The 57,671-nt window shown below is 63.1% G+C and carries 51 protein-coding genes and 1 tRNA gene (1 of these 52 running past the window's edge); 22 read left to right on the plus strand and 30 right to left on the minus strand.

Going from position 1 to position 57,671, the window contains the following annotated elements:
- Positions 1–162: 162 nt before the first annotated feature.
- The 5 genes from EPN31_RS10790 to EPN31_RS10810 all read right to left on the minus strand — a co-directional run bounded on the left by EPN31_RS10790 (position 163) and on the right by EPN31_RS10810 (position 3,061).
- Positions 163–567, minus strand: a complete 405-nt coding sequence (locus EPN31_RS10790; protein ID WP_291773026.1) for a DUF927 domain-containing protein — start codon at positions 565–567, stop codon at positions 163–165.
- Positions 564–1,091, minus strand: a complete 528-nt coding sequence (locus EPN31_RS10795; RefSeq protein ID WP_291773028.1) for a hypothetical protein — start codon at positions 1,089–1,091, stop codon at positions 564–566. The genes EPN31_RS10790 and EPN31_RS10795 overlap by 4 nt, the downstream gene beginning before the upstream one ends.
- Entirely contained in the window at positions 1,088–1,762 is a 675-nt protein-coding gene (locus tag EPN31_RS10800; RefSeq protein ID WP_291773029.1) for a Rha family transcriptional regulator, read from the minus strand. The genes EPN31_RS10795 and EPN31_RS10800 overlap by 4 nt, the downstream gene beginning before the upstream one ends.
- Positions 1,763–1,977: 215 nt before the next feature.
- Positions 1,978–2,062, minus strand: a tRNA-Leu gene (locus EPN31_RS10805).
- A gap of 42 nt (positions 2,063–2,104) precedes the next feature.
- A complete protein-coding gene (locus EPN31_RS10810) occupies positions 2,105–3,061 on the minus strand; it encodes a GlxA family transcriptional regulator (protein WP_291773031.1) in 957 nt (318 codons plus the stop codon).
- Between the two features lie 211 nt (positions 3,062–3,272).
- Here EPN31_RS10810 and EPN31_RS10815 point away from each other — a divergent pair, with 211 nt between their 5' ends.
- A complete protein-coding gene (locus EPN31_RS10815) occupies positions 3,273–4,685 on the plus strand; it encodes an L-serine ammonia-lyase (RefSeq protein ID WP_291773033.1) in 1,413 nt (470 codons plus the stop codon).
- A 35-nt stretch (positions 4,686–4,720) separates the two neighbouring features.
- Complete coding sequence (locus EPN31_RS10820) at positions 4,721–5,725, plus strand: LLM class flavin-dependent oxidoreductase (RefSeq protein ID WP_291773035.1); 1,005 nt, start codon at positions 4,721–4,723, stop codon at positions 5,723–5,725.
- A 43-nt stretch (positions 5,726–5,768) separates the two neighbouring features.
- Here the strand turns inward: EPN31_RS10820 and nadE are convergent, their stop codons facing one another.
- The 3 genes from nadE to EPN31_RS10835 all read right to left on the minus strand — a co-directional run bounded on the left by nadE (position 5,769) and on the right by EPN31_RS10835 (position 9,164).
- Positions 5,769–6,569, minus strand: coding sequence for an ammonia-dependent NAD(+) synthetase (nadE, locus tag EPN31_RS10825; RefSeq protein ID WP_291773126.1), 801 nt, complete (start codon positions 6,567–6,569; stop codon positions 5,769–5,771).
- 95 nt (positions 6,570–6,664) lie between these two features.
- Positions 6,665–8,359, minus strand: coding sequence for a dihydroxy-acid dehydratase (ilvD, locus tag EPN31_RS10830; protein ID WP_291773037.1), 1,695 nt, complete (start codon positions 8,357–8,359; stop codon positions 6,665–6,667).
- 103 nt (positions 8,360–8,462) lie between these two features.
- Positions 8,463–9,164, minus strand: a complete 702-nt coding sequence (locus EPN31_RS10835) for a Crp/Fnr family transcriptional regulator (RefSeq protein WP_291773038.1) — start codon at positions 9,162–9,164, stop codon at positions 8,463–8,465.
- Positions 9,165–9,254: 90 nt separating this feature from the next.
- On the opposite strand from EPN31_RS10835, the gene ppc reads away from it, so the two are divergent.
- Positions 9,255–12,095, plus strand: a complete 2,841-nt coding sequence (ppc, locus tag EPN31_RS10840) for a phosphoenolpyruvate carboxylase (protein WP_291773041.1) — start codon at positions 9,255–9,257, stop codon at positions 12,093–12,095.
- Between the two features lie 16 nt (positions 12,096–12,111).
- Here ppc and EPN31_RS10845 read toward each other — a convergent pair whose 3' ends face one another.
- The 7 genes from EPN31_RS10845 to EPN31_RS10875 form a co-directional block, all read right to left on the minus strand.
- Positions 12,112–13,032: an SMP-30/gluconolactonase/LRE family protein gene (locus tag EPN31_RS10845; RefSeq protein ID WP_291773042.1), complete on the minus strand. Its 921-nt coding sequence runs from the start codon at positions 13,030–13,032 to the stop codon at positions 12,112–12,114.
- 8 nt (positions 13,033–13,040) lie between these two features.
- Complete coding sequence (gene kdgD / locus EPN31_RS10850) at positions 13,041–13,946, minus strand: 5-dehydro-4-deoxyglucarate dehydratase (RefSeq protein ID WP_291773044.1); 906 nt, start codon at positions 13,944–13,946, stop codon at positions 13,041–13,043.
- A gap of 260 nt (positions 13,947–14,206) precedes the next feature.
- Positions 14,207–14,941, minus strand: a complete 735-nt coding sequence (locus EPN31_RS10855; RefSeq protein WP_291773046.1) for a FadR/GntR family transcriptional regulator — start codon at positions 14,939–14,941, stop codon at positions 14,207–14,209.
- A 79-nt stretch (positions 14,942–15,020) separates the two neighbouring features.
- Positions 15,021–16,295, minus strand: a complete 1,275-nt coding sequence (locus EPN31_RS10860) for a glucarate dehydratase family protein (protein WP_291773048.1) — start codon at positions 16,293–16,295, stop codon at positions 15,021–15,023.
- 46 nt (positions 16,296–16,341) lie between these two features.
- On the minus strand, positions 16,342–17,205 hold the full coding sequence (locus tag EPN31_RS10865) for an ABC transporter permease (RefSeq protein ID WP_291773050.1): 864 nt from the start codon (positions 17,203–17,205) through the stop codon (positions 16,342–16,344).
- Between the two features lie 2 nt (positions 17,206–17,207).
- Entirely contained in the window at positions 17,208–17,969 is a 762-nt protein-coding gene (locus EPN31_RS10870; RefSeq protein WP_291773052.1) for an ABC transporter ATP-binding protein, read from the minus strand.
- 17 nt (positions 17,970–17,986) lie between these two features.
- On the minus strand, positions 17,987–19,003 hold the full coding sequence (locus EPN31_RS10875) for an ABC transporter substrate-binding protein (RefSeq protein ID WP_291773054.1): 1,017 nt from the start codon (positions 19,001–19,003) through the stop codon (positions 17,987–17,989).
- Positions 19,004–19,310: 307 nt separating this feature from the next.
- On the opposite strand from EPN31_RS10875, the gene EPN31_RS10880 reads away from it, so the two are divergent.
- The 5 genes from EPN31_RS10880 to EPN31_RS10900 all read left to right on the plus strand — a co-directional run bounded on the left by EPN31_RS10880 (position 19,311) and on the right by EPN31_RS10900 (position 24,282).
- Positions 19,311–20,483: an extracellular solute-binding protein gene (locus EPN31_RS10880; RefSeq protein ID WP_291773056.1), complete on the plus strand. Its 1,173-nt coding sequence runs from the start codon at positions 19,311–19,313 to the stop codon at positions 20,481–20,483.
- 74 nt (positions 20,484–20,557) lie between these two features.
- Positions 20,558–21,637 (plus strand): ABC transporter ATP-binding protein, encoded by a 1,080-nt coding sequence (locus EPN31_RS10885; RefSeq protein ID WP_291773058.1) that lies wholly within the window; start codon positions 20,558–20,560, stop codon positions 21,635–21,637.
- Positions 21,634–22,506 (plus strand): ABC transporter permease, encoded by an 873-nt coding sequence (locus tag EPN31_RS10890; RefSeq protein ID WP_291773060.1) that lies wholly within the window; start codon positions 21,634–21,636, stop codon positions 22,504–22,506. The genes EPN31_RS10885 and EPN31_RS10890 overlap by 4 nt, the downstream gene beginning before the upstream one ends.
- A gap of 3 nt (positions 22,507–22,509) precedes the next feature.
- Positions 22,510–23,376 carry an ABC transporter permease gene (locus EPN31_RS10895; protein WP_291773062.1) on the plus strand — a complete coding sequence of 289 codons (867 nt, stop codon included), beginning with the start codon at positions 22,510–22,512 and terminating at the stop codon, positions 23,374–23,376.
- Positions 23,377–23,379: 3 nt separating this feature from the next.
- A complete protein-coding gene (locus tag EPN31_RS10900) occupies positions 23,380–24,282 on the plus strand; it encodes an aldose 1-epimerase (protein ID WP_291773064.1) in 903 nt (300 codons plus the stop codon).
- A gap of 110 nt (positions 24,283–24,392) precedes the next feature.
- Here the strand turns inward: EPN31_RS10900 and EPN31_RS10905 are convergent, their stop codons facing one another.
- Positions 24,393–25,583, minus strand: a complete 1,191-nt coding sequence (locus EPN31_RS10905) for a mandelate racemase/muconate lactonizing enzyme family protein (protein WP_291773067.1) — start codon at positions 25,581–25,583, stop codon at positions 24,393–24,395.
- Positions 25,584–25,786: 203 nt separating this feature from the next.
- Here EPN31_RS10905 and EPN31_RS10910 point away from each other — a divergent pair, with 203 nt between their 5' ends.
- From EPN31_RS10910 to EPN31_RS10920, 3 genes are read left to right on the plus strand one after another with little or no spacing between them, the layout of a single operon-like run.
- Positions 25,787–27,355 carry an aldehyde dehydrogenase (NADP(+)) gene (locus EPN31_RS10910; RefSeq protein WP_291773070.1) on the plus strand — a complete coding sequence of 523 codons (1,569 nt, stop codon included), beginning with the start codon at positions 25,787–25,789 and terminating at the stop codon, positions 27,353–27,355.
- 2 nt (positions 27,356–27,357) lie between these two features.
- The gene (locus EPN31_RS10915) at positions 27,358–28,707 is read left to right on the plus strand and encodes an enolase C-terminal domain-like protein (RefSeq protein ID WP_291773072.1); all 1,350 of its coding nucleotides are present in this window, start codon (positions 27,358–27,360) and stop codon (positions 28,705–28,707) included.
- Between the two features lie 43 nt (positions 28,708–28,750).
- Positions 28,751–29,653: a DMT family transporter gene (locus tag EPN31_RS10920; RefSeq protein WP_291773074.1), complete on the plus strand. Its 903-nt coding sequence runs from the start codon at positions 28,751–28,753 to the stop codon at positions 29,651–29,653.
- Here the strand turns inward: EPN31_RS10920 and EPN31_RS10925 are convergent.
- The 4 genes from EPN31_RS10925 to EPN31_RS10940 all read right to left on the minus strand — a co-directional run bounded on the left by EPN31_RS10925 (position 29,631) and on the right by EPN31_RS10940 (position 36,013).
- Positions 29,631–30,122, minus strand: a complete 492-nt coding sequence (locus EPN31_RS10925) for a GAF domain-containing protein (protein WP_291773076.1) — start codon at positions 30,120–30,122, stop codon at positions 29,631–29,633. The two genes, EPN31_RS10920 and EPN31_RS10925, sit on opposite strands and share 23 nt — an antisense overlap.
- Positions 30,123–30,159: 37 nt before the next feature.
- The gene (locus tag EPN31_RS10930) at positions 30,160–31,791 is read right to left on the minus strand and encodes a copper resistance protein CopC (protein WP_291773078.1); all 1,632 of its coding nucleotides are present in this window, start codon (positions 31,789–31,791) and stop codon (positions 30,160–30,162) included.
- 104 nt (positions 31,792–31,895) lie between these two features.
- Positions 31,896–34,418: a YbcC family protein gene (locus tag EPN31_RS10935; RefSeq protein WP_291773081.1), complete on the minus strand. Its 2,523-nt coding sequence runs from the start codon at positions 34,416–34,418 to the stop codon at positions 31,896–31,898.
- Positions 34,415–36,013, minus strand: coding sequence for an NADH-quinone oxidoreductase subunit L (locus EPN31_RS10940; protein ID WP_291773082.1), 1,599 nt, complete (start codon positions 36,011–36,013; stop codon positions 34,415–34,417). The genes EPN31_RS10935 and EPN31_RS10940 overlap by 4 nt, the downstream gene beginning before the upstream one ends.
- A 94-nt stretch (positions 36,014–36,107) precedes the next feature.
- On the opposite strand from EPN31_RS10940, the gene EPN31_RS10945 reads away from it, so the two are divergent.
- The 7 genes from EPN31_RS10945 to EPN31_RS10975 all read left to right on the plus strand — a co-directional run bounded on the left by EPN31_RS10945 (position 36,108) and on the right by EPN31_RS10975 (position 43,113).
- Positions 36,108–37,010 carry a LysR family transcriptional regulator gene (locus EPN31_RS10945; protein ID WP_291773084.1) on the plus strand — a complete coding sequence of 301 codons (903 nt, stop codon included), beginning with the start codon at positions 36,108–36,110 and terminating at the stop codon, positions 37,008–37,010.
- A 242-nt stretch (positions 37,011–37,252) separates the two neighbouring features.
- Positions 37,253–38,518, plus strand: coding sequence for an ABC transporter substrate-binding protein (locus tag EPN31_RS10950; RefSeq protein WP_291773087.1), 1,266 nt, complete (start codon positions 37,253–37,255; stop codon positions 38,516–38,518).
- A gap of 121 nt (positions 38,519–38,639) precedes the next feature.
- Complete coding sequence (locus EPN31_RS10955; protein ID WP_291773089.1) at positions 38,640–39,512, plus strand: branched-chain amino acid ABC transporter permease; 873 nt, start codon at positions 38,640–38,642, stop codon at positions 39,510–39,512.
- Positions 39,513–39,538: 26 nt separating this feature from the next.
- Positions 39,539–40,459, plus strand: a complete 921-nt coding sequence (locus EPN31_RS10960) for a branched-chain amino acid ABC transporter permease (RefSeq protein ID WP_291773128.1) — start codon at positions 39,539–39,541, stop codon at positions 40,457–40,459.
- Positions 40,456–41,214: an ABC transporter ATP-binding protein gene (locus EPN31_RS10965; RefSeq protein ID WP_291773091.1), complete on the plus strand. Its 759-nt coding sequence runs from the start codon at positions 40,456–40,458 to the stop codon at positions 41,212–41,214. The genes EPN31_RS10960 and EPN31_RS10965 overlap by 4 nt, the downstream gene beginning before the upstream one ends.
- The gene (locus EPN31_RS10970) at positions 41,201–41,926 is read left to right on the plus strand and encodes an ABC transporter ATP-binding protein (protein WP_291773093.1); all 726 of its coding nucleotides are present in this window, start codon (positions 41,201–41,203) and stop codon (positions 41,924–41,926) included. The genes EPN31_RS10965 and EPN31_RS10970 overlap by 14 nt, the downstream gene beginning before the upstream one ends.
- Positions 41,905–43,113, plus strand: coding sequence for a PQQ-dependent sugar dehydrogenase (locus tag EPN31_RS10975; RefSeq protein ID WP_291773095.1), 1,209 nt, complete (start codon positions 41,905–41,907; stop codon positions 43,111–43,113). Before EPN31_RS10970 ends, EPN31_RS10975 begins: the two co-directional genes overlap by 22 nt.
- A gap of 60 nt (positions 43,114–43,173) precedes the next feature.
- Here the strand turns inward: EPN31_RS10975 and EPN31_RS10980 are convergent, their stop codons facing one another.
- Together EPN31_RS10980 and EPN31_RS10985 are read right to left on the minus strand one after the other, a co-directional pair.
- The gene (locus EPN31_RS10980; RefSeq protein WP_291773097.1) at positions 43,174–44,352 is read right to left on the minus strand and encodes an ABC transporter substrate-binding protein; all 1,179 of its coding nucleotides are present in this window, start codon (positions 44,350–44,352) and stop codon (positions 43,174–43,176) included.
- A gap of 58 nt (positions 44,353–44,410) precedes the next feature.
- Positions 44,411–45,502, minus strand: coding sequence for an aromatic ring-hydroxylating dioxygenase subunit alpha (locus EPN31_RS10985; protein ID WP_291773099.1), 1,092 nt, complete (start codon positions 45,500–45,502; stop codon positions 44,411–44,413).
- 199 nt (positions 45,503–45,701) lie between these two features.
- On the opposite strand from EPN31_RS10985, the gene EPN31_RS10990 reads away from it, so the two are divergent.
- Positions 45,702–46,610, plus strand: coding sequence for a helix-turn-helix domain-containing protein (locus EPN31_RS10990; RefSeq protein ID WP_291773101.1), 909 nt, complete (start codon positions 45,702–45,704; stop codon positions 46,608–46,610).
- Positions 46,611–46,639: 29 nt separating this feature from the next.
- Here the strand turns inward: EPN31_RS10990 and EPN31_RS10995 are convergent, their stop codons facing one another.
- Entirely contained in the window at positions 46,640–47,170 is a 531-nt protein-coding gene (locus tag EPN31_RS10995) for a cytochrome b/b6 domain-containing protein (protein WP_291773103.1), read from the minus strand.
- A 191-nt stretch (positions 47,171–47,361) separates the two neighbouring features.
- Here EPN31_RS10995 and EPN31_RS11000 point away from each other — a divergent pair, with 191 nt between their 5' ends.
- Positions 47,362–48,195 carry a RibD family protein gene (locus EPN31_RS11000; RefSeq protein WP_291773105.1) on the plus strand — a complete coding sequence of 278 codons (834 nt, stop codon included), beginning with the start codon at positions 47,362–47,364 and terminating at the stop codon, positions 48,193–48,195.
- Here the strand turns inward: EPN31_RS11000 and EPN31_RS11005 are convergent.
- Genes EPN31_RS11005 through EPN31_RS11015 form a run of 3 tightly spaced genes read right to left on the minus strand, consistent with a single transcriptional unit; the run spans position 48,147 to position 51,483 of the window.
- Entirely contained in the window at positions 48,147–50,099 is a 1,953-nt protein-coding gene (locus tag EPN31_RS11005; RefSeq protein ID WP_291773108.1) for a glycosyltransferase family 4 protein, read from the minus strand. The two genes, EPN31_RS11000 and EPN31_RS11005, sit on opposite strands and share 49 nt — an antisense overlap.
- Positions 50,096–50,497, minus strand: a complete 402-nt coding sequence (locus EPN31_RS11010; protein WP_291773110.1) for a 6-carboxytetrahydropterin synthase — start codon at positions 50,495–50,497, stop codon at positions 50,096–50,098. Before EPN31_RS11010 ends, EPN31_RS11005 begins: the two co-directional genes overlap by 4 nt.
- Positions 50,497–51,483, minus strand: coding sequence for a zinc-binding alcohol dehydrogenase (locus EPN31_RS11015; protein ID WP_291773111.1), 987 nt, complete (start codon positions 51,481–51,483; stop codon positions 50,497–50,499). Before EPN31_RS11015 ends, EPN31_RS11010 begins: the two co-directional genes overlap by 1 nt.
- 105 nt (positions 51,484–51,588) lie before the next feature.
- Here EPN31_RS11015 and mdoH point away from each other — a divergent pair, with 105 nt between their 5' ends.
- Complete coding sequence (mdoH, locus tag EPN31_RS11020) at positions 51,589–53,343, plus strand: glucans biosynthesis glucosyltransferase MdoH (RefSeq protein ID WP_291773112.1); 1,755 nt, start codon at positions 51,589–51,591, stop codon at positions 53,341–53,343.
- 6 nt (positions 53,344–53,349) lie between these two features.
- On the opposite strand, the gene EPN31_RS11025 is transcribed toward mdoH, so the two are convergent.
- A complete protein-coding gene (locus EPN31_RS11025) occupies positions 53,350–54,348 on the minus strand; it encodes a 3-hydroxyacyl-CoA dehydrogenase NAD-binding domain-containing protein (protein WP_291773113.1) in 999 nt (332 codons plus the stop codon).
- A 140-nt stretch (positions 54,349–54,488) separates the two neighbouring features.
- On the opposite strand from EPN31_RS11025, the gene EPN31_RS11030 reads away from it, so the two are divergent.
- A complete protein-coding gene (locus EPN31_RS11030; protein ID WP_291773114.1) occupies positions 54,489–55,271 on the plus strand; it encodes an HpcH/HpaI aldolase/citrate lyase family protein in 783 nt (260 codons plus the stop codon).
- Between the two features lie 11 nt (positions 55,272–55,282).
- Here EPN31_RS11030 and EPN31_RS11035 read toward each other — a convergent pair whose 3' ends face one another.
- The 3 genes from EPN31_RS11035 to EPN31_RS11045 all read right to left on the minus strand — a co-directional run.
- Positions 55,283–56,056: an enoyl-CoA hydratase-related protein gene (locus EPN31_RS11035; RefSeq protein WP_291773116.1), complete on the minus strand. Its 774-nt coding sequence runs from the start codon at positions 56,054–56,056 to the stop codon at positions 55,283–55,285.
- Between the two features lie 137 nt (positions 56,057–56,193).
- Positions 56,194–57,381 (minus strand): CaiB/BaiF CoA-transferase family protein, encoded by a 1,188-nt coding sequence (locus tag EPN31_RS11040; protein ID WP_291773118.1) that lies wholly within the window; start codon positions 57,379–57,381, stop codon positions 56,194–56,196.
- Between the two features lie 257 nt (positions 57,382–57,638).
- Positions 57,639–57,671, minus strand: partial view of a transporter substrate-binding domain-containing protein gene (locus EPN31_RS11045; RefSeq protein WP_291773120.1) — the 3' end only. It continues 720 nt past the right edge of the window; the window shows 33 of its 753 coding nt (coding positions 721–753); the start codon falls outside the window, past its right edge — the gene reads right to left on this strand; the stop codon is at positions 57,639–57,641.

Raw genomic sequence — 57,671 nt, forward strand, 5'->3', positions numbered from 1 at the left:
GCTATCTTGCCCGTGCGCATGACCCACCGCCGGGCAATCTCGTCATGTGGCGCGGGATGCGCCGACTCAGTGATCTCGAACTGGGCGCCGAGCTGGTGCGTAAATGTGGGTAATCGCAAGACTGGCCGGACGCTTACCGCGAGTCTAACGTCACGGCTTAGATTACCATCCGGTGGTAGTCGCCGCCCGCATGCGCTTGCGGGTGAATTGGCTGTTGATGTAATCCAGGATGCGCCCCTTATTCTTGCGGTCCAGCGCCAGGCCATCGGCCAGCAGCACGGCCAGCACTTCCACACCGTCGCCGGCGAGCATTTGCATGGGCATGGCCCACGGCTTCCAGTTGCCCGAGACGTTGCGGTAGCGCAAGAGCCTGCCGTGATCGCCATCCTCTTGATTGGCGGTTGTCGCCTCGACGTGCAGCGGCCCACAGATCCACGTATCTGTCGGTATGGGCGGCATATCCGCCTTGCCATCCTTCAGCCCGTGGTACCAGACCCCGGCGGGTACCTTCTTGCCGTGGCGCTCCACCGCGTCGTCATAGCAACTCCAGGTGGGTCGCTCATTCATCGCCGGAAAGGGATCGGCAGGGTTGAAGTGACCGCCGCAAGCATCGCTGGATGCACACTCACATTGCCGTCGTCGTGCCAGTAGTCCAGACTCGGCACGAACCGCAGCGCATCGCTGGCGGGCACCGGCAGGCCCCGGCGCGCGAGGTGGAGGCCGGCTGCACAGTCTGGCGTGAGCGGTACCGCCTCGTCCCAGAAGCGCGTCAGGTAATCGCGGTTCTTCGCCCACTGCGCGGCTTGCTCCAGATCGCGTTCACGGCGGGCCTGCTCCACCATTTGCCGGTGGCGGATGCGGTCGGTATCGGTGAGTGGCCTGTCGGCAGACACCCAGACGCCAGACGTGCTCGCCTTCCAGTTCCACCATGGGCAGGCGGGCAGGTCGTCATCGAAGAGCCGATAGGCCCCGGATTTCTTGCCGCCATGGTCACCCTCCACCTTGCAGCGGATCAGCCGACCGGCCTCGATGTCACCGGGGATCAAGCCGCCGGCCGCGAGGGCGAGCCGCAGGGATTGGTAATCAGTCATGGTCGCACTCCTGCTGCGCCGCTTCCCAGTCGTTGCAACGCGGCCTTGGCTTGTTGGTAGCCTTGATGGTGGTCGTGCGCGCCAGCCATCGCCTGGGCCGCGAGGAACTGCGCCACCACCAGTGTGGACTGCCGGGCCGCACTCAGGCACTTGCGGCTTCCTGACTCGATCCCCACCGCCCGATTGATGGCACGGTTCACGTTCAGATGCACGAATCGCGCATTGCTGGAATCGTAGGCGAGCCTGGCGATTTCATCATGCAGCTCGTGATAGGTCGGCAGATATTCGGTACCGTGCAGGTCTGCACGCTGGCGGGCCTCGCGGAAAGCCAAGACAAGGCGCACCTTCAATTCACGCACGCGCTTCGTGTTGCGGCTGTAGGTCAGCAGCAGATAGGCTTGATCCTCGTTCAGCAAGGCGTAGCGTTCGGGCTGTCCACGGCCACGGATTTCTCCGATTTCAAATCGGAGTATTCCCACCTCGCGAAAGTCATCCGTATAGGCGGTCAGCAACTTCACGACGCTTTCGTGCCGATTGCCCAGATACTGCGCGAGCAAGCGGGAATCGACACGCGGTTCGTTTCCGGGGCTGACCAGGATGATAGAATCTGCCTTGGTCGTCGGGGTCGCGCTCTTGCCGGAGTCGCGGCCCATTTTCTTGGTCGTCGTCATGGTCAGGCCCCCTTGTGCGAGGCCTGCCAGGCGATCGGATCTGCCGCCCAGGTACCCAAGTTGGTACCCAAAAGCAATAGATTCTATTAGACGAAAATCAGACGGTATTAGACCCGTTGATAGCAAAAAACCCGCAGGACTCAATGTTCATGCGGGTTTGTCTTTTTATCGTCAGGACTACATGAGACGATATCGGTACTGCTTGAAGTACCTACTGGTGCCCGAGGTCGGACTCGAACCGACAAGCCTTGCGGCGGGGGATTTTGAGTCCCCTGCGTCTACCAATTCCACCACTCGGGCCGGATCGGGATGACAGATCGTCACCCCGGAAATGGACCGCCATTATACGGTGTTTTTCACCCCAACCGACCGGCGTCGCCAGAGCCCGGGCGCCACGCCAAAGGCGGTGCGAAAGGTACGACCCATGTGGGCGGCGTCGGCGAAGCCGCAATCCGAGGCGATCATGGCGATGCTCTTGCCGGTGTGCGCCAACATCCACTCCGCCAGCCGCAGCCGAACGCGGCGCGCATAGGCCTGCGGCGTCATCTGCAGGTGCCTTCCGAACAGGCGCTGCAATTGTCGGGGCGACATCCCCACCCTGTCGGCCAGCGCCGGCAGGGTGAGCGCGTGGCCGGCGTACTGCTCGATCAACAGCGCGGCTCTCTGCACGGCGGCGGGGCAGCCGGGCGGCAAGTCCGCGGGTGGCGGCTGGCTCTGCTGCGATGATTCAGCGGGCTCCAGTTGTAGCCGGCGCAGGGCGCGCTGCACGTCCGCCTCGGGCAGATGGCGACAGAGAATACGCACGGCTATTTCGGTGACTGCGCCGCCACCCACGCACGTCATGCACCGGCGGTCGGAGACCGACTGGCGATCGACCACGACCTGCTCGGGACTAAACGACGGGAATCTCTGGGCGAAGTCCCGATAATGCGCGCTGGCCACACAAACGCGGTGACCAGCGAGCACGCCAGCGGTGGCCAGCGCAAACACCCCGTTGCACAGCCCCGCCAGATAGCGCCCGCCGCGCGCCGCCTGGCGCAGCCAGATCGACAGCTCACGTGGATAGGCATCCGGCGGCGCCAGGGGACCGCCCACCACGATCAGCTCGTCAAAGCGCAATGGGTTGCCCAGAAGATCGGTGGGCACAACCTGGATGCCGCTTGCCGAACGCACAGGAATCAGCGTATCGGCCACCACTTCCCACGCGCAGTGCCCAGATGTTTCGTCATCGGCGCCCAGCACCCCCAGCAGATCCATGAAGGCCGCGAATGCGGCCATGGTGAACTGAGGTAGCAGCACGAATCCAAGTCGTACTGTAATGTCGTCTTCATTCAATTTATAGCTTTTTATGTCGTTTTTCATCTGAAAATAAGAGAGTTGCTCGGATACGCTTTAGTAATGGAAAGCTCAATAAAAATAAACATTCCCCCAATACGTCGTAATCGTTCAATTCGGATTTCACCACATCACTAGAATCAGAACCAGCAACAGATCTTTTCAGGAGCGCACCATGGCGCTTTCAGTCTTCGATATCTTCAAGATCGGCATCGGACCGTCCAGCTCCCACACCGTGGGGCCCATGCGCGCAGCTCGCAATTTCGCGCACAACCTGGATGCACGCGGTCTGCTGACGCATGTCACACGGCTGGCGGTGCACTTGTACGGATCGCTGGCCGAGACCGGGGCCGGCCACCGCACCGACATGGGCATCATGCTGGGCCTGATGGGCGAAGCCCCGGACACGGTGGATCCCGCCGCGATCGACGATCTGATCGCGGGCGTGGAACACGATCACCGCCTGGTAATCTGGCGTAAACACAGCATCGCCTTCAACCCCGCGCACGTTTTCTCCGGCCGTGTGAAGCCGATGCCGGAACACCCGAACGGGATGCGTTTCATCGCCTACGACGCGCGGGGCGACGTGGTGCTGGACGAGCGCTACCTGTCGATCGGTGGCGGCTTCATCCGCGCGCTGGACAGCGTGGAAACCGACGAGACGGTGCCGGAGCACGACCCCATGCCCTACCCGTTCTCCTCGGGTGCGGAACTCATGGCGGCCTGTCGCAAGCACAAGCTGACCATTGCCCAGCTCATGATGGCCAACGAATCCACGCTGCGCCTGGAATCGGAAGTCCACGCCGGGGTACTGCGCATCGCCCGGGTCATGGACGACGCAATCGACCGGGGCTGCGGCCTGAGCGGGACCATCGCCGATCCTATCCTGCCCGGCGGCTTGAAGGTCCGGCGCCGCGCCCCGGCGCTCTACACTGAGCTCAAAGCCAAATCGGGCCGTACCAATCCCCCCTTTCCGGCCAACCCGGATGATGTGATGTTCGCCATGGACTGGGTGAACCTGTATGCCATGGCAGTGAACGAGGAAAACGCCGCCAGCGGCCGCGTGGTGACGGCTCCGACCAACGGCGCATCGGGCCTGCTGCCTGCGGTACTGCGCTACTACCGCACCTTCATCCCGGGATGGTCCGAAGACGGTGTGGTGAACTTCCTGCTGACGGCGGCGGCCATCGGTTTTCTGTACAAGGAAAATGCATCGATTTCCGGCGCGGAAGTCGGCTGCCAGGGCGAGGTGGGTGTGGCCTGTTCCATGGCGGCGGCCGGCCTGACCGCCGTCCAGGGCGGTAGCGTCGCACAGATCGAGAACGCAGCCGAAATCGGCATGGAACACAATCTGGGCCTGACCTGCGACCCGGTCGGCGGACTCGTCCAGATTCCCTGCATCGAGCGCAACGCCATGGGTGGCAACAAGGCCATCAACGCATCCCGCCTGGCGCTGCACGGCAATGGCAAGCACCATGTGTCCCTGGATACCGTGATCGAGACCATGCGGCAGACGGGTGCCGACATGAAGTCCAAATACAAGGAGACCTCGCGCGGCGGACTGGCCGTGAATGTGGTTGAATGCTGATTGACCCACTTCACAAAGCCACTGCGGCCGCAAGCATGAACCACCCCATTCCCCTCTCCGTACTGGATCTGGCACCCATCAACGAGGACGGCAGTGCCGGCGAATCCTTCGCGCATTCAGTCGACTTGGCCCAACACGCCGAACGCTGGGGCTACCAGCGCTATTGGATGGCGGAACACCACGGCATGCCCGGTATCGCCAGCGCCGCCACTTCCGTACTGATTGGCCACGTGGCCGGTGCGACGCGCAGCATCCGCGTGGGGGCAGGCGGCATCATGCTGCCCAACCATGCGCCCATGATCATCGCGGAACAATTCGGCACACTGGACGCGCTCTATCCGGGCCGCATCGACCTGGGGTTGGGCCGGGCACCCGGCTCGGACCAGGCGACCGCCCGCGCCCTGCGCCGCACGCTGGCGTCAGACCCGGATGCCTTCCCAAGAGACGTGTCCGAACTGATGGACTACTTCGACGGCTGTGGCCCAGTGCCGGCCGTGCCGTGCGCAGGCGCCGCCGTCGAGGTCTGGATCCTGGGCTCCAGCCTGTTTGGCGCGCAGCTCGCGGCTTACCTGGGTCTGCCCTACGCCTTCGCCTCGCACTTCGCGCCAGCTCAGATGATGGACGCCATTGCGCTTTACCGCGCGCGGTTCAAGCCATCCCGATACCTGGACAAGCCACATGTCATGCTGGGCTACAACGTCTTTGCGGCCGACACGGACGATGAGGCGCGATTCCTGGCCACGTCCTGGCAGCAGTCCTTCATCAACCTGCGTACCGGGCGCCCCAGCCGCCTGCCGCCTCCCGTTCGGGGTTATGCGGAATCGCTGCCACCCATGGCCCGCGAACTGCTGGACCACATTCTGTCCTGCACGGCCATTGGCAGCCCTGACACGGTAGCCAGACAAATGCAGGCGTTCACGGACGAGACGCAGCCCGACGAGCTCATCGTCACCTGCAACATGCATGATCACGCCGCCCGACTGCGGTCGTTCGAGATCGTGTCCCAGGTCCGCGAAAGGGCTCTGGTGCCCGCCCGCTGAACGAGCCAAACACCCGCCACGGCACTGGCAACCAGGCGATGGATCAGGGTGCGACGGGCAGCGCGCGCTTGTGGGCGCTGCGCCGCCAGGTCCCCACGATGACGTCGAAGACCTCTGACGGCACGTCCTTGCCCTCCAGAAAATCGTCGATCTGCGCATAGGTCACGCCGAAGGCGTCTTCGTCGGGCTTGAGCGGCTTGAGCAGTTCCAGATCCGCCGTCGGCGTCTTGTAGACCAGCGAATCGGGCGCCCCCATGAGCCCCGCCAGCGCGCGCACCCGCCGCTTGTTCAGGCCGGCCAGCGGCGTGACATCGGCCGCGCCATCGCCGAACTTGGTGAAGAACCCCATGAGCGATTCGGCCGCATGATCCGTCCCGACCACCAGCCCGCCGCGGGCGCCGGCGACGGCGTACTGCGCAATCATGCGTTGGCGCGCCTTGATGTTGCCGTGCAGGAAATCTCGCTGGGCGGCATCGCGAAACGTCTGGCCCGCCGCTTCAACCGAGGCCAGCACGGCATCCGAGGCCGGTTTGACGTCCACCACCAGGACCTCGTCGGCATGGATCACACGCAGGCTGGCCTGGGCATCAGCCTCGTCCAGTTGTGTGCCATACGGCAGGCGCATGGCGACGAAGTGCACATTGGCACCCTGGGCCCGGACCTGCTCCACGGCGCGCTGCGACAGGCAGCCCGCCGTGAGCGAATCGACCCCGCCGCTGATGCCCAGCACCAGGGCACGGGCCCCGGTACTGCGCAGCATCTCGGCCAGAAAGTCCACGCGGCGGGCGAGTTCCGCCGACGCATCGAAGGCCTCGGTGACCCCCAGCGACAGCCTGATCTGCATCCGCAGCGCCTGTTGTTCGAAATTCAGCAAAGAGATCTCCCGGGCAGATGCCAAAAGAGCACATCCCCGGGCTGGAGACATGCTCGCACCGAAACTCAGTTTCTGTCTTCGAAACGATCCAGAACGGCGCCGGTGCTGGCATCCGAGCAGTTGAAGGCGAACTTCGCCTGTACACCGCGCGTATAGCGGGGCGCCGGCGCCTTCCATGCGGCCCTACGCTTCGCAATCACATCGTCGGGCACGTTCAGTTGCAGCAACTGCTGGTGCGCATCGATGGTGATGGAATCGCCGTCTTCCACCAGCGCGATCGTGCCGCCCGTTGCCGCCTCCGGCGCGACGTGGCCGACCACCATGCCCCATGTCCCGCCAGAGAAGCGCCCGTCGGTGATCAGGCCGACTGAGTCCCCCAGGCCCTCGCCCACCAGGGCGCTGGTGGGGGCCAGCATCTCGGGCATGCCCGGACCGCCCTTGGGGCCCAGATAGCGCAGCACCATCACATCGCCCTTGTGGATCTTGCCGCCCAGGATGGCGTCCATGGCAGATTGCTCGTCCTCGAAGACCCGTGCCGGCCCGGTCATGACCGGGTTCTTCAGGCCGGTGATCTTGGCTACAGCGCCAAGCGTGGCCAGATTGCCCTTCAGAATTGCGAGGTGCCCCTGTTTGTACATCGGCCTGTCGATGGGATGAATGACGTCCTGGTCGGGGCTGGGTGAATCCGGCACGTCCGCCAGCACCTCGGCAATCGTCTGCCCTGTGATCGTGATGCAATCGCCGTGCAGCAAGCCAGCGTTCAACAGCATCTTCATGACCTGCGGGATGCCGCCTGCCTTGTGGAAATCCACCACCAGATATTTGCCGCTGGGTTTCAGGTCGCAGATGACCGGGACCTTGCGACGCATGCGTTCGAAGTCGTCGATCGTCCATTCGACGTCGGCCGCATGCGCGATGGCCAGGAAATGCAGGACGGCATTGGTGGATCCGCCCACTGCCATGATGACCGCCACGGCGTTTTCAATGGATTTACGCGTGACGATGTCGCGCGCCTTCAGGTCCATTTCCACTGCCTTGAGCAGCACTCGTGCGGATTCCGCCGAAGAATCGATCTTTTCCTGGTGTACGTTGGCCATGGTCGAGGAATACGGCAGGCTCATGCCCATGGCTTCGAAGGCCGAGCTCATGGTGTTGGCCGTATACATGCCACCACAGGACCCACTGCAGGGAATCGCATGGGTTTCGATCTCGTGCAGGTTTTCCATGGACATGCGCCCGGCGGCATGTTCACCCACCGCCTCGAAGACGCTGACGATATTGAGATCCCGGCCACAGTATTCGCCCGGCAGAATCGTGCCACCGTATACATAGATGGCCGGCACATTGGCGCGCAGGATGCCCATCATGCCGCCCGGCATGTTCTTGTCGCAGCCACCGATGACCAGCGCCCCGTCCATCCACTGCCCTTGGACACAGGTTTCCACGCAGTCCGCGATGACTTCGCGCGAAACCAGCGAGTACTTCATGCCCTCGGTCCCCATGGCCATACCGTCTGAAATCGTCGGTACGCCAAACACCTGCGGATTGCCGCCGGCGGCCTTCACGGCTTCGACCGCCGCGTCGGCCAGCGGCTGCAGGCCGCTGTTGCAGGGCGTGATCGTGCTCTGGCCATTGGCGATGCCGATCATCGGCTTGTTGAAGTCCCCCTCGGTATAGCCCAGGGCGTAGTACATGGAACGGTTTGGCGCACGCGCCACACCCTGCGTGATATGAGAGGAACGCAACGGCTTCTTGGACATGGGAATCGTCTCCGGCATTATCAGTTCAGCAAAGAATGTTTCAGTTTAAAGCCTGCGGCACCGAGAGGGCGATTCCACCCGCACCGGCACCGGGTATTGTGCTTCAGAAGCTGCGGCGCACCGGGCGCGTCAGCGCCTCCAGGAATTCGGTGTTCTGGACGACCCAGTTACGGCGCCCACCCGCCAGCACCCCCTGGTCCACCCAGTCCGCCAGCAGCCGGCTCAGCGTCTCGGCGCGCACCCCGAGGTGCAGGGCCAGCTGCCGCTGCGTCAAGGGTAGGCGGATGGTCCCCTGCACCACTGGCTGGCGCAACAGATAATCCGCCAGGCGCTGTGCCGCAGTGCTGTCGGCGAACCATTCGACTTCATTGATGCGATGATAGACGCGATCACTCAAGCGGGTGAGCAGCCGCATGGCCAGTTCAGGCCAGACCCGGCAGACTTCGAGCAGCCCCTGGCGCTTCAGGCACAGCACCACGGCATCGCCCCGCGCGCGAGCCTGCATCGGATAGCGGCCATGGCTCATGAACATGGCTGTCTCAGCCAGCAGCTGCCCCGCCTCGAAAATATGGAAGACCCGGTCCTGAAGATCACGCGTATGCCGCAGGACCTCCACACCACCGCTGAGGACATACAGGTACTCGATGGCCTCCGCGCCCTCGTGGAACAGCGTCTCGCCATCCTGGATATGCAGCGTCGCCGCGTCGCGCAGCAGAATGGCCGCAACGTCCTGCGGCACGTCCCGGAACAGGGGGTGCCCCAGAACCTGGGCGGGGAAGTCCTCTTTCAGGGCGGGCTTGGTCATTTCTTCATCATACAAAAAACCGCTTTATGATGAATGACTTCTCGCTGTAACACAGACCGGGCGGCAGCCGTCCACCCATCAGGAGCCCTCGTGAATTCGTCAGAAGTCATCACCCCGCTGCGTCAGGACATCCGGCTGTTGGGCCGGACACTGGGAGAAGTCATCCGGGAGTGCGAAGGCCGCCAGGTCTATGACGTCATCGAAAGGCTGCGCCGTGCCGCCGTGCGCTTCCGGCGCGAGGGACTGGACCGCGACGGCCGCCTGCTGGAACGCCAGATCCGGCGCCTGGCCGACGGCGAAGCCCATTCCGTGGCACGGGCCTTCGGGTATTTTCTGCACCTGTCCAACATCGCGGAGGACCGCGAACAGACCAGGCGGCAACTCCAGACAACGGGTACGGGCAGCACCGCGCCGGCCGGAACCCTGCTGCACGCCATCGAACAGCTGAAAAATGGCGGCGTGAGCGGTACACGGATCCGCCAGCATCTGGCCGCTGCGTGCATCATGCCGGTACTGACGGCGCACCCGACCGAAGTCCAGCGCAAAAGCACCCTGGACTGGCATCAGTCCATCGCCCAGCAACTCCGGCTGCATGACGCCCAGCAGACCGCGCTGCAGGCGGCCCGCCACCAGGAACGGCTCACAGGACTGATCGCGGGCCTGTGGCAGACCCGCATGCTGCGCCAGAACAAGCTGACGGTCCTGGACGAAATCGACAATGCGCTGTCCTACTACACCAGCACATTCTTCAGCACACTGCCGCAACTGCACCTGGACATGGGGACGCTGTTGCGCAAACCAGGGCGTACCGTCTTCGACGTCGACAATGCGCCATTGCCGCCCTTCGTGCGGATGGGAAGCTGGATCGGCGGCGACCGCGACGGCAATCCGAACGTCAACGCGCACACCCTGGAACAGGCGCTGCTGCGCCAATGCACGCACGCCCTGCGCTATTACCTGGAAGAAATCCAGATGCTGGGCGCCGAGCTGTCGGTGTCGCAATCCCTGATGCCGGTCAGCCCGGCACTGGCTGACCTGTCGGCAAAAAGCCAGGACCCCTCGTATCACCGCCAGGACGAACCCTACCGCCGGGCCTGCATCCACGTCTACGCCAGGCTGGCCGAAACCGGGCAGGTCCTCGTCAGACGAGCGCTCGCGCGGCGAGCCACCTACCCAGCAGCGCCCTACGCCTGCGCCGAGGATCTGGCCAATGACCTGGCCACCATCGCCGAGTCGCTGGACACCCACCACGGCACCCTGGTGGCGCGCCTGCGCCTGGCACACCTCCGTCAGGCCGTAGCGATTTTCGGCTTCCATCTGGCAACCGTAGACTTGCGGCAGAGCTCCGATGTCCACGAACGGGTTCTGGACGAGCTCATGCACTACGCGCACGTCACGCTGGACGGCAAGCCCGTGCGCTATGCACGGCTTTCCGAGCCGGACCGCATCCGCGTGCTGCGCCAGGAACTGCACGAGACCAGACCGCTGGTTTCACCGTGGATCGAATATTCTGCGGAAACCGCCAAAGAACTCGCCATCCTGCGGATGGCAGCCGACTGCCGGCGACGCTTCGGACAGGCCGCGATCGGGCAGTCCATCGTGTCACACACAGAGACGCTCAGCGACCTGCTGGAACCATTGCTGCTGCAACAGGAAACCGGTCTGATTCTCCCCGGCCCCGACACACCCGGACAAACGAGCGGCCTGATGGTCGTGCCGCTATTCGAGACCATCCCGGACTTGGAACGCAGCCCCGACATCATGGACTCCTGGCTGTCGCTGCCAGAGGTCGCAGCGCGCGTCCGCCAGGCCCACCAGGGCATCCAGGAGGTCATGCTGGGGTATTCGGACAGCAACAAGGACGGCGGATATCTCACGTCGAACTGGTCGCTCTACCAGACCGAGCGGCGCCTGGTGCCCGTATTCCGCAAGCACCACACACGGTTGCGCCTCTTTCACGGACGCGGCGGATCCGTGGGCCGAGGCGGCGGGCCCAGCTATGACTCCATCCGCGCACAACCGCCCGGCACCGTGAACAACCAGATCCGCTTGACGGAACAGGGTGAAATCATCCAGGGGCGCTACAAAGATGCCGATGTGGGGCGCTGGCACCTGGAATTGTTCGTGGCGGCTACGCTGGAAGCCAGCCTGGCCTCGCCACCGGCGACCCAGGCCGAAGACGAACGAGCCTCCCGCTTCGGTGAAGCGCTGGCCTGGATGTCGCAGACCGCTCGCCAGACCTACCGCAGCCTGGTCTACGAGACGCCCGGCTTCACGGACTACTTCTTTGCCTCCACGCCCATCCGCGAGATCGCCGGGCTGAACATCGGTTCGCGCCCCTCGTCCCGGAAAGCCCTGCAGCGCATCGAGGACCTGCGGGCTATCCCATGGTCATTCTCCTGGGCGCAGTGCCGCCTGGCCCTGCCTGGCTGGTACGGTATGGGGACCGCTCTGGCGGCTTACGTGGAAAGTGGCGGACCAGACCGACACCTTTCGCGAGAAGAACGCCTGCAGCGCCTGCAGGCGATGGCACGGGAATGGCCATTCTTCCGCACCCTGCTCTCCAACATGGAGCAAGTACTGGCCAAGGCTGACCTGGTGATCGGCCGCGCCTATGCGAATCTGGTGGAAGACAAGACCCTGCGCAACCGGATCTTCACCCGTATCGAAACAGAGTTCCGGACTACGCTGCGGATGTTTCACGCCGTCACGGGCCACGAACTGCTAGCGCATGACGAACCGCTGCGCGCCGCACTGGCCGAGCGATTCGCCTACATCGATCCGCTGAACCACCTGCAGGTGGAGCTGCTGCGCCGCATGCGCTCGGGTCCGGCTCGCACGGTCCATGCCAACGAACCTGAAAGCAGCGATCAGCGCGCCATCCACATCACCATCAACGGCATTGCCGCAGGGTTGAGGAACTCGGGGTGATCGCGGGCAGGGGCCGCTATAGGTGCGAGCGCCGCGAGTACTGGGGCTCTTCAATCCCCCGCACCCCAGGCCGCAAGGCGAACACCGCCCCGTCCAGCGCATCCGGCGCAGATCCCGGCAACCGAATCGTGGTCACGAACAACGTGTCCAGATTGGGGCCGCCAAAGGCGCACATCGAGGGCTTGGCCACCGGCACGCGCAGGCTGCGATCCAGCTGGCCAGCAGGGGTGTACCGATGCACCAGCCCGGCATCATTACCCGTGATCCAGTAGCAGCCATCAGCGTCGACCGCCGCACCGTCCGGGCGTCCGCCCGGCAGCGACTCGATGAACACCCGGCGATTGCCAGGCACGCCTTCCGTCGTGTCGTAGTCGAAGGCCCAGACACACCGGCGCCGCGGGTGTGAGTCCGACAGATACATGGTCCTGCCGTCCGGGCTGAAAGCAAGACCATTGGGCGTCAGAAAATCATCCAGCATCCGGTCCAGCCTCGCGGACGACCCCCATCCCTGCAGGCGGTACAGCGCACCCGCCGATGACGCCAGGGACATGTCCATCACCATGGACCCCACCCAGAGTCGCCCTTGCCGATCGCAGCGGCCATCATTGAAGCGCATGCCCGTACGGGCATGGCTGACGGCCACGACCCGGTCCGCCGTCGCCGAACCATCCGCCCCCGGGGTCAGCTGATAGACACCGTCTTCCATGGCACCCAGCCAGCCCTCCGAACCCAGCGATGCGATGCACGCAAGCTGCTGGTCGAACCGCCAGCTCTGATGCTGCTGATCCGTCATTCGCCAGCAATGCAAGCGGCCCGCAGGGATGTCGACCCAGTACAGCGCCTGCTCTCCAGCGTGCCAGACGGGGCTCTCGCCCGTCTGGCAGCGCAGATCCAGCACCAGTTCGGCGTCAGCACCGAAAGAACGCGACGAAGACATGCCGGGACTCAAAGCGCTTCGATGATCTTGCGCAGATCGGCTTCCTCGGCGGCCGTCAGGTCGCTCAGGGGTGCACGCACCGGGCCGGCGGGGTGACCCACGATCCGGGCGCCCGCCTTCACGATGCTGACGGCATACCCCGGCTTGTGCTTGCGGATCTCGAGCAACGGCAGGAAGAAAGTGTCCAGAAGATGACCGACCGTCGCGTCGTCGCCAGCCTTCACGGCAGCGTAGAACTTCATCGCAGTGTCGGGAATGAAGTTGAACACGGCGGACGAATACACCGGCACGCCCAGCGCGCGGTAGGCCTGCGCAAAGACCTCGGCGGTCGGCAAGCCGCCCAAGTACGCCAGCCGGTCTCCCAGGCGGCGATGCACGCGCACCATGTTTTCGATGTCACCCACCCCATCCTTGAAGCCAATGAGATTAGGGCACTGATCGGCGACCTGCTCCAGAACGTCAGCCTGCAGACGACACTGCCCGCGGTTGTAGAGGATGACGCCGATATCTACCGAACGGCAGACCTCGACCACGTGACGGGCAATGCCGTCCTGCGGCGCATCCGTCAGATAATGTGGCATGAGCAGCACGCCTGCCGCACCCTTTTTCTGCGCCTCGCGGGCAAACGCGATCGCGTTGCGGGTCGGGCCGCCGGCACCGGCCAGGATGGGGGTATGTCCCTGGCATGTCTTGACCGCCGTTTCCACGACGCTGGAGAATTCATCCAGCAACAGCGAAAAGTATTCACCAGTGCCACCCGCGGCAAACAATGCCTTGGCGCCAAAGGGCATGAGCCATTCGAGGCGTTTCTGATAACCCTTTGCGTCGAAGTCGCCATTGGCATCAAAGTCCGTCACCGGGAAGGACAGCAGGCCGTCGAGCAGGATTGTCTTGAGTTCTTGATGAGAGATCATGTGAATAGCGTCCTCGAAGGGGGACAAGGAAGCGGCCGCCTCATCCCAGTGATGTGTCATACGTTATCATATGACATCAGACGACAAGCAGCAAGACTTCGACTCAAAAGCTAGTGATTTCCCTTATCCGCTCGCCCCTGAGACTCCGATTGCAGGAATCGCAGAACTCATACGATGACCCAGAGACGATCCTGGTCTTCCGCCGGCACCACCCAGACCGGTCCCGCCATGCCGTCAATCCGGGCCGATGTAGCGGGTCGTCACGAATCCTGGGCAGCCGCCGCCTGCGCGCGCCGCAGCCGCTCGCGACTGTTGGCCAGGTGCGTTCGCATGGCGGCGCGGGCGGCATCCGGGTCCTTGCGCACGATTGCACTGTAGATGTCCTCGTGCTCGAGATGGACACGGCTCAGGTAGCTGGCCCGATCGCCTTCCGCCAATGACACCGAATCCACTCGCGTGCGGGGAATGATGGCCTTGCCCAGCTGCTTGAGGATGTCGTGAAAATAACGGTTGCCCGTCGCGGTTGCTACCAGCAGGTGAAACGCCACATCCGAGGTCACGGCATTGCCGGTCTTCTTGTGGATGTTCTCGGCGAACTCGTCCAGCACCGCCCGCAGTTGCTGGAGCTGCGCGTCGGTGCGCCGCAAAGCCGCCAAGCCGGCGGCTTCGGTTTCCAGGCTGATGCGCAGCTCCAGGATCGCCAGCACGTCCAGCATGGTCAGGATGCTTTCAGTGCGAATCCGCAATTGCTGCTCGTTCTGTGGCTCCAGGAGGAACGTCCCGATGCCGTGCCGGGTCTCGACCAGCCCAGCCGCCTGCAAGCGCGAGAGCGCCTCGCGGATCACAGTGCGGCTGACGCCAAAAGAATCCATGAGCTCGGACTCAGTGGGCAGCTTCTCGCCCACATGGAACTCGCCGCTGCGGATGCGTTCGGAAAGCGCCGACACCACAGTCTGGGTCAGGCTGCGCGAACGCCGAGCTGGTACAGTTGCCATGTGTCACCCTACAGGTTGGAGAGCGTCCATCATACAGCGCGGCATATCCGGGGCTTGTATGACGACGGACTATTAAATTTCAAAAACGTGGCGCCTGGCCACCCCATTCCGGCTGGTACTTACGCATCTGTGCAGCATCATTGCGCGAGCGAATGCCGCACTCCAGAAATTGCTGGTGCAGCCGCGCCAGCGCATCCTGGTCAATGTCCACCCCCAGGCCCGGCGCCTCACCCAGCACAATGGCCCCCTCGTGGAATCGAAGCTGGCCGCCCTGAATCACTTCCTCGGCCGGATCCAGCCATGGATAGTGGGTATCGCAGGCGTAGCTCAGCAGCGGTACGCTGGCAGCCAGGTGCGTCATGGCCATCAGACTGATGCCCAGGTGCGAATTCGAATGCATGGACAAGCCCATGCCAAAGACTTCACACATGCGCGCCAGCAACTGGGTCTCGCGCAGGCCGCCCCAGTAATGGTGATCCGACAGGATGATCTGGCAGCCGTTGGCAGCCACGTTCTCGCGGAACTGCGCCATATCCGTCACCACCATATTGGTGGCCAGCGGCATGCCGGTGGCCCGGTGCAGCTCGGCCATGTCGGCAAGTGTCGGACAAGGATCCTCGTAGTATTCAAGCAAGCCTTCGAGCTTCCTGCCCATTTCGATGGCGGTCGGCAACGACCAGTTCCCATTGGGATCGATGCGCAGTGGCTTGCCCGGGAAATGGCGCGCCAGCGCCTGAATGCTGGCCAGTTCCTGATCGGGCGGCAGCACCCCGCCCTTTAGCTTGAAGCTGCCAAATCCATGCCGATCCACCATGGTCTGAGCCTGGACCACGAGCTGTTCGGGCGTGAGCGTCTCGCCCCAGGCGTCCGCCGGATAGTCGGCATCGATGTGATGCGCATACTTGAAGAACAGGTAGGCACTGAACGGAACCTCATCCCGCACCCGACCGCCCAGCATATCCACCAGCGGTCGGTCCAGCGAGCGCGCCTGCATGTCCAGCATGGCGACTTCAAAAGCCGAGAACAGTTTCTGGGCGTTCTTGACCGGGTCGGTGCCAGGCGCCAGCAGGAACTCTGCGCCGGCCTCCACCCGGGTGCCCGAGACCACCTTCTGTACCCGTGCCCTGAGGCCATTGAGATCAAACGGATCCAGCCCGACCAGGCTGGGCTGCAGCGCAGACGTGAGCCGCAGGAACGACGCATCGCCATAGGACTCGCCCAAGCCGATCTGGCCGGTGTCGCTTTCCAGCTCGATGATGGAGCGCAGGGCGTAGGGTTCGTGGATGCCGGCCGCATTGAGCAGCGGCGGATCACGAAAGGCAATCGGAGTGATCTTGACGGATCGCAACTTCATGAATGGTTGTCCAGATAAGGAGAGGGATGAATCGCTCGACGAAACCCTAGCTTTGCATGCCCCAGCGGCGCACGGTTTTTCGTTCGATCAGCCGGAACACGATGTTTTCGACCAGCAGCCCGATGATGATGACAGTCAGCAAGCCGGCAAAAACGGCTGGAATATTCAACAGATTGCGGTTTTCAAAGATGTACCAGCCCAGTCCGCCCTTGCCGGATGCGACCCCGAACACCAGCTCGGCGGCAATCAAAGTGCGCCACGCAAACGCCCACGCTACCTTCATGCCCGTCAGGATGGATGGGAAAGCAGCTGGGATCAGGATCTTCGCAACATAGTTCAGCCCGGTCAGCTCGTAATTGCGCCCCACCATGCGAAGGGTATGCGAAACAGCGAGGAATCCCCCCTGGGTGTTGAGCGCCATGACCCAGACCACCGAGTGCAGCAGCACGAAGACGATGCTGGTGGCACCCAGCCCGAACCACAGCAAAGCCAGCGGCAGCAGCGCAATGGCTGGCAGCGGATTGAACATCGCCGTCATGACTTCCAGAAAATCGGTCCCGATCCGGGTGCTGATGGCGAGAATCGTGATGATCGCCGCAATGGCAATGCCCAGCGCGTACCCCATCAACAACAGGCGAATGGAGGTCCATACCCGATCCAGCAAGACGCCACTGCGAATGCTGTCCACGAAAGACACAAAGGTATCCGACAGCGTCGGAAACAGGAGATCGTTGTCGACGATGTGGCCATACACCTGCCAGGCGACAGCCAGCACCAGGATGATCAGCGTCTTTCTCAGGAAGGTATTGGCCCAGAACCTTTGCCAGCTGGAGAGTTCCCGGCGCAGCACCAGAGATCGTGTTTCTGAGGTATCGCCGGCCTTCCGCATCGTAATTGTGGCGTGACCCATGGTTATCCCTTTGCGGTCTCACTGAAAAGCATGTCGTGGATTTCTTGTTCCAGCGACGCCGCGCTGCCGTCCGCCGACGAGACGGCATCCACATCGCTGACCTCGGCCTTGACCTCGCCCGGGTGCGGTGACAGCAGCAGAATGCGATTGCCGATGCGGATGGCCTCGGCAATCGAATGCGTCACGAACATCACGGTAAAGTGCGTGTCCTCCCAAAGCTGCAGCAATTCGTCCTGCATCTGCTGTCGGGTCAGGGCGTCCAATGCTGCAAAAGGCTCATCCATCAACAGCACGTCTGGCTCCATGGCCATGCCGCGCGCAATTGCCACCCGTTGCTTCATGCCGCCCGAGAGCGTATGGGCGTAGCTGTCGGCAAAATTCTCCAGGTGGACTTTTCGCACATACGCCATCGCCCGGTCGCGGGCCTCTTTTTGTGGCATCTCGCGGGCCACGACCAACGGGAACATGACGTTTTCCACCACCGTTTTCCAGGGTAGCAACTGGTCGAACTCCTGGAAGACCATCATCCGGTCGGCCCCAGGCCGCACCACCGGCTTGCCCTTGATCCGGATTTCTCCCTCGTCGGGAGCCAGATAGCCGCCGACCGCCTTCAACAATGTGGACTTGCCGCACCCCGAAGGCCCCAGCAGCACGAAGCGGTCGGCGCCATTCACGCTGAAGCTCACTCTGTCCGTGGCGGTCACAATACTATCCTGGGTCCTGTAACGCAGCGTGACAGAATCGACTTCAAGCAGGTGCGGCATGAGGTCCTCCAGAAAGATCAGTTGCCGTTCAAAGACGCCGACACCGGCAGGAAATAATCCGTCCATTTCGCGGGCTTGACCTTCAGGATGCCGACCTTGTGCATGTGCTCGGCAAACTGCATGGATCCAGCGGGAGCAAGCCCGAAATCCATCATGCCGGGCTGCTTGAGCAGGTCCATCAGTTCGTCCACGCTGGTCTTGTCGCCGCTCAGTTCCCGATAGATTTCCACCGATTCACGCGTATGGCCCTTGATGTAGTCCACTGCTTGCTGGGAGGCTTCCAGGACCGCCTTGATAATCTTGGGGTTGGCGTCCGCGAACTTGGTCGTGGTGAACAATGTGGACTGTGACAATCCACCCTTCACGATGTCAGCCGAGCGAATGACGATGTGCGCATTGGGAACCGACTTGAGTTCCCGGTAGGAATATGGCGGCGCCCCGAAGTGGGAAGTGACCTCGCCCCGAGGATTGGCCAGCATGGCGGCTGCGTCCGGGTGCCCCAGCTGCACGGTGTTTGCATCCAGTCGCGACCATTGATCCGCCCCAAAGAGCTGTGCGCTGGCCATTTGCAGCAAAAGTGCCTGCGTGGAGACGCGCACGGTCGGCACGGCGATCTTGTCCTTCGGACCGTAGTCCTTCAACGAATGGATCTTCGGGTCGCGCGTGACCAGGTCTTCCGGCAAGGCCGAATTAGTGGCGATGCCCTTGACCTTGCCCTTTGTGCGGTCCCAGAGCAGCAGCATGTTTCCCAACCCGCTGTTGACGATCTGGACGTTGCCCGAGAGCAGCGCATCCGTTGCCGCTCCGCCCCCGCTGAACGTACGCCAGGTGACCTTCAGATCGGGGACGCCGTTCTTGGCGGCGGCCTTGGCGATCAGGCCCTGCTTCTCCATGACGAGCGCGGGCAGATAAAGGATGCTCGGCTGCTTGGTGATGGTGATTTCGTGTGCTTCCTGGGCCTGAACCGACAGCCCTGAGAACGTTGCGGCCGCACAGAGCAGCGCACCCAGACCTATCCGCGATACGAATTTCATAAGGCCTCCGAGTTATGTTGTCATACGACGAGATACTCTAGAACCGGGGCCATGAGCCGACTATTAGGGAATGTACTGATCTGATCTAGATATTGATTTTTATTATTATTAATCAGTTAGTTATATACACAAATTCCTCTTTCGATCGACCTGGAAGCTACTCCTTTTAAGAAAAATATTGCGCTTCGTCAGAATCAGCTTATATGATGACTTATAAGGAAGGACCCACGGGGCATCTGCACATATAGACCCATTCCAAATGGTCACTTCCTTCCGCGTACCAGTGAACCTCACTAGGAGACACTCCATGAATCGCATCAAACAGTCCCTGCGGCTGGGACGATTGTCCGCGCTTGCAGGCGCCGTCACGCTAGCCTGCTCGGCCACAGTCGCGCAGGCCGCGCCCGTCGCACTGAACGTCGTGGACGTGGCGGGCGACCTCGCCGTCACACAGAAAGCACTGGAAGCCTTCCGCGACCAGAATCCGGACCTGGTGTCCAGCATGACTTTCACGAATGCGCCGGCACCACAGTTGCCCGGCAAGATCAAAGCCATGCAGAACGCCAACCGCGCTGACATCGACCTGGTGCTCACCGGTACGGACGCGCTGGCGGCCGGTATCGAGCAGGGGCTGTGGATCAAGCTGCTGCCCGACCACGAAGATCTGTTCAAGGCAGACGTCGCCAGCTACCATCCGGCGGCCGCGAAGATGCAGAAGCTGGCTCAAGGCTACGGCCTGGAAGTCGCTTTCATGCAGTCCGGTCCTTTGCTGGAATACAACCCCAAGACCGTCAAGAATCCGCCCAAGACACCCGAAGAGCTGCTGAAGTGGTGCCAGGCCAATCCCGGCAAATTCCTGTATGCGCGCCCCGCGAACTCGGGACCAGGACGCACGTTCCTGATGGGTCTGCCCTACCTGCTGCACGACAAGGATCCCTACGATCCCATCAACGGCTGGGACAAGACCTGGAAGTACCTGAAAGAACTGAACTCCTGCGTGCCATACTATCCGGGTGGAACCTCGGCCATCATGAAGGAACTGGGTCAGGGCAGCCGCGACATGACAGTCACCGTCACGGGATGGGACATCAACCCGCGTGCGCTGGGCATCGTGCCAGAGGACTTCAAGATCCAGGCATTCGACAACTTCACCTGGGTGACCGACGCCCACTACATGGTGATCCCCAAGGGCGTTTCGGCCGAAAAGCAAAAGGTTCTGTTCAAGCTCATGAACTTCATGCTGCAGCCCAAGCAACAGGCCATGACGTATGACGCCGGCTACTTCTACCCCGGCCCTGCCGTCGACCACGTGCCCCTGTCGGCCGCACCGAAGGAAAGCCAGGACATCATCAACCGATACGGCCGCCGCGAATACGCTTCGCTGACCGCGAGCCGCCCCAGCGCCGTGCCGCTGGACGCCAAGGCGATGGTTGCCGCGTTCCAGAAATGGGACAACGAAGTCGGCGCCCTGAAGAAGTAAATCTGGCGTGATACACCGTTCGCGCCCCCTCCGACAGGAGGCGCGAACGGCCCGCATTCTCTGGATATTGCAACATGAACGAATCCTTCAAGCAGCTCCGCCTGGATGCCGTGGGCCGCACCTATCCCACCGCCTCTGGATCGACCGTCGCAGCCCTGAGCGATCTCAGCCTGGACATCCAGCGTGGCGAATTCATCGCTTTGCTGGGGCCCTCAGGCTGCGGCAAATCCACCGCGCTGAATTGCCTTGCGGGGTTGACGGAGCTGACGTCGGGCAGCGTCTGGCTGGATGAAACCCGGATCGATGTCCTCCCCCCGGAGCAACGGGGCTTCGGCATGGTTTTCCAGAACTATGCCCTGTTTCCTCACATGAGCGTGGAACGCAACGTCGGCTTCGGCCTGCGAATGCGGGGTGTGCGCAAGGACGAAATGGCCAGACGCGTGGCGGCCGCCCTGTCTCTGGTACAGCTCGAAGGCCATGCCAAGAAGCTCCCGGGCCAGCTTTCCGGCGGCCAGCAGCAGCGTGTGGCCATTGCCCGCGCCATCGTGATTGAACCGCCCGTCATCCTGATGGACGAACCATTATCCAATCTGGACGCGAAGCTTCGCGTGGAGATGCGCGCCGAGATCCGCCGCATCCACACACAGCTGGAGCGCGCCACCATCTATGTGACCCACGACCAGGACGAGGCCCTCTCCATGGCCGACCGGATCGTGGTGATGCGCGCTGGCAGCGTCCAGCAGGTCGGCACTCCGCGCGAAGTCTACGGCCGCCCGCGCAATCTGCATGTGGCCCGCTTCATGGGGTACCGCAATGTGATGCCCTTCGACGTCGCGCAGCACGAGGGCGAGACGCTGACGCTGCAATCCGGACAAGTAACCCTGCGGGGCACGTCCATGGCCGTCCCCACAGGCACCGCCAACACCGCAGTGGCCATGCGTCCGGACGATTTCGAACTGGCTGGCGACCACGCGGACAACAGCCTTGATGTTGCCGTAAAAACCCAAGAATTCGGCGGCCGCACCTCGCTGCTCATCGTCAGCAGCGCCATCGGCGATCTGTTCGTGCGCCTGCCCGGCCATTTCGAACAGGGTGACCGTCTCCGGCTGCACATTCCGGCGGACCGCACACTGGCCTACGCGGAGACGCCATGAGTGCCGCCGATTCCGTGCTCAGGCCCGGAGACCGACGGGGCTGGCTGGCCGCGCCGGCGGTCCTGGTGCTTCTGGCGCTGTTCGTGTACCCCTTCCTCTATGGGGTGGTGATCTCCTTCCACCCAATGAACGGCGGCCACTTCTGGTCGAATTACGCGCACTTCTTCAGCACCGCCACTCAATGGGGGACGCTCTGGATCACCTTCAAGCTGGCGGCGCCGGCCACCCTGATCAACGTGGCGATGGCCGTCCCCGTCGCTTTCGCCCTGCGCCGGAACAGCCGCTCGCAGCGAATCGTGACGACTCTGCTGGTCATCCCCATCACCCTGGGCACCGTGCTGATCGCCGATGGCATGCTGACCTTTTACAGCCCGTCGGGCTGGTTTCCGCAGATCATCCACGCGCTGGGCCTGTACAGCGGCGAGGTCCGATTGACCCATAATTACTGGGGCGTCCTGATTTCGCTGATCATCTCGGATTTCCCATTCGTCTTTCTGCTGACGCTGTCATATATATCGGGAATAGACCCCACGCTGGCGAAGGCAGCCGGCACGCTGGGCGCGGGCGCCTGGCAGCAGTTCCGGCTGATCTACCTGCCCCTGCTGGTGCCCGGCCTGAGCATGGCCGCCGCCCTTTCGTTCGTGCAAACCTATGCCGTGTTCCCATCGGCCATCCTGCTGGGCGCGCCTGCAGGACCCACCCGCGTGATTTCCATCGCCGCCTACGAGGCTGCCTTCGAACAATATGACTACGGCATGGCATCAGCCATTGCGATCGTCATGGGCTTCGTGCAGCTGCTGATCGTAGGCGCCATCTTCGCATTCCGCCAGGCGTTCTACACCGGCCCGGCGACCAGTGGCAAGGGGTGACACATGCCGACACTCAATCAATATGCTCCGAGAACCGCGAGGCGGTGGGGCTGGCTATGGCGGGTGACGATCTGGACCCTGATGGGGTTCTTCCTGCTGAATGTCGTCTTCATGATTCTCACCGTGGTCGTGGACTCGGTCGCGACCCGCTGGTTCGGCACGCTGCTCCCGGAAGGCTTCACACTGCGCTGGTACGCCCAGGCCTGGAATGAATTCCAGCTTTCACACATCCTCATCGTGACCCTGGAAGTCGTGGCATCCGTGGTCACCCTCTCCATCCTGCTGGGCGTGCCGGCGGCGTATGCGCTCGCCCGGGCGAAATTCCCCGGCAAGCGGCTGGTCATGCTGCTGATCCTGATCCCCATGCTGGTCCCCTCGGTCACCTACGGCATCCCGATGGCCACCGCCTTCTACCAGGCGGGGGTCGGTGGAACGCTGCTGGGGGTGATCCTGGCGAACCTGGTTCCCGCACTGCCTTTTGTGATCCTGGTGATGACACCCTTCATCGAGCAGATCGATCCCAGCCTGGAATCGGCCGCTCGCATCTTCGGCGCACGGACCTTCCAGTACTTCCGCTTCGTGCTCATGCCGCTGCTGGTGCCCGGCATGCTGGCTGCGGGCCTGCTGGTCCTGGTGCGCACGATCGGCCTGTTCGAGCTGACCTTCTTCACGGCCGGACCCGATTCGCAGACCCTGGTCGTCGCGCTGTACTACGCGGTGTTCTCGTCTGGCGTGCGCGCGCCGCAAGCCATCGACGCCATGGCCATGATGTACATGGCGATCACTCTGATCTGGGTGCTGATCGCGCTGAAATTCGTGAGCCCCACGCAACTGGTGAGCCGCGTGAAGGAAGCTCCGCGCGAGGCCTGAACCATGCCGTCCCTGTACGATGCCCGGATGAACGCAGCACCCGACACCTGTCTGACGCTGCGCCACGGGCCTCATCAGGCCCGCATCGCCCCGCTGGCGGGTGGGCGCATCCTGAGCTGGTCCACGGCGTTGCCTGACGGCCAACGGGACTGGCTGGTGCCCATCACCGCAGAAGGCTGGCCTGCCCACACCTGGCCCAAGGGAGGGATTTTCCCACTGGCACCGTTTTCTAACCGGGTACGGAATGCCCGACTGCACTGGCAGGGGCGCACCATCCCTCTGGAGCCGCTGCCAGGTACCCCCCACGCCCTCCATGGCCAGGCCCAAGCCATGGCCTGGAACGTCACCGATGCCGGCGAAGACCATGCCACATTGACGCTGTCCCACCCCGCAGACCTGGGCGGCTGGCCCTGGGCTTGGCATCTGCGGCAGACGATCGGGCTGACCGACTCGGGCTTGCAGATCGGTCTGACGCTGGAAAATCAAAGCGCCACCGTCATGCCGACAGGACTGGGCATCCACCCCTATTTCACGGCGCAGAGCGTGCATCTCGCGGCCCGCACCCGCTGGGCGCACGAGCACGAGCTCGCGCTAGCCCAGGAGGAGAACCTCGAATCACACTGGGCCCGCTCGGCGGCAACCTGGACCGAATTTCTCTCGGATTGGGCTGGAGAAGCCTGGCTCCATTGGCCTCAAGGCCCTGGGCTGCGCCTGCACACCCGGGGGCCGTTGACCCATCTCATCCTGCATTGCAACGAAGGACGCTACCTGTGCGTCGAACCTGCGACCCATGTCTGCGATGCCGCCAATCTGGCCGCAAGGGGCATCCCGGGCACGGGAATCCAGGTCCTTTCACCCGGCGAAGTGCTGGCTGTGGAAATGGCGCTGGACGTGCAGCCAGGCTGACGGACATCCGGCGCTGGATCACACCGCCGGGTCGGTATGCAATTCACGATCCGACGGCTCAAGACGCCGAGCGCATGGGCGCCCGGTATCCGAGATGAGCCTCGCCCCGTTCAGGGGCGCTTGCCGCACTCGAAGGTTTCTTTCGTCCAGGCGACCGCCTGGTCGCTCAACGTGAAGCCCAGCCCCGGCCGGTTCGGCACCAGCATGCGGCCGTCTTTCATGACCAGACGCTCGTTGAACAGCGGTTCCAACCACTCGAAGTGTTCCAGCCACGGCTCGCGCGGGTAGGCGGCAGCCAAGTGCAGGTGGATTTCCATCGCGAAGTGCGGCGCCATGCTCAAGCCATGGTAATCGGCCAGCTGCATCACCTTCAGGAACTCGGTGATCCCACCGACGCGCGGCGCATCCGGCTGCACGAAATCAGAGGCCCGCTTCTCGATCAGGTCGGCATGCTCGCGGAAGCTGGTGAGCATTTCACCCGTAGCGATTGGTGTGTCCAGGGCCGCAGCCAGCGCGGCATGGCCGTCGGCGTCGTAGGCGTCCAGAGGCTCCTCGATCCAGGTCAGGTTGTACTGTTCCAGAATGCGGCAGATACGCGCAGCCGTGGGACGATCCCACTGCTGGTTGGCATCCACCATGAGCGGGAAGTTGTCGCCAAGCTTCTTGCGCACCGCTTCCACACGCTGCAGATCCACGTTGCGGTCGGGATGGCCGACCTTGATCTTGATGCCGCCCAGGCCGCGCGCCAGCGACGCATCGATGTTTTCCAGCACCTGGGGCAAGGCCGTGGACAGGAACCCGCCGGATGTGTTGTAGAGGCGAACCGAATCGCGATGTGCACCCAGGAGCTTGGCCAGCGGCAACCCGGCACGCTTGGCCTTCATGTCCCATAGCGCGACGTCGAACGGCGCAATGCCCTGAGCCGACAGGCCGCTGCGCCCGACCGAGGCCGCCGCCCAGCTCAGCTTGATCCAGAGGCGCTGGATGTCGTTGGGGTCTTCGCCCAACAGTTCGTGGGCGATTTCCTTCCCGTGGGCATACATGCCCGGACCGCCGGCGCGCTTGGAGTAAGCAAAACCCAGGCCCTCATGACCATCCCGCGTACGAATCTCGGCAAAGATCATGGCGACTTCGGTCAGCGGCTTCTGGCGACCCGTGAAGACCTTGGCATCGCTGATGGGCGTCGCCAGCGGCAAGAACGCGAGCGACAGCTTCACCCAGACGATACGGTCACCTTGGCCGTCGGCCGCCAGGGCCTCGCCCAACTGGAAGGTGGACTGGGCGGATTGAGGGGTAGACATGCGGATACTCTCCTTCGGGGACGATACGACAAGACGAATTTCTCAGAACTACGTCATCGTACGACAACTGAATAATCTGGCGCAAGAATCATCACTGTCCAGCCAACATATAATGACTACGCCTCACCGCTCACAGATTCTTAGTTGTATGATAACCCGCTAGAAAGCTGCCTCGTCCACTCATTCAGATCGAGAATTCGCCCATGACCATTACCGGTACCCAACTCATCGGCCACCAGGACATCCCTGGAACTGGAGCCCAATTCCACGCTGTCGACCCGGTAACGGGCAAGACCCTGCCGGTCACCTGGCAAGGCGCCGATGCCGGTCAGGTCGATCGGGCCGTACAGCTCGCGTTGGCCGCCTTCCCCATCTATCGCGAGACCACGCTGACCCAACGGGCAGACTTCCTGGAGGCCATCGCCCAGGCGATCCTGGATCTGGGCGACGAACTCATTACCCGCACCATGCAGGAGACCGGTCTGCCCCGCCCCCGCCTGGAAGGCGAACGCGGGCGCACGGTCAACCAGCTGCGGCTGTTCGCCCGCGTAGTGCGCGACGGCGACTGGCTGGACGCACGCATCGACCATGCGCAGCCCGACCGCAAGCCGGCGCCGCGCAGCGACATCCGCACCCGCCACATCCCGGTCGGTCCGGTGGCCGTCTTCGGTTCCAGCAACTTCCCGCTGGCATTTTCGGTCGCGGGTGGGGACACGGCCTCGGCGCTCGCAGCTGGCGCCCCGGTCGTCTGCAAGGCGCACCCGGCCCACCCAGGCGCTTCCGAACTGGTTGGCCAAGCCATCCGCAGCGCCGTCCGGCAATGCGGCTTGCCCGAAGGCGTCTTCTCTCTGTTGGCGGGTCCGGGCAACGATCTGGGCATGGCGCTGGTCGGCCATCCGGGCATCCAGGCGGTCGGGTTCACCGGATCACGGCGCGGCGGCGTGGCGCTCATGCAGGCGGCCGCCCGGCGCCCCGTCCCCATTCCGGTCTACGCCGAAATGAGCAGCACCAACCCAGTCTACCTGCTGCCCGGCGCGCTCGCCGCCCGCGTGGATGACATCGCCCAGAAATTCGTCGTGTCGCTGCTGGGCAGCGCGGGCCAGCTGTGCACCAATCCGGGGCTCATCATTGCGCTGGATGGCCCAGACCTCGATCGCTTCGTCAATCTCACAACAGCTGGCGTCCAGGCGGCTCCGGCGGCTACCATGCTCACGGCCGCGATCGCACAGGCCTATCACAGCGGGGTCTCGAAACTGGCGGCGCACCCGGGCGTGGAAACCCTGGCACGCGGCCAGAACGCCGATGTCCCCGCACCCTGCCAAGCCAATCTGGCCGTCACAACGGCCCAGGCCTTCCTGGCCGATCCCGAAACGCTGGGCGCGGAAATCTTCGGCGCCAGTTCGCTGGTGATCCGCTGTGCCAATACCCAGGAGTTCCTGGCCATCGCACAGGCCATCGAAGGCCAACTCACGGCCACGCTGCATCTGGAACCCGGCGCCGACGACGCGCTGGTATCCATGCTGCTGCCGACCCTGGAAGTGAAAGTCGGCCGCATCCTGGCCAACGGCTTCCCGACCGGCGTCGAAGTCTGCGACGCCATGGTGCACGGCGGCCCCTTCCCGGCGACTTCGGACGGTCGCACCACCTCAGTGGGCACGCTCGCCATCCGCCGGTTCCTGCGTCCGGTGTGCTACCAGGACATACCCGACAACCTGCTGCCTGCGGCGCTGCAAGCCGCCAACCCCTGGAACATCCACCGAGCGGAACGCTGATCATGTCGCAAGCCGAACATTCCGGTGCCAGCACACCCCTGGTCACCCAAGTCACCGTCGTGCCCGTTGCCGGGCAGGACAGCATGCTGCTGAATCTCAGCGGCGCCCACGGCCCCTACTTCACTCGCAACATCGTGCTGATCCGGGACAGCGACGGGCATCAAGGCATCGGCGAAGTCCCTGGCGGTGAACCCATCCGCCACGAAATCGAACGCTTGGGCCAGCTGATCATGGGTCAGCCCATCGGCCATTACAACGAATTGCTGTCACACTGCCGCGAGTCCACGCTGGGCCAGGAAGACGACCGGCGCGGCACGCAGACATTCGACCTGCGCACCGGCGTGCATGCAATCACGGCACTGGAATCCGCCCTGCTGGACCTGTTCGGCCAGCATATCGGCGTGCCGGTCGCCAGCCTGCTCGCCGAGGGCCGGCAGCGCGACGCGGTGGAAGTACTGGGGTATCTGTTCTACGTGGCTGACGCCCGCAAGACCACGCTGGGATACCGCGAGGAGCCCGACGCCGACAACGACTGGTTCCGGCTGCGCAATCAGGAAGCCCTGACTGCCGAGACCGTGGTGCGCCTGGCAAAGGCCGCACGCGACCGTTATGGCTTCCGGCACTTCAAGCTCAAAGGTGGCGTGCTGGCGGGAGATGCGGAAATCGAAGCCGTCACGGCGCTCGCCGAACAGTTCCCGGACGCCAACATCACGCTGGACCCCAATGGTGCCTGGTCTCTGAAGGAAGCAGTCCGGCTCTGCCGTGACCAGCACGACGTGCTCGCCTACGCCGAGGACCCCTGCGGCGCCGAGCCGGGCTACTCAGGACGCGAAGTCATGGCGGAATTCCGTCGTGCCACCGGCCTGCGGACCGCCACCAACATGATCGCCACCGACTGGCGCGAGCTCTACCACGCCATCCAGGCACAGGCCGTGGACATCCCGCTCGCCGATCCGCACTTCTGGACCATGCGCGGCTCCGTCCGCGTCGCCCAGCTGTGCCACGAATGGGGACTCACCTGGGGCTCGCATTCCAACAACCACTTCGATGTCTCGCTGGCCATGTTTACCCATGTGGCGGCCGCTGCCCCGGGCCACATCACAGCCATCGACACGCACTGGATCTGGCAGGACGGACAGCACCTGACCAAAGATCCGCTGCGCATCCAGGACGGTATGATCCGGGTGCCCGACACCCCGGGCTTGGGCGTGCAGATCGACCCCGACCGCCTGGCCAAGGCCCATGAACTTTACCAATCCAAGGGCCTGAACCGCCGCGACGACTCGATCGGCATGCAGTTTTTGATCCCGGGGTGGAAATTCAACAACAAACGCCCGAGCCTGGTCCGTTAAACTTCAACTTTCAGCTCCCTGCCGCCGGCAGCCGCGCGTTGTCATGAGCAACCCCATCCGCACACAGAACTGGCAAGGCCCAGCTCTGATGTGCGTCGCCAGCCTGTTCTTTGCGCTCCTGGATACGGGAACCAAGTATCTGGCAACCAGCCACCCGCTGATGCAGATTGTCTGGCTACGGTATGTGGCCCAGACACTGGCCATTGTCGCGATCTTCACACCGCGCATGGGGGTCCGGCTGTACGATGCCCACAGCTTTGCACTGCAAGGCTTTCGCGGCCTTTGCCTGTGCAGCGGTAGCGTGCTTGTGATCAATGGCCTGGCCCGACTGCCGCTGGCGGAGGCCACCGCCATCGTGTTCGTGGCGCCCGTGATGGTCACCCTGCTGTCGGGCCTGCTGCTGAAGGAAAAGGCACGGACCATGGACTGGGTGGCCGTCGCTTGCGGTTTTGTGGGGGTACTGATCATCGCCCGGCCGGGCGGCGGGCTGCTCACCTGGGCCATTCTGTTTCCACTCGGCGCAGCGACGACCAACGCCATCTACCAGATCGTCACGCGCCTCTCGCGCCACTCCGAAAACGCCGCGACCAGCAACTTCTATACCGGCCTGGTCGGCGCCCTGGTGCTGATGCCGTGGGGAATCGGCGAATGGGCGCCAATGCCCCTGTTCGACCTGTTCCTGATATTCGCTCTGGGTACCGTGGCGGCGGTCGGCCACCTGACGATCACCTACGCGCTGCTGCGCGCATCCGCAGCCAGCCTGAGCGCCTACAACTATTCACAGATCGGCTGGGCGACGCTGCTGGGCTGGGGAGTCTTTCTGGCGATCCCCGACCCCATTGCGTGGATCGGCATACTGGTCATCGCGCTCGGCGGCGTTCTGTTATCCGTGCCCCGCCTCATGCGCCTGGCGGCGACGATGGTCAGCCGTTTGCGTGCGCCATGAACGCACGGCACAGGGCTTCCATGCCCTGACGGTCTTCGTCATCGAACCGTTCCGTGACGAAACTGTCGCAATCCCAGACTCCCAGCAACGTGCCGTCCGTACGTACCAGCGGTACCACGATCTCGGACTTGGACGTCGAGTCGCAGGGAATGTGGCCCGAAAACTGGCTCACATCCTGAACCACCTGAGTCTGGCGGGTCTGGGCGGCAGTGCCGCAAACCCCCGCGCCAATGGCAATGCGGATGCACGCAGGCTTGCCCTGGAAGGGTCCCACCACCAGCTCCTTGCCATCATACAGATAGAACCCGGCCCAGTTCATCCGGGGCAGGCTGTGAAAGACTAGCGCGCTGAAGTTCGCGGCATTGGCGATCAGATCGGGCTCGCCCGAAATCAGGCTGCGGGCCTGCTCCACCAGGTCGGCGTAGTGCTCCGACTTGGTGGCATAAGTGTTCGAACTCAAGGCAAACATGAGAAACGTCCAAGGTCAGTCATCAAAATCATCACCTTCAGGGGCGTCCGACCGGCGCACCGAGAGGCGCCGGTCCCTTCGGCAGTGTCACAGTCCCCTGCAGCGTGACCTGCTTGAAGTCGCCGACCCACACGTCCACCTGGACATGCCACTGTCCGGCAGCGGACAGCGCCGGCAAGTCCACCCGCCAGCGCCCATCGGGCTGGCGTAATGCAACGTATTCGACGGGCTCCACCCCTGCCCCCGGGTTACCCAGGGTCAGGACGACGCGCTGCGGATTCAGCGGCACACCGTCAATGGAAATCACCTCGATCCGCCATGGACCCGCGGCCAGCCGGGGCAATTCAACCAGCGCCCGGACCGCGCGATTCTCCAGGGCGACGATGGGGCCCGACGGCTCATTGACGACGGCCTGATCGTGGGGAGGCGGCGCAAAGTGCCAAAGCGAGACGACGCTGAGAAGGCCCGCAGCCAGAATGAGCTCCGTCCCGAGTCCACGTCTGGCGCGTGCCCGCGCCTGGAAGGACTCGCGCAGTTCAGGTGCCGCCAATCGCCACCGATTGCGGACTGCCACGAAGAACAGCACAACTGCCAGTATCAACGTCGCCAATAGTACATTGCCGTAATTCGTATGGAGTAGGCCCGAGACACGGCCCAGCCGCAGGAAGCCCAGCACCAGACCACTCAGAATCAGCGGCAGAGCAACCAGCAAGACCCACGCGAATGGATTCAGCGCCAGACCTGGCCACCTTTCTGACGGACGCCGAGCGTCCGGCCTGGCCGGAACCTGCGCGTGCAGCAGCCGATACAACGGCAGCAGCGTGCCCACCCAGATCATGGCAATCAATACATGCAGGACCACCAGCGGGCGCGCAACCCATGAGTACGCTCCGGCGACCTGCCCGCCTACGGCCAATGCCACACCCGGCAACAACACGCTGGCGAGCGCCCACAGCCACAGCAATCCGGTGCGGGTCACTCTCAACGAGACGAGCCCCGCCAAAAACCCAAGCGCCATGAGCCCCAATGTCAGCGCATGAGCGCTGGACAGCGCCACCCGCCAGGGCGCCATGCCGAACAGCGCCGTCCAGGGAACGTCCAGCAGCTCCATCCCCCACAGCGCCAGATCAACGAGTAGCAGCACGAGCCCCAGAATCGCCGGCAGCCGCACCCAGCCCTGTTCACAATTGCGAAACCGGATATGGAACAACGCCGCTCCACCGACCGCAAACAGACACAGATAGATCAGCCAGCGAGTCAGCCAGATCGCAGCATCGCGCGCAACGGACGTCTGGGCCAGCACCGAGGCGGGCGGTTGGCTGATCGTGCCAATGGAATATTCCAGCAGGCCCCGCACCGGATGACCATCTCGCGACAGTACGCGCCAGTTCAACACGTAGGTCCCCGCCCCAGCCGTGCTGCGGGGAAGCGCCAGACGCAGGCCATTGTTCTCGTCGGCCTGCACGCCGATGTTCAGAACGTGGCCGCTGGGGTCGAACAGCCGCAGCGTCGTCGCCTGTATCGGTTCGTCGAACCTCAACACGATTTCCTGAGGCGCTTGCGCCAGCACCGCGCCCGCCGCCGGAGATGTAGCCACCAGCACCGCGTGGCCAAAGGCCACCTGGGACCAAACAAAAAGACAGCACGCCAGGGTAATCAGCGTTTTCAAGACAGGCAACCAAATGCGGGGGGACTTGAGTATAAAGCGGAAATCCGCCCGGCCGCTGACGCCGAGCGAACCCCGCAAACATTGACGTCACGAATCACTGCGGTTCACACCTCGAGGGGCAGCCAGCGGCCCTGTTCATAGCGCTGAAGTTCGTCTCCCTCATGACGCCACAGCAGCATCCAGCCGTTGTCACACAGCTGGCCCAGCACGGCGTTGCGCGCCACGATGCTTTCGATGGACGCCGCAGGCGCATCGATGACGACTGTCAGGCGAACGGGCTGATGGTACCAACCCTCGCCGTTGTGCAGCGACTGCTTGGGCAGTCCTATGCGAAGATCACCACCGTTACCCTCGAAGACGCCAACGTGACCGTCCACGACGTTGTGCAGCACCTTGTTCCCGGACCCATAGTGCAATGGATCACAGGTCGAGGCGTGATATTGCCAGGAGAGCCAGTGCGTGACCAGCATCGGCCCCATCATGAGTTTTTCGAGTACGGTCCCGTCCTCATCGAAGCGTGCATCGTAGTCGTGAAGATAGGTGCGGCTGAGCACCCTGTCGCGACTGCGGTCACGCGGACCAATCATGAACGCCGCATTGCGCGTCAGTCCCCACTCGGGCCGCGTCTGGGAACCGTCATTGGCTCTGCGCCGGAAGGACGTCAGCAACGCCCTCTGATCCAGAGCCTCGTCCATATGCAGTGCCGGGGCACGCTCACGACGGATACGGTCGCCGGCCTGCACAAAAACCTGCTCCATCATTTTCCAACGGGCTTGCGCCTGCGGTGGCAGAAGGTCCAGGTCGAAACCCGTCACCTCGTCGGTGGTTGTGACGTGCAACGCCCCCATGAAGACCGTGTCGTCGGGGATTCTGAGCCCGCGCCGACTCAGGCCTTCCCGCACCCGGGCGTCGTTCAGCAAGAGTGCCAGCGCCCGTGCATTCGCTTCGCCGGGACGCCCATAGCAAGCTCCGCAGTCCAGCGTCGAAGCGTGAGCGTTGTTGGTGCAATGCCCCGCATGGCCGCACAGCACGACCAGCGGAGCCAGACGATCATCCAGCCCCATCGTGTGCAAAATGCCCGCCGCCAGCTCCACCTTCTGTTCATCGTCGAGCCCGACAACCATGGGACGACAGGGGTCCGTGGAAGTACTCGGCAAGCCAATGCGGTCCTTGTCGACACGCGGTCCGGCGGGCGGCCGAATCCAGTGCGCGATCTTGCCCAGATAGCCCGCACCGGCAGCCTCGACGAACGAAAAGGTCGTACTCGACCAGCGCACGGTTCCAAGCCACTGGTCGACGCGGGCCAGCCGCTTCCAGCGAACCGCACGAGCCCGTGCGGATCGTGCGTCGCCCTCAGCGGTAGCCTGCCCGGTCGCCGTCACGACATCCTGCACCGCGATACTGGGAAAGGCGAGCCCGGGCAGCTGCGGCCTGTGAATGTCCGTACCCAGCAGGTTGTACCGCATCGGAAGCCCAAAAAAGCCCGCGAAGGCCCGCGTCTCGACATCGGGCGAAATCGCCTCCAGCGCGCGGCGCATCCGTTCACTGCGAGTGTCGATGCAGAAGACGGCCTGCACTTCGGGCCGCCGCAACGGGGCTGGCGCCACACGCGTGCGCAATTTCTGCACGAACTCACGCTGGTAGCTGGCCTCGAGTGCTTCCTGCCACAATTCGTCGGCCACCAAAGCAGCATCCGCTTCATCGACCCGCCGGTCGAAATCGCGCCAGTTCGCATCGAGCTCTGCCACGGCCACCCGCTTCCTGGAAGAAGGCACCGCGCAAGCGAGCAACGCTTCCCACGCCACCCGGCACACCAGGAGTTCCCGCAGGCGCGGGTCATCCTGCCCCGCCGGGATATTCTGCCAACCTACGTAGGCGCACCAAGAGGCCCAGCCATTGATCGACAGCAGCAGCGCCTCGAAGTAGTCTTCCCAGGCCGACGCGCTCAATGAAAGCTCAGACAGCGCCCAATGCAGCGCCTCTCCGGAATCCACCGGCAATTCGCGCAGCTGCCTCGCAAATCCAGCCAGACCCAGCATCGAACTCAGGCCATGGTCACCAACCATGCTCTCGCGCCAGAAACCATACAGGCTCCGGCTGCCCGCGGCACGCCAGTCGGCCTGGTGACGGTCGAAATACGCTGCACAGGTCTGGCTCATCTGGAAAACGATGGCGGCACGCCAAGGCCAGCGTTTGTTCCGCTGCACCTTGTCGTCGAGCAGATCCACCAGAAGAGGTTCGCGACGGATCGACGCGCCGCCCGCGAGCCCGGCCACGCAGTCCTCGGCGGCCAGGGAGCAGACCTCGCGGGTGGCGTGAACCTTCAGCGCCACATCCAAATCAGCGGGCAAAATGCGCCCGGCTTCCCATTCCTGCAAGATGTAATCGCGGGACGGAAAGACGTGAAAATCGCCCAGCACAGCCAGCCGCGCCGCCACACGGCGGATCGGCTTGTCGATCCGCCGCCAGTGCGGGTTGACTGCGACGGCCTGATCCAAAGGCCACGCAGGCATGATGCTGGCACACGCACGGGCCAACACGCCCTGCAGCAGCGCATCATCGAACCCGGTGGAGGTCCCGGCTGGCTCGGGACTGACGGCGGTCATTGCAAGCATCGAATCACTCATGGTTTCCAAGGCCCGCTCAAAGGTTCGGAAAGGACCCAGGGAGCGGACGTGGTCTTGCTGTCCGCCCCTGCCCACCGAGCAGGCCACAATCTCAACACCCAATGGGTGTAACCCTCATCCATGTAAAAGCCCGCATACACCCAGCGGCGCACGACGACGACCGAACGCGGCCAGAGCTGGAACGCGGCCATCTCCAGATACATTGCCCCCATCCCGATCAAGGCAACGATGCCGGCCGCATCCAACGGATCATTGCCGGCCCCGACCGGCATATGGTCCATGATGCTGGTCACCAGCGTGAGGAAGGCGGCCACCACCACTGCGGTCGTCACGCGTACCGCGACAATGCCGGTGCGATCGGGGATCGCCTTGGGAACCCACAAGAGCGGCGCCCACGCGAGCGCCAGCACGGCGCTCCACCACCAGGGCCAGGCATGACCGTTCACGAAAGACTGAAGGGTGAACACGATGATCAGTGCAACAGGCACCGCGATAATCATGCTGAAGCTTGAATTTTCGAACGTGCCGGTGATGAGCTTGCGATTGCTCTCTTCGACAGCACTGGAGGCATTCAGGAAATTGTGCGCCTTGTACAGAGAATGGCCCAGCAAGTGCAGCGCGGCAAAAAGATACAGCCCCAAGCCGCACTCGAGCACCATGAATCCCATTTGTGCGATCGTCGACCAGGCCAGATGGACCTTCTGGCTGACCCGCGTCAGCAGCACCAGTCCGGCCACCACAGCGGACACCAAGCCGAACACCACCAGCAGCCAGCGCGCCCCGAGCGATACCCCGAGCAAGGGCGCAAAGAGCACCAATACATAGCCGCCCAGATTGACCACGCCCGCGTGCAAAAGAGCGGATACCGGCGTCGGAGCCTCCATCACCTGTACCAGCCAGCCGTGGACCGGCATCAGCGCCGTGCGCGCGATCACCGCAAGCGCCAGGCATACGCCGCTCCAGGCAAGCGCAGTGGACGCGTGACCGGCCTCAATGTATGCCCACAAGTCAGAGAACGAACCACTGCCAACCTGTGTCCACGACAGAATGGCCGCCACAATCAGGAGCACGTCGGCCGCGCGGTCCGTCACCATTTTCTTGTGCGCCGCGAGCAGCGCGAACGGCCGATCCCTGTAGAAGCACAAGAGATAATGCATGGCATATTCAATGGCTGCCCACGCCGCAATCAGGACGACCCAGTGATTCGCAAGCAACAGAAAATGGACCGAAGACAACACGGCCGCCAACGCTGCGATGTAGACCGCCTGACGGGGCTCGCCCTCGAGGTGGCGAGATGAAAAAGTCCCGATGGCCACGCCAAGCAGCTGCACCAGGAGGCTGACCCAGGCGCCGAACAGGTTCGCCGCCAACCAGCCATCCGCGCCCGCCCCCACGGGGGCGTCCGCAGACACAGGCAACACCTGTGTGACGAGCGCAACCAGTGAAAAGACCAAAGCAGCAATCGAAAGGCCGTTGAACCGTCGCCACAAATTCCGCACCGGCGTACGGTCGCTCCAGACACATGTGGCCGCAACCAGCATGAGGAGCGCGGGCACCAGCGCAAACGCAAAATTCAGAACGTACGGTGAACTCATCACGCATCTCAAAGGACAACGGACACATTCTTCAATTTTTTGGGAATTCTGTAAATCGCATTTATAGAGGTTTATTGTTCTATAAAATAGAACCATGAATATCGACCGACTGAACTTCAAGCATTTGTTCTACTTCTGGCGGGTGGCCAAAGAAGGCTCACTCACCCGCGCAGCCGCGCAGATTCACACGTCCCAATCCGCCGTCTCAACACAGATCAAGCAACTGGAAAGCCGGCTGGGAAAGCCCTTGTTCGACCGCAACGGCCGGCACATGGAACTCAACGCCACAGGGCAGCAGATCTTCACCTACGCCGACAACATCTTCGGATTGGGCGAGCAGATGCTGGGCTGGCTGGACGGTCGAGCCGGGGACGCGATCCGCGTCCGGGTGGGGAGCGTTTCAACAATGTCGCGCAACTTCCAGGTCAACTGGCTGCGCCCACTGTTCCGGGACCCGGCGGTGATTCTTTCCGTGGACTCCGGATCGCTGCAACTGCTGGTGGAACGCCTCCTTCGCCACCAACTGGACGTCGTGCTCGCCAACGACCCCGTTCCGTCCGATCCGGCTCATCCGGTCTCCTCGAGCTTCCTCGGAAGCCAGGTCATCTCGCTGGTGGGCCGGGCCGATCGCTGGGCTGGCACGACCCTGCGAGTTCCACAGGATCTCGACGCCGTCGAAATGGCCATGCCCAGCACTCGCCACAGCGTGCGCACGCAGTTCGACGCCCTGTGTTTTTCAGCCGGCGTACAGCCAAGGCTGCGTGCCGAGATCGACGACATGACGATGCTGCGGCTGGTCGCGCGCGACAGCGAGTGGATCACGGTCCTGCCTGAAGTGGTCGTACAGGATGAACTGCGCTCCGGCGAACTGACACACGTCGGAGAGTCCTCGCAACTGACCGAGCATTTCTACGCCATCACGGTTCAACACAGTCACCCGGTGGGCCCGCTCCACCGGCTTCTGCTTCGCGCGGCGGCTGGAGATGTCTTCACCTGAAGCCTCGGAAATTCGGCCTATCAGACAACGAGCGCATTCAACGGCGCGCCTCGCCGCCGATGCGGCTCTTGTCTACGTATACCCTGATTGACAAGTTTTCCATGCGCAGCGCACACTCACGTCCAATTACAAAAAAGCGGGCGTAGTTCCAGTAGTTCGTTATGCACTCTTCCTGACTCACCCATCAAGTTGTGCTGGCTGATGTGTCTCACGCCAGCTTGTCGCTTTGGAGGAATTTCTAGATGAACGACAATTTTGGCAGTTCAAAGGCAATCAGTCGCCGCACGGCGCTCAAGGTAGCCGCCACGATGGGGGTGGCGACAATCGCGGCGCCCCGTATCGTCATGGCGACTGGTGAACAACCCGTCAAACTGGGGGTGGACAATCCCCTGACCGGGACCTATGCGATTACCGGCCGCAACGAGCTCCACGGGATGGAACTCGCCGTCGAGGAGATCAACGCAAAGGGCGGCATTCTCGGCCGTCCCGCCAAGCTGATCGTCGAAGACTCCACCAGCGGCGACGCGGGCGTGGCAGTGCAAAAGGCGCGCAAGCTCATCGACAAGGACAAGGTCGACTTCCTGGTCGGCAACGTCAATTCCGGGCTGACCATGGCCATGTCTGCAGTCGCCTACGAAAAGGGCGTCTTCATGATGGACCCGGGCGGGCACGCAGACCCCATCACGGGCAAGGAATGCCACTGGAACGTCTTCCAGGTGGATCCGTCCACCACGTTGCTGGTCAACGCCATCGCTCCTTCGCTGGTGAAGCGCTTCGGCAAGAAGTTCTACTTCCTGGTGCCGGATTACGCGTTCGGCCACGGGCTGCTCGACGCCTACAACGTCAACCTGAAGAAGCTGGGCGCCACCAATGTCGGGACGGACCTGATCCCGCTGGGCACCACGGAATACTCGTCCTACCTGATCAAGGCCCAGGCCGCCAGCCCGGACGTGGTCGTCATCCTGCAAAACGGTGAAGACCAGACCAACGTACTCAAGCAAGCCGTGCAGTTCGGGCTGGACAAGCGCTTCCACATCGCGGGCGCCAACATCGAACTCGAAACCCTGGAGGCCCTGGCGCCGGAATCCCGCATCGGCAACTGGGTGATCGAATGGTACTGGAACCAGCCCGGCGTGGCTCACGTGAAGGAATTCACCGACGCCATCAAGAAAAAGACCGGCCGCGTTCCGACGGCACGGACCTGGTTCGGCCACACAGCCATCCACGCCTGCGCACTGGCGGCCAATACGGCCAAGTCGCTGGAACCGGTCAAGATGGCACGCGCGCTGAATGGGCTCACACTGCCGCCTGAAGTCGCGCTGCAGCCGCACCCGGCAACATTCCGTGCAGAGCAGCACCTGCTGATCGGCACACTGTGGGCGGGTCACGCACAGGCAAAAGGCGATGCCGGTGCCGATGATCTGTTCAAGGTCGACGAAGTCATCGAGAGCAAGACCATTGCTCCAACCGTCGAGGAAACCCAGTGCAAGATGACGTGGCCGTCCTGAACGACTCCGCCATCGCCTCAACGGGCCGCCCGCAGAGCATCGCGGGCGGCCCGCCCCGCATCACAGAGACACGTTTCGTGATGACCGCTCACCCGAGCATAGCTACCTCCGGAGAACTGGTGTGACCCAGTTGGTCCTTTTCAACGTATTCAACGGACTGGTCATAGGTGCCTTCTACGCCCTGATGGCACTGGGTCTGTCCCTCATCATCAATCTCACCAATGTGATCAATTTCGCCCACGGCGGGTTTCTTGCCTTGGGCGCCTACTTCGCCTACACGCTCGAGCCCTACCTGGGATTCTGGGGCGCATTGATCATCTCGCCGTTCTTCGCAGCCCTGGTCGGCATCATCGTCGAACGGGTGCTCATCCGGCCGCTCTACAGCCGCGACCCGCTTTACAGTCTGCTGCTCACCTTCGGCCTGGCCTACGTGATCCAGGATTCCATCCGCTACATCTGGGGCGCCCAGGGCCTGCCGCTGAAGGTCCCTGCCGCACTGCAATCGTCCCTGAGCCAGACGCTGTTCTTCCTCACTGGATACCGCGTCTTCATGGTGGTTCTGGTGGCCGTCACCGTCGCGGTCCTGTTCATCATCCTCAAGAAGACCCGGCTGGGCATGCGCATCCGCGCAGGCACGCTGGATCTGGAAATGGTGTCCGCCCTCGGGGTCGATGTGCGCATCCTCCGCAATCTGAACTTCGGGCTCGGGATTTTCTTTGCCGGCCTCGCAGGGGTGCTGGCGGCGGGCATGCTGGGCCTCACGCCGACCATCGGCGACGGGCTCATCATGCCGAGCTTCGTGGCGGTGATCGTAGGCGGTCTGGGCAGCCTGATCGGAACGCTCTTTGGCGGCATCCTGATCGGCGTGGCAACCGGCGTCGTCACCGTGTTCTTTCCATCGGCTTCCGAGGCGACCATCTACGTGATGATGGCGCTGGTGCTGTTGGTCCGGCCGCACGGTCTGTTTGGTGAAGAAGGCGGGACAAAGCTGTGAACAACCAATCCATCCTCAACAAAGCCATGTCCGGCGCGGTCGTGTGGTTCATCCTCATCACCATGCCGCTCTGGATCTCTCATGTCGGCGGCTACACGGATCTGGGTACGCGAGTACTGGTGATCGGCCTGGCTGCCATGGCCACCAATCTCCTGGTGGGGCACTCCGGCGTCATGGCCTTCGGCCACGCCGCCTACTTCGGGCTGAGCGCCTACGGAACAGGGCTGCTCATCAAACTCCTGGTGCCCAGCACGCCGCTGGGGTTCGTCGTGGGCGTCCTGGTCGGAACCGCGGGCGGCGCGATCGTCGGCTATCTGCTGGCGAAGCTGCGCGGGATCTACTTTGCGCTGGCCACCATCGCCTTCGGCCAGGTGTTCTACTTCATCGCCTTCCGCTGGAACTCAGTGACGGGCGGGGACAACGGCCTGACCTTTCAGCGGCAGCCCATTCACCTGGGCTTCACAACTATCGATCTCACATCCAGCCAGACGTTCTACTACCTGGCCCTGGTGGTCTTCGCCGTCTGCGCGTTCGCCATGGCCGTGATCCTGAAATCCCCCTTTGGCCATACGCTCCTGGCCATGCGCGAGAACGAGCGCCGGGCGCGGTTCCTCAGCATTCCGGTCAATCGCCATCTGTGGATCGCATACACGATTTCATGCCTGTTCGTGGCCGTGGCCGGCTCACTGTACGGCATGCTGAACAACTTCGTGAGCCCACACAATCTCCACTGGACGCAGTCCGGCGACTTCGTGCTCATGGCGGTGATCGGCGGCATGCGCTCCTTCTGGGGGCCGCTGCTGGGCGCTGCCATCTTCGTGGTGCTGCAGGATTACCTGTCCAGCATCACGGGGAACTGGATGTTCTTCATCGGGATGATCTTCGTCCTGGTCGTGTTGTTTATCCCGCGGGGTATCGTCGGGCTGATGCAGAGAAAAACGTCATGAGTTTGCTCGAGGTCCACAACGTTTCGCAGCATTTTGGCCAACTCGCTGCGGTGAAAGACGTTTCGCTCAACGTCGAAGAAGGTGAGCTGCACGCGATCATCGGTCCGAACGGGGCGGGTAAAACCACGTTCTTCAACATGATCAGCGGCTTCTATCGTCCCACCAAGGGGCACATCGTGTTCGATGGCGTCGACGTCACCGAAATGCCACCCCAGATCCGTGTGGCCAGAGGCATGGCGCGCACGTTCCAGATCACGGAAGTGTTCCCGGAACTCACGGTGCGCCAGAATCTGCGCATCGCCGTGGAAGTCACTCAGGGGCTGCGCCTGAAGATGTTCCACTCGGCGCGACAGTCCCGGGAAACCGAGGCTCGCGTCGACGAACTGCTGGAAACAGGGGGCCTGACGGCCAATGCCGATCGCAACGTGGGAGAACTATCCCACGGGGACCAGCGCTCGACCGAAATCATGATGGCCCTGGCGCTCAAACCCAAGCTGCTGCTGCTCGACGAACCGGCGGCCGGCATGGGCAACCAAGAAACATTCGAGACCGCGGTCCTGATCCGCAGGCTCCACCGCACACAGAAGCTCACCATCATCCTGGTCGAGCACGACATGCGCGTGATCTTCAATCTGGCCGACCGCATTACCGTGCTGGCCGAGGGCGAGATGCTCGAACGAGGCACGCCCGACGAAATCGCGGCCAGCGAAAAGGTGCAGGTCGCTTACTTGGGGAAAAAGCGTGAAGGCTCTTGAGATCCACCAACTGAACACCTATTACGACAAGAGCCATATTCTCAAAGGCGTGGATCTGGAAGTCGGCGAAGGAGAACTCGTCACACTGCTGGGCCGCAACGGAGCGGGGAAATCCACCACGCTGCGAAGCATCATGGGTCTGACGCCAGCGCACTCGGGGAGTGTGAAGATCTTCGGTACGGACTCCACGCATCTGGCGCCGTTCCGGATCGCGCGCCTCGGCGTGGGTCTGGTGCCCGAAGGTCGCCGCGTCTTCGCCAACCTGACCGTCGAGGAAAACCTCAAGGTCCCGGTCGATCGTCCGGGGCCGTGGAACATCCCCAGGATATACGAGCTTTTCCCGCGGCTGGCGGAACGCAAGCTCCACAAGGGCAAGGAACTCTCCGGCGGCGAACAGGAAATGCTGTCCATCGCCCGCGTGCTGCTGCTCAATCCCAAGCTCCTGATGCTGGACGAACCCTCCCAAGGCCTCGCTCCCATCATTGTGCAGAACGTGTTCAATGTCATCGTGGCGGCGCGCAACGAAGGGACTTCGGTGCTGCTGATCGAACAGAACGTCCGGGCGGCCATCGAGATCGCCGACCGCGCCTATGTGCTGGAACGCGGCGCGATCACCTACACGGGGGTTGCGGCGGAGTTCGGCCAAGACGAGGCCCGTGTCCAGGAGCTCGCCGGTGCGAGCGCTCAGAAATGGGAATTTCCGGACGACTGAACCACCAGACCCTCAGGGCGGCCCTGCGGGCGGCCTTGATGGTCCTTCTGTGGCAGTCTCTTGCAACTCCCAGCCTGGCTGCCGCAGGACGGCAACCGATCTCACAGCCTGCATCCTGCATCGAAAACGCCGGCCCATTGCCGGCCAGCCACCCGCTACCCTTCAGGGCGCAGCGGGTGGCGACCTTCGAATATCCCTGGGCTCTTGCCTTCTTGCCGGACGCGCGGCTGCTGGTCACGGAAAAGCCCGGACGGATGTTTCTCGTCACCCAGGACGGCCACAAGACCGAGATCAATGGGATCCCTAAGGTCTATTACCAGGGTCAGAACGGCCTGCTGGATGTGGCCATTGCACCGGGTTTCGCCCGCGATGCCGCGATCTATTTCACATATGTCCAGCCTGAGGTGCGCGGAGGCGGATCGCTGGTCCTGGCACGCGCCCGCCTGAACCCGGACGATCCCCACCCGCGCCTGCAGCAGCTGACAACGATCTGGCGCCAAACGCCACCCAGCACGGGCGGGCAACCCGGGGGCATCATCGCTTTTGCCCCGGACGGCCAGCACCTGTTCCTGAGCGTGGGAGACCGCCAAGAGCCCGACACCGCACAGGATCCGAACCTGGCGCGGGGCAAGATCCTGCATATGAACCTGGATGGCTCGACCCCTGCGGACAATCCAAAGGCCCGGCAGGGCGGCATCCGGGCCCTGACCTGGAGCACGGGCCACCGTAACCCTTACGGACTGGCGTTTGCGCCAGATGGTCAGCTCTGGGAGCACGAAATGGGCCCCCGAGGCGGCGACGAGCTGAATCGCATCCAACGCGACGGCAACTACGGTTGGCCTCTGGTGTCCTACGGCGACCAATACAGCGGCAAACCCATCGCGCGGCCACCCAGCCGGCCAGAATTCCTGGAACCGTCGATCTACTGGACGCCAGTCATCGCACCCGCCGGGATGGTCTTTTACTCAGGGGCGCTGTTCCCAGCCTGGCGCGGATCGGCCCTTATCGGCGGCCTGCAATCCAGGGGGCTGGTACGCGTCGTGTTTGCGGACGACGGGTCCGCACGTCAGGCCGACCGCTGGACGCTGGGGCAACGCATCCGCAACGTCGCGGTCGCCCCCGACGGCGCCGTCTGGACCATCGGGGACCAGGCTCAGGGCGCCTTGATGCGGCTCACACCGAGGTGATCACTGCGCCCGCGACCCGCGCATCATCAGCCGAGCGACGCGAGCCCCACGCCGCCAGCGTCAATAACCGGCCTTGGCCGGATCCTTCACGGCCTTCATCACATCAAACTCCACGTTCTGAACCACGCCGTTGACCCGCTCGGTCTTGCGGATATATTCGTTCTGGATGATGTCACGTGTAGCCGGGTCGATCTGTACCGGGCCGCGCGGGCTGGTCCAGCGCATGCCCTTTGCTGCGCCGACGAAGGCATCGCCGCTGGCATCACCCCCGGTTTTCTTCAAGACCATGTCGATCAACCGCATCCCGTCGTAGCCACCCACCGACATGAAATCAGGCCGGTCCTTCGGGAAGGCCTTGGTATAGGCTCGAACGTAGGCATGGTTTTCGGGGGAATCGTGAGCCTGGGAATAGTGGAAGGCAGTGATCAGCCCCACAGCCGAATCGCCCATCGCCGACAATTGGCCCTCGCCGGTCGAGTCCCCCGTTCCCAGCACCCGTATGCCGTGCTTTTCCATCAGGCCCAGATTCCGGATTTCCTTTACCGCGCCGACCAGCGAACTGCCCGTCGGAATCAGCATGAACAGGGCATCGGGTTTCGCATCGATGACCCGCTGCAGATAGGGTGAGTAGTCCACGTTCTCCACGGGCGTACGGACGCTCCCCACGATGTGCCCCCCCAGCCCCGAGAAGGTCTTCGTAAACTGCGCTTCGGCATCATGGCCCGGCCCATAGTCCGCCGACAGCGTATACACCTTCCGGATTCCGTTCTTGTAAGCCCATTGGGCCATGGCCCAGGCGCCCTGAGGCACCGTCATCGAAGTCCGCAGAATATAAGGGGACCGCTCCGTGATGGACGCCGTCGCCGCATTCATGATCACCATCGGAATCTTGGCCTGGGTGGCCAGCGGAGCTACCGAGATCGCATTCGGGGTCAACGCAAACCCGGCCAGCAAATCGACCTTGTCCTTGATGATCAGTTCCTGTGCCGCCCGCTTGGCCACCGCGGGGGCGATCCCGCCCGTGTCCTTCACGATCAGCCGGACCTTGCGGCCCCCCACCATCTCCCCGTGCTGCGCCAGGTACAGATCGATGCCGTTTCTGATCTGGCGAGCCGCATCTGCATAGAAACCGGACGCCGACAGTACCAGGCCGACTTTCAGGTCTTTTGCCTGGGCGCCGGCACAGAGGGCCATCATCGCCAGCGACACCATCATCGAGTGGATCAAGCGCATCTTCATGTTGTCTCCTGTGATCGGATATTTTTGATTTGAACGACCTGACTATCCCGCCACCCTGCTACGCCATGAACTCCTCCAGAACAGCAAAGGAGTGTTCGGGCACGAGCGGTGGCGGCAAGACGGTGTAGGCTGGATCATCATGCTCCTGCTTCAAGCGGTTTTGCAGCATGCGGCGTGCACGGATCGGCGACTGATCCTGCACCGTGGCAACCCTGGGCACGGTCTGGCCGGTTTCCATGATCCGCCTTTGCTGCGCTTCCACGATACCCCGGTCTTCGTCGAACGTACGCGAGTTGCCAACTCGCAGTTCTTCAGTCAGATCGGCGTCGTCGATCCTGAAATTACGGACCACCGCCCAGAAGTAGTGTGTGCTGGATTCGGTCTCGGGCGTCAGCAGATGCAAGACATGCGCCACCCGTGCCGTCGCACGGTCTTCTTCCACCGGATGGATTCCAAGGACCGTCAGATTGATCGACGGCACGAGGTGAATGGCCGACTGCCAGCGGTTGATGATGCAGTCATGTCCTATCATCGTGGCAAAGAAGGGTGGCGCCTCGATCCCGCGCATCTCCCGATGCGCCCGCACCACGCAATCACCCCCCATCGTGACCTTGGGCGTGAAGTTCGCAATGGGTTCCTCTTCGCGCGTGCCGATGGTGCTTTTGTGTACGTAGGTCTCGTGGCTGAGATCGAGGAGATTGTCGTTCATCAGCGTGTAATTGCAGTCGAAGTGGTGATAGCCGCGTGAAGCCGCCCACCGATCGCTGGAATTCCAGTGTAGGTCGGGGATCAATTCAGGAGCGGCGAGATCGCGATTCCCCATCCAGATCCAGATAATGCCATGGCGCTCCACCAGCGGATAGGTGTCGACGCGGGCCGCTTCGGGGATCTTGTCTTGGCCGGGAATGCTCGTGCAGGCGCCATCGCTGGAAAAGCACATCCCGTGGTAGCCACACTGGATGCAATCGCCAACCCGCTCGCCCAGCGACAGCGGCACCAGCCGGTGGGGACATTCGTCCTTCAGGGCCACATAGCGGCCCGCCAACGACCGGTACATGAGAACGGGTTCGCCCAAGATACGTCGTGCGACAAACGGCGCCTCGAAGTCTTTCTCGAAGCCAACGACGTACCAGACATTTCTGACAAACATGAGTGTCTCCTCAACATCAATCTTTTTCGAAGATGCCAGAGGTCTTCCGAACAGGCCGCCACGCCCGATGTCCACTCGACATGTGTGGGGACTGGCCGGAAAATCCAACGCATCGATCATCAGGATCGCCCGAAACCACACAACTTGACATGAGAATAAGAGACAATTACCTGTACTTTCCGGACAGAGGCCCGCCCCTATGAACTCAGCCGTCCGCCACGAACGCATTCCGCTTTATTCGCTGTACGGCCAGCTCGACCAAACCGTGCCCTTGGACTTCTTACACCTGGAACCGATCGAGGCCAGCAACCGCATCTATCAGTGGAACATTCGGCCGCACCGCCACCACGATCTGCATCAGATCATCTGGGTCGCAGACGGCCAGGGAATGGTCGAGCTCGACACGAGGACGCTATCGCTGCAGGCGCCCGTCCTGATCAACGTGCCCCGAACCGTCGTGCATGGCTTCCAGTGGCTTCCCGGCACCGACGGGCTGGTTCTGACGCTGGCCGAGAGTTTCATGCAAGATATCCTGCGGATTTCACGGGATCCGTCCACGATGGACATCGTGCGTTCGGCCCATGCGATCTCCGGCGCAATTCCGGCCAAGGATCTGGCACGCCTGAAGCTGCTGTTTCGCACACTGGTGGACGAATACATCCACGATCGCGGCGGGCGCATCTCGGCATTGGCCGGCCTCACCAGCGTCCTGGTCGTCGAAGTCGCCCGCCTGCGGCATCTCAGCGTGCAGCCCACCGAAGATACGCAGGACACCGAATCCTATGCCATCTGCCAACGCTTTCGCGATCTGGTAGAGACGCATTTCAGGGACCACTGGCCGGTTGCCGACTACGCCGAGCGGCTGGCGACCACGGAACGCAGCCTGCGCCGCCACTGCCTGGACGGTATAGGACTTTCGCCGCTGCAGATCATCCATCGCCGTCTGTTCATCGAGGCCCGGCGCGAACTGATCTACACCCAGCAGACCACATCCGAAATCGCATACCAGCTCGGCTTCAGCGATCCAGCCTATTTCACACGATTCTTTGCCCGCAACAGCGGCAACGCGCCGACGGAGTTTCGGCGCCGGTACCGGCCCAATTCATAGCAACCCGGATTGACCAACCAGACGGGACGCTAAGTCATTCTGGATAGCGTGTCGTCACGCCGTACGATCCGGTGATAGAGGGCTCCGCATACGTGCAGCACGATCAGCGCCAGGATGACCCACGCCACGTAAAAGTGGATCGCCAGGATCGCATCGGCCGCATCGGTCTTGCCAAACGGGCTCCAGATCGGAATCAGGTCGAACCAAACCAGCGGGTAGCCCTGGGCATTGGTCGTCAGGTACCCCAGGATGGGCTCGACCAGAAGCACCACATAGAACAGCCGATGATTCAGGATTCCCAGGCGCGCGGCCCACGCCGGCGTCCCGGCGGCGCTGGCAGGAATCTGCGTGCGCCGGCGCACGCTCAGGCGCAGCAACATGAGCAGAAAGACCGTGAACCCCAGGTTCACATGCCAGAAGTTCACGACGTCGTAGACGTTGTCCTTCACCAGCTTCTGCAGAAAGCCCAGCGGCAAGACAAAAAACAGCAGCAGCGCCACCAGCCAATGCAAAGTGACCAGCGCCGGATGATATCGTCGTGCCTGTTGATCCGTGTCCATGAGTTCCCCGCCCCATCGCCGAACTGACAAGACTGCCGTGCCGAAAATTATAGTCTGCCGGTGATCACGCGCCCAATCCCGCGCGGGGCCCGACCCCAAGCCGGCCCTCGGGTATCGGGCTTCGCCAAAGCGTCATACCATGGAGGCTTGACACACATTCACGACAAGCCCTTCCATCCCCCTGTACGCCCATGACACCGATAGACGCCGAGTCCGCCTGGAAACTCATCCGCGCCATCCGCCATCACGGCTGCAAGGCACCCGGTGTGCTCAAAGCGGGGCTTCACATCCGGCCGGATGGGCGATGGTCGGCCGACCATGCCGTGACACCCGAAGCCGCGCTGCTGCTGGACATGCTGCTGCCGCTTGCCTGCAGCAGTGCATCGCTGGTGATCGCACAAATCGGCCAGAGTCTGGACGGGCGCACTGCAACGGTGAGCGGACACTCCCGATACGTCACCGGCTACGCCAGCCGGGTTCACCTCCACCGCTTGCGGGCGCTGGTCGATGCAGTGGTGATCGGTGCCAACACTGCCATCCAGGATAACCCACAGCTGACGGTGCGCCATGTCGCGGGCGACAATCCCGTGCGCGTCGTTCTGGATCCCAACGGACGCGTCCCCCACCATTGCCATGTCTTCACGGACGGGGGACCGCCGACCTGGCACGCTGTCCGCGCGGGTATCGCAGCCGCCCCAGGCGCAAGACGCCTGGCATTGCCCCAGGATGCGGCAGATATCCCCGGCAGCCTGCTAGCTGGACTGGCGTCACGGGGAATGTCACGCGTGCTGATCGAAGGCGGTGGCACTACGATCTCCCGCTTCATCGAAGCCGGGTGTGTAGATCGGCTGCACATCGTGGTCGCGCCCTTCATCATCGGATCGGGCAGACCTGGCTTGAGCCTGAGGGAAATCGACACGCTGGACGACGCCTTACGCCCCCAATGCCGCAGCTTCGCGATCGGCGAGGACCAGCTCTATGATCTGATCCTGGCGCGAGCCGGCAGGCCCAGAACGTCCACATGACCCACCGTCAAGGACAATTCCCCCCGCACCAGCGCGTCAATGCGGCGGGCCGCCCAGGCGGCTATTGCCTTTTCGCTTGAAGGGCTGCGGCGCTGAGCCGCGATCCGCCAGCCATCGATCAGCGCTCGTCCCAGGTCCGCATCGCCGCGATCCAGATGCCAGTCGCTAGGGCGCACCGACACGTCATAGCCCATGGCCTCCAGAGCCTTGGCCAGGGTAACGGGCGCCATTGCGCCCAGCGCCGGCCCCAGGCCCTTATCCCGCTGCTGATCCTGCGCCACCCAAGCGCCCACCGAAGCATCCATGGGATCATCGTCCGAAAAGCGCACCCGGCCATCGATGCTCAGTGCCATCAGAACGGCCGTCTGCGCCGACGCACAGACCTCACACAAAGCCTTGAGCCAGTCTGCCGAGACCAGATCGAGCAAGGCGGAGGCGGTCACGACATCGGCTCCCGCCAGCATGGAGGCCGACAGAACCGCGAGATCCCGCACTTCGCAATCAACGACATCACCAGCCCGTCCGCCCCGGACGGCCGACAGCAGCCTGGCATCGTGATCCAGCAGACGCCAGTGCAGCGGTTGCGGCAGGCGATCCGACAGATAGCGCATGTTGGAACCATCCCCCGCACCCAGATCGACCAGCGTCGGCGTCAAAGGCCGGGTGCCGACGGCTTCCTCGCAGATGCCGGGTGACCCGCCCGCCTGCGGCGCGGCCGCCAGGTCCGTACGTCGCTGCAAATGATCGGACAGCAGGACCGCCAGATCGTGGGCGCGGCTGCGATGATCCACCGGCTCTCGAAGCGCGAGCCAGGCACTCGCAAAATAGGCGGCCTCTCCCCCCACACAAGGCCCGACTCGATCCAACGCCGCCACGAACCGCATGCCGGCCATCTCCCAGTTCGGCAGAGAAGCCGCCGCAGTCCTGGCCCCAGCCGACAGAGATTCGCACAGCACCGGATCAGTCAGCACGCGCCGCATCGCGACCGCCAATCCGCTGGCGTCACCGGGCAACACCGCGATCCCCGTCTGCGGCGGCAGCGTCTGCGCCAGCGCCCCACCCGTGGTGCTGACGACCGGCAAGCCATGCTGCAGCGCCTCAGCCACCACCATGCCATAGCCCTCGTACCAGGACGGCAGCACGAAGAGCCGGGCATGGGCATACGCATGCTCCAGCGCTTCAGGCGCCAGGATGCCCCGTAGGCGCACACGGTCTCCCAGCCCGTGGCGGGCAATTTCTCCGAGCACGGCTCGCGTGCACGCCGGATCCCGCTGCGCATCGCCGACGCAGTCACAGGACCAATCCAGATCCAGCAGTTGTGACAGCGCCTGCACCAGCACCTCATGGCCCTTGCGGGGAACCAGCGTGGCTACACAAAGAATGGACGGCGGCGCGTGCTTCCGGCTGCCCAGGGACTCCAGGCCCGCCACAGGATCCACGCCGGGCTCCACGACGTCGATGGCGGATTCGAGGACGCCATAGACGTCCGCCAGGCGGCGCGCAGTGAAGGGACTGCTCACGACGACGCGCGCCACCGCGGCAAGCGCCTGCCGCTCTGTCTCGCGATACCGTGCCGCCAACTCGGCATCCAGGCCGACTTCGTCCGCCAGCGGATGATGGATCAGGGCCACCAGCCGCAACCGCCCGGCGTGCCTGACCAGGACCTGCGGCAACCCACCCGACACCAGGCCATCCAGGATGACGCACGCGTCATCCTTGCACCGGGCCAATGCACTGTCCAGCGCATCCGCCGATTCACCACTCGCACCCGGAAAGGTGCCGGCCAGCTCGATCACTTCGACGGGTCGGCCCGATCGCCGCAGCGCCTCGACCATCCGCGCATCGTAGCGGTAGCCGCCCGTCACCTGGCGGATATCACCCGCCACGACGAAATAGCGCTTCACTGCAGATCCGCTTCGTAGGCTGCCCAGGCAAACGGCGACTCGTGCAACACGACCGACAATCGGACAAGACCCTGGGCGCCCGTCCCCAGGCGCCCGCTGCGGATCGCCTGGCGCACCCGGTCGAACACCACGCGTGCCATGAACTCGGTGGTGGTGTTGTGACCTGCCAGATCCGGCAGATCATCGAGATTGCGCAAATTGAATTCAACCAGAATTTCGCCCAGCACCGAACGGGCCGCGCCGATATCGACCACCAGGCCATCGGCGTCCAGTGCCGGCCGCCCGAACGTCACATCGACCACATAGGTCGCGCCGTGCAGGTTCTGGGCCGGGCCAAAGGCAGCTCCCGTGAAACTGTGTGCGATCATCATCTGGTCGCGAACCGTCAAGCTGTACATCACACTTCCCGAAGATAAGAAACCCGCTGGCACAGGGTCCGGTCGACCGGATCCGCCAGCCGGGTAAAGGCAGCCGGCAAGGCCTCGAATGATATATCCGGCGCAAACAGCACATCCAGACGTGGATCGGCACACAGCGAAACCGCCAGCGCGAGCCGCCTGGCATGATCCCAGCGCGCGGCCCGGGCAGGCGCCACAGTCCCGACCTGGCTCGCCCGCAGCGTCAGGCGCTGCGAGTGAAAGCTCCCGCCCAGCGCCACCGTCGCGGGGCGCGCCCCGAACCAGCTCAGCTCGATGATCTCGGCCTCCCGGCCCGCCAGCGACAACGCGGTGTTCAGGCCCGCCGTGCTGGCGCTCGCGTGGAACACCAGATCGCGGCCAGCCGCCGCATTCTGCGGGACGGCAAAATCCACCCCCAGCGCCCGCGCAACCAGAGCGCGGTCCGCGTCGATGTCCACGAGTTCCACCCGCACCCCTGGCACCCGTGAGCACAGGCTCGCCACCAGACAACCCAACACACCAGCGCCCACAATGCTGATCCTGTCCCCCACCCGGGGAGCCGCATCCCACAAGGCGTTGACCGCCGTCTCCATGTTGGCGGCCAGCACGGCCCGCCCAGGCTCTACCGACTCAGGCACAGCCACCACGGCAGTTTGCGGCACGACATAGGCCGTCTGATGTGGGTACAAACAGAAAACGGTACGGCCCAGCCATGCGGGAGGACCCGCCTCGACCACGCCGACGCTCGCATAACCGTACTTGACCGCACTCGGCAGGGTCCCCGCCTGGAAGGGTGCCCGCATGCGGGCGTATTCAGTTTCCGGGACCTCCCCACGATAGACCAGCGTCTCCGTCCCGCGGCTGACGGCGGAATAATGGGTTCGGACCCTCAGGTCCTGCGGGCCGCACTCGGGCAACAGCTCGTCTCGAATCGACGCATGCCGGGGTGGCTCCAGCCAAAGTGCCCGTGCAATCACCGGCTTCATCCCGCATCGCTCCCATGAACGCGAACCCCCACCATGATAAGCGCCATTGGCCACGGACACGATGCGGAAGGACTAGCATGTCAGTCATCCACCAGGACACTGAACATGCATGAGGCCATCCGGCGAAGACGACGTATTTTTCTGGCCCTGAATGCCGTCACGCTGGCGTCATTCACCGCCATGATGCTGGGGCTCATCATCGGTGGGGGCATGACCATTTCCGAATGGCTGATAGGGGTGTGCTTCCTGCTCACCATCCCCTATGTGGTGCTGGGCTTCTGGAACTCGGCCATCGGCCTCTGGCTGCTGCATCGACGCCCGGATGTGATCCACAGCATGCCCGGCGTGGCCGAGATCCTGGATCCCACACCACCCCCGCTGCTGGACTGCCGCGTGGTGCTGATCCTGACGCTGCGCAACGAACCACCCGCTCCCATTTTCGAGCGTCTGGAACGCATGCGGGCATCGCTGCTGGCCACCGGCCAGCTCGGACGTTTCTGCTTCACTGTCCTGAGCGACAGCGACAAGCCTGACATCCTGGAAGCAGAGACCGCGGCCTTCTCTGGCTTCCTGGCCCACCGCACCGAGGACGAACCGCCGCCGCTCCACCGGCACCGTCCACACAACACCGGCTACAAGGCCGGCAACATCGCCGAGTTCCTGGAGGTACGCGGGTTCGAGTTCGACTATTTCGTGCCGCTGGATTCCGACAGCCTCATCGCCGGCGGGACGCTGATCCGGATGGTGGCTGCCATGCAGCGGCACCCGGAGATCGGCATTCTGCAAAGCCTGGTCGTCGGCATGCCCAGCTCCAGCCGCTTCACCCGCGTGTTCCAGTTCGGCATGCGCCATGGCATGCGGGTCTTTACGACCGGCGCTGCCTGGTGGACCGCTGACTGTGGCAGCTACTGGGGGCACAACGCCGTGGTGCGGTTGGCCCCGTTCCACCAGCACTGCCGCCTGCCGCAACTGCCTGGCTCACCGCCCTTCGGCGGAGCCGTCCTGAGCCACGACCAGCTCGAGGCGGTCTTCATCCGCCGGGCGGGTTTCGAAGTTCGCGTCATCCCGGTCGAATCGGACAGTTTCGAAATCAACCCGCCCACCCTGCTGGACTTCATCCGTCGCGAACTGCGCTGGACCCAGGGGAACATGCAGTACTTCCGCTTTCTGGGCGCACCGGATCTCAAGCCCGTCAGCCGCATCCAATTGTGCATCGCCATCGGCATGTACCTGGCCCAGGCCGCGTGGATCCTGATGATCGCCGTGTCCTGCATCGGTTCCATGATCGGCAACTTCCGCTTCCAGGACCTGACGCTGGGGATGACGCTGTTCGTCGGCGTGTTCGTGCTGTCCGTTGCGCCCAAGTTCTTTGGTGCCATGGACGTCTGGCTGTCCAGGGGAGGTCCTACCCGGTACGGCGGCCTGGGCGTCTTCAGCCTGTCGGTGCTGGTGGAACTGGTGGCCTCCACGCTGATGGCCCCCATCGTGGCAATGTCGGTCACCCTCTTCCTGATCGGGCTGCTGTTCGGCAAAAGTGTGTACTGGGGCGGCCAGAACCGCGACCGTCTGGGAGTCGCCTGGCACACTGCCGCACGCGCCCTGGCGCCGCACACCCTGGCCGGGCTGGCTCTGGCCACCGCGTTCTGGCAGCTCGGCGGCCTCACGGCCGTCCTCTGGGGGCTCCCCATCATCACCGGATGGGTGCTGGCCATCCCCTATACCGTCTTCAGCGCAGGGCCGGCGGCAACCCGCAGACGGCTGTTCTGCATTCCGGAAGAGGTGCAGACCCCCGCGGTGTTGATCACCAGCCGCCGCGACGGGCCCATGGCTTCAGCCGGACCCTCGGCACAACGGCCCTGAACCGTCTCACCGGGTCTGCCGCACCGCCAGGATCCGGATGATGGCAGCATCGCGCTCCGCTGCCAGATCGTCGATCGACCGACCGGCACTTTCCTGTTCCAGGCCCGCCAGCAGCGCTGCCCGGGTGGTCTCATCCAGACGCGCGTCACCCAGGTCATCCCACCAGCTCTGCACGGGCCCCTTGAGGTGATCCAGGAAATGGCCCATCCCGCCCTGTCCTCCCCCCAAATGGAAAGTCATGTGCGGACCGAATACCGCCCAGCGCAGCCCCGGGCCCTGTGACATGGCCGCATCTATGTCCTCGACCGAGGCGACATTTTCCAGCGCCAGATGGATGGCCTCGCGCCAGACGGCCGCCTGCAGGCGGTTGGCCACGTGGCCAACCACTTCCTTGTTGATCCGGATCGGATGCTTGCCCACACGCCGGTAGAACGCCATGGCTCGGGCGATGGTGTCGGGGGACGTCTGCTGGCCGCCCACGACCTCCACCAGCGGAATCAAGTGCGGCGGGTTGAACGGGTGACCGATCACACAGCGATCGGGCCGGCGGCAACGACTTTGCAGGCGGCTCATGATCAGCCCCGAGGAGCTGGATGCCAGAATCACGTCTGGGCGCGCCGCCTCGTCCATACGGGCAAACAGATCGATTTTCAGCGACTCCCGCTCGGGTGCGTTTTCCTGTACGAAATCCGCCACCGCGACGGCGGCTGCAGGGTCCGGCTGCAGATCCAGCGACAACCAGGGAACCTGCAGTGGCGCCACACCCAGCGCCACCAGCGTGGGCCAAGCCTGGCTGATCAGCGCACGCAGCGCCGGCTCGGCGTCCGGCAGCGGATCGCTGACGGTCACCCGCAAGCCATGCGCCAGGAACAGCGCCGTCCAGCTGGCACCGATGGTGCCCGCCCCGATGACCGTGACGTGACGGACCGCCGCAGCCACTGCATCAGGTCCGGAAGCAGCCTGCGTCGCTGCGGTTGAGCTTGCTGGAACGTGTGCCTGCGGCATTTTTGGTCTCCTCTCTTATTCCAATCCTGCCTGGCCGATTCGAACACCAGAAGGCGCCATGCGGGATGACAGTTACGATTGTACGAGCGGCAAGTAGAATCAGAGTTTGTCGATCTCTCGAACCCTCATCGGACCCATTCATGGAACTGCCCCGGAATTCCTTCAAAGCCATGCTCGCCACGACACCTGCCTTTGGTTGCTGGGTGGGCCTGGGCGATGCCTATGGCGCAGAACTCATCGCCACCACCGGGTTCGACTGGCTGGTCATCGACGGCGAGCACGCCCCCAACACCGTGCGGTCCATCCTGGACCAACTGCGCGCCGTGGAGCCTTACCGCGCGGCGCCCATCGTCCGATCCGTAAACCAGGATCCGGCGCTGATCAAGCAACTGCTGGACATCGGCGCCCGCACCCTCATGGTCCCCATGGTGGATACGCCGGAGCAGGCCGCCGCCATCGTGGCCGCCATGCGATACGCGCCGGGGGGCATGCGCGGGATGGCGGCAGGCGCCATCCGTGCCGATCGCTGGGGCTCTATCGTAGGCTATGCCGACCACGCCGAGGAATCGCTGTGCCTGGTCGCACAGATCGAGTCGCGCACGGGGGTTGAAAACGCGGCGGCCATCGCCGCAACGGACGGCGTCGACGCCGTCTTCATCGGCCCGTACGATCTGTCCAACAATCTGGGGCATCGCGGAGACGCGAACCACACGGTAGTGCAGACCGCGATCGCTCAGGTCCTGAAAGCAGTCCACGCGGCGGGCAAAGCGGCGGGCATCCTGGCCCCCGTGGACGCGGATGCCGACCGCTACGCGCAGGCCGGGTTCGACTTCATCGCCACCGGCCTGGACGTGCTGCTGCTGAAATCCGCCGCCGAGGCCAAGGTGGCGCGGCACCGGTCAGCGGGGGTGCCGCGGGACTGATAACAACTCGTTTACCTGTTGAACCTTGGGGGGCGTTTTTCGAAAAACGCGGCAGCCCCCTCAGCCATGTTCGCATGCCCAAAAAGGTTGGTGAACTCCTCGATTTCGACAGTCTGCCCCTGCTCGTAGCTGCCGGTATACGCAGTATTGAGCGCACGCTTGGCGGCAGTGAGTGCATTCCCCGGCAGTTTGCTCAGACGATCCGTGAATCGGGCAACCGTTGAATCGAGTTCCCCGGGCGGGACCAGCCGGTTGATCAGCCCCGCCGCAAGGGCCTCTTCGCCGCCTACAGGCTCACCCAGCAGCACCAACTCCTTTGCCTTGATCATCGGAATCTGCCGGGCCACGAAATGGGTTCCGCCACCCGCCGGGAAAACGCCAACCTTGATCTCCGGAAAGCCAATGCGGACGCCTTGTGCCGCGACGCGCAGATCACACGCAAGCATGACCGCCGCCCCCCCGCCCAAGACGTGCCCACGGAGCTTGGCGACGGTAATCTGAGGAAGGTTCATGAGGCGATCGAGTACGTGCTGCTCCACACGGACCTTTCCGCAGCCAGTCATGGCATCCTTGGGGAACTCCTTGATATCGGAGCCTGCGCAAAAGGCTCTTTCGCCGGATCCTTCAATCACAACCGCCAGAACGTCACCCCGCTGGCTGAGGTCCCGCGTGAATTCAAGCAGCATGCGGCGCATGTTGGCGGTCAGAATATTCAGTGGGGGGTTGTCGATCGTGATCGTTGCGACGGGCCCGTTGACGGCCATTCGAATGTTATCGCCATTCAATCTTTCTCTCCTTCAGTAGTGCCCCGCGTTTTGGCCTCTGCAGTGCCAATGACGGACGCGCAGGTTCGTCCGCACCGGCGAGGCACGTGAGTAAATAGTGGTCTGAGTCGGGCCAATCATCATCCCCGATACCGTTGTCAAACCACACCTTCATGTCGGAGCAAGCGGATATCGGCCGCATCAAGCCCGATCTCCATGAGCAATTCGTCAGTATTTTGCCCAAGCGTCGGAGGCGCGTTATTCGGAAGCGCAGAAAGGGGGGAACCCGACAATCGAAGCGGAGAGCGGATCATATGGACCTCACCGACCTTGGGATGAAGGACAGTGTGCAGAAAATCGAGATACCGGAACTGCGGGTCCTCGACCAGAGAGTGATAAGTCAGGACTGGAGCACACCACACGTCGTACTTTTTGCAGACATCCAGCCACTGCGCCGTCGACTTCGTCGGTGTCACCTGGTCAAGGAGCCGCTTGATCTCATCACGCCGTTGCGTCGCCTCGCTCTGGTCAATCTTGCTCAACTCCGGTATCGCAAAAACCGTCGCGAGCGTCTGCAAAGGAACCACTGAAAGTACAAAACTGCCATCGCTCGACTGATAAACTCCGTAGGGAGCTGGATGGTAGGGCGAGGCAAGGCCCGACTTGCTTCGCTTGGTGATGTCCCATCCGTTGACGAAGTAGAACAGCGGCTCCGCCTGCAGGTGAACGGCGGCTTCCAGCAGACTGGTTTCGATGAGCTGACCGCGACCGGTGCTCCCACGTTGAATCAGCGCCATACATACGCCAAGTGCCAACAGGGCTGCCGCATGCATATCGAGAATGGGGATACTGGCCGGCACCGGTAATTCACCATCCTTGCCACCCATCGCCGCCAGCCCAGAGACGCCTTGAACCAATAGATCCTGACCAGGAAGGTCCCGATACGGGCCTTCGCTACCATACCCAGTCGAGCGCGCATAGACGAGGCGAGGGTTCAGCCCGGAGAGGCGATCGTAGCCCAGATCGAGGCGATCCATCACGCCTGGCCGATAGTTCTCGACGACGATATCGACGGTCGGGATCAACTGATCAATGATCTCGATGGCGCGCTTGTCCTTGAGATTCAGGGTAAAGCTCTTTTTATTGCGATTGAGCGAGAGGAAAAAGAAATTCTCGCCATCCCGAAAACACCCCGCGCCAGACGTTCCGCGTTCCCAGGCACCGACACCAGGCCGCTCAACCTTGATGACCTCGGCACCATAGTCACCAAGCATCTGCGTAGCAGCGGGCCCTTGCCCGAGCTGGGCAAAACTGAGGACACGGATTCCTTCCAGTGGCAACGCCATTCTCAACTCCTTGTGGATCCCTATCAACGGAAAAACACCAACCCCTCAACCATATCAGCCGACACGCCCCAAAAGTCCGGGGGTATCAGAACTCAATTATCCGAACACAAACAGCAGGTGTGCTGACGACACTGGTTAGGATCAACCTCAGAATGAAATCGTTCGCATAATGACCATAGGCATATGGAAAACAGGCATCATTGACCAAAATGCGAGGCAACGCACCATCGACACGATGCGTCACCCCGTCAGGCAGATCAGAAAACAGGCATGTTTTTCGACATCGGGTG

The organism is Castellaniella sp. (assembly GCF_004321985.1).
Lineage (GTDB): Bacteria > Pseudomonadota > Gammaproteobacteria > Burkholderiales > Burkholderiaceae_B > Castellaniella.

Coding starts and splice junctions, on each gene's coding strand:
- EPN31_RS11040 (WP_291773118.1), bottom strand. CDS start 57,381: ATGGCGTTGCCACTGGAAGGAATCCGTGTCCTCAGTTTTGCCCAGCTC.
- EPN31_RS10900 (WP_291773064.1), top strand. CDS start 23,380: ATGCCGTCCCTGTACGATGCCCGGATGAACGCAGCACCCGACACCTGT.
- EPN31_RS11015 (WP_291773111.1), bottom strand. CDS start 51,483: ATGAAGCCGGTGATTGCACGGGCACTTTGGCTGGAGCCACCCCGGCAT.
- EPN31_RS10990 (WP_291773101.1), top strand. CDS start 45,702: ATGAACTCAGCCGTCCGCCACGAACGCATTCCGCTTTATTCGCTGTAC.
- EPN31_RS10855 (WP_291773046.1), bottom strand. CDS start 14,941: ATGGCAACTGTACCAGCTCGGCGTTCGCGCAGCCTGACCCAGACTGTG.
- EPN31_RS10860 (WP_291773048.1), bottom strand. CDS start 16,295: ATGAAGTTGCGATCCGTCAAGATCACTCCGATTGCCTTTCGTGATCCG.
- EPN31_RS11010 (WP_291773110.1), bottom strand. CDS start 50,497: ATGTACAGCTTGACGGTTCGCGACCAGATGATGATCGCACACAGTTTC.
- EPN31_RS10945 (WP_291773084.1), top strand. CDS start 36,108: ATGAATATCGACCGACTGAACTTCAAGCATTTGTTCTACTTCTGGCGG.
- EPN31_RS10875 (WP_291773054.1), bottom strand. CDS start 19,003: ATGAAATTCGTATCGCGGATAGGTCTGGGTGCGCTGCTCTGTGCGGCC.
- EPN31_RS10820 (WP_291773035.1), top strand. CDS start 4,721: ATGAACCACCCCATTCCCCTCTCCGTACTGGATCTGGCACCCATCAAC.
- nadE (WP_291773126.1), bottom strand. CDS start 6,569: ATGCAGATCAGGCTGTCGCTGGGGGTCACCGAGGCCTTCGATGCGTCG.
- EPN31_RS10800 (WP_291773029.1), bottom strand. CDS start 1,762: ATGACGACGACCAAGAAAATGGGCCGCGACTCCGGCAAGAGCGCGACC.
- EPN31_RS10960 (WP_291773128.1), top strand. CDS start 39,539: ATGTCCGGCGCGGTCGTGTGGTTCATCCTCATCACCATGCCGCTCTGG.
- EPN31_RS10880 (WP_291773056.1), top strand. CDS start 19,311: ATGAATCGCATCAAACAGTCCCTGCGGCTGGGACGATTGTCCGCGCTT.
- EPN31_RS10915 (WP_291773072.1), top strand. CDS start 27,358: ATGTCGCAAGCCGAACATTCCGGTGCCAGCACACCCCTGGTCACCCAA.
- EPN31_RS10985 (WP_291773099.1), bottom strand. CDS start 45,502: ATGTTTGTCAGAAATGTCTGGTACGTCGTTGGCTTCGAGAAAGACTTC.
- EPN31_RS10865 (WP_291773050.1), bottom strand. CDS start 17,205: ATGGGTCACGCCACAATTACGATGCGGAAGGCCGGCGATACCTCAGAA.
- EPN31_RS10980 (WP_291773097.1), bottom strand. CDS start 44,352: ATGAAGATGCGCTTGATCCACTCGATGATGGTGTCGCTGGCGATGATG.
- mdoH (WP_291773112.1), top strand. CDS start 51,589: ATGCATGAGGCCATCCGGCGAAGACGACGTATTTTTCTGGCCCTGAAT.
- EPN31_RS10790 (WP_291773026.1), bottom strand. CDS start 567: ATGAATGAGCGACCCACCTGGAGTTGCTATGACGACGCGGTGGAGCGC.
- EPN31_RS10965 (WP_291773091.1), top strand. CDS start 40,456: ATGAGTTTGCTCGAGGTCCACAACGTTTCGCAGCATTTTGGCCAACTC.
- EPN31_RS11030 (WP_291773114.1), top strand. CDS start 54,489: ATGGAACTGCCCCGGAATTCCTTCAAAGCCATGCTCGCCACGACACCT.
- EPN31_RS10895 (WP_291773062.1), top strand. CDS start 22,510: ATGCCGACACTCAATCAATATGCTCCGAGAACCGCGAGGCGGTGGGGC.
- EPN31_RS10870 (WP_291773052.1), bottom strand. CDS start 17,969: ATGCCGCACCTGCTTGAAGTCGATTCTGTCACGCTGCGTTACAGGACC.
- EPN31_RS10920 (WP_291773074.1), top strand. CDS start 28,751: ATGAGCAACCCCATCCGCACACAGAACTGGCAAGGCCCAGCTCTGATG.
- EPN31_RS11025 (WP_291773113.1), bottom strand. CDS start 54,348: ATGCCGCAGGCACACGTTCCAGCAAGCTCAACCGCAGCGACGCAGGCT.
- EPN31_RS10885 (WP_291773058.1), top strand. CDS start 20,558: ATGAACGAATCCTTCAAGCAGCTCCGCCTGGATGCCGTGGGCCGCACC.
- EPN31_RS10940 (WP_291773082.1), bottom strand. CDS start 36,013: ATGAGTTCACCGTACGTTCTGAATTTTGCGTTTGCGCTGGTGCCCGCG.
- EPN31_RS10935 (WP_291773081.1), bottom strand. CDS start 34,418: ATGAGTGATTCGATGCTTGCAATGACCGCCGTCAGTCCCGAGCCAGCC.
- EPN31_RS10995 (WP_291773103.1), bottom strand. CDS start 47,170: ATGGACACGGATCAACAGGCACGACGATATCATCCGGCGCTGGTCACT.
- EPN31_RS10950 (WP_291773087.1), top strand. CDS start 37,253: ATGAACGACAATTTTGGCAGTTCAAAGGCAATCAGTCGCCGCACGGCG.
- EPN31_RS10795 (WP_291773028.1), bottom strand. CDS start 1,091: ATGACTGATTACCAATCCCTGCGGCTCGCCCTCGCGGCCGGCGGCTTG.
- EPN31_RS10890 (WP_291773060.1), top strand. CDS start 21,634: ATGAGTGCCGCCGATTCCGTGCTCAGGCCCGGAGACCGACGGGGCTGG.
- EPN31_RS11000 (WP_291773105.1), top strand. CDS start 47,362: ATGACACCGATAGACGCCGAGTCCGCCTGGAAACTCATCCGCGCCATC.
- EPN31_RS10835 (WP_291773038.1), bottom strand. CDS start 9,164: ATGACCAAGCCCGCCCTGAAAGAGGACTTCCCCGCCCAGGTTCTGGGG.
- ilvD (WP_291773037.1), bottom strand. CDS start 8,359: ATGTCCAAGAAGCCGTTGCGTTCCTCTCATATCACGCAGGGTGTGGCG.
- kdgD (WP_291773044.1), bottom strand. CDS start 13,946: ATGATCTCTCATCAAGAACTCAAGACAATCCTGCTCGACGGCCTGCTG.
- EPN31_RS10815 (WP_291773033.1), top strand. CDS start 3,273: ATGGCGCTTTCAGTCTTCGATATCTTCAAGATCGGCATCGGACCGTCC.
- EPN31_RS10905 (WP_291773067.1), bottom strand. CDS start 25,583: ATGTCTACCCCTCAATCCGCCCAGTCCACCTTCCAGTTGGGCGAGGCC.
- EPN31_RS10845 (WP_291773042.1), bottom strand. CDS start 13,032: ATGTCTTCGTCGCGTTCTTTCGGTGCTGACGCCGAACTGGTGCTGGAT.
- EPN31_RS10925 (WP_291773076.1), bottom strand. CDS start 30,122: ATGTTTGCCTTGAGTTCGAACACTTATGCCACCAAGTCGGAGCACTAC.
- EPN31_RS10975 (WP_291773095.1), top strand. CDS start 41,905: ATGGGAATTTCCGGACGACTGAACCACCAGACCCTCAGGGCGGCCCTG.
- EPN31_RS10910 (WP_291773070.1), top strand. CDS start 25,787: ATGACCATTACCGGTACCCAACTCATCGGCCACCAGGACATCCCTGGA.